The following is a 45193-nucleotide window of genomic DNA, read 5'->3' on the forward strand; positions in this document are numbered from 1 at the left end:
CATGGCGAGAGGGAAACGCCCGGTTACATTCCGAACCCGGAAGCTAAGCCTTTCAGCGCCGATGGTACTGCATGGGGGACCGTGTGGGAGAGTAGGACGCCGCCGAACAATGTGTGTGGAGAGGGCCTCGCCGGCATGCCGGCGGGGCCCTCTCTTTTTTGGTGTGTTCGGGGTGGTGTGGTGTCCGGGGATTGGGTTCCGGGGGCCGCGCCACCCCTCTTCTTTTTTCGCGTCCGGCGGGCAGCCCTCCGGCGGGGACCCCTTTCCTCCACCGTTCCACCCGGCGGGTAAGGTCAGGGGGCATCGTTGGCACGGACTCACGGGAGGTCCCGGGTGGAGGCCCAGGAGACACGCGTCCAGACGGACCGTGTCCTCACCATCCCCAACATCCTCAGCATGGCGCGGCTCGTCGGGGTGCCGGTCTTCCTGTGGCTGATCCTCTGGCCGGAGTTCGGAGGGCCCAACGCCGACGGATGGGCGCTGCTCGTGCTCGCGCTCAGCGGCATCAGCGACTACCTGGACGGCAAGCTCGCCCGGCGCTGGAACCAGGTCAGCAGCCTCGGTCGTATCCTCGACCCGGCCGCGGACAGGTTGTACATCCTCTCCACGCTGGTCGGACTGACGTGGCGCGGGATCCTTCCGCTCTGGCTCACCGGGCTGCTCCTGGCGCGAGAGCTCATGCTGCTGGTCGCCGTCTGGGTCCTCGATCGCCACGGATATGCACCACCGCAGGTCAACTTCCTGGGGAAAGCCGCCACCTTCAACCTGATGTACGCCTTCCCGCTGCTGCTGCTCAGTGACGGAACCGGATGGCTCTCGTCACTGGCTGCTATTTTCGGATGGGCGTTCGCAGGCTGGGGTACAACCCTGTACTGGTGGGCAGGAATCCTCTACGTGGTTCAAGTCCGCCGACTTGTCAAGGCGGACGCCGCAGCCGACTAGGCCCCGTCTCTCGTCGGGGGCTGCGAGACCCGAGTGGCCCTTCAGCAGATTCGCGGGTCTCCTCGGCGGGGCACAGTCGGCATGTATGTCGTCTCTTCAAGGAGGACGCTTCCGACATGAAGGCCGTCGTAATGGCCGGCGGCGAAGGCACCCGTCTTCGCCCGATGACCGCGAGCATGCCCAAGCCACTGCTGCCGGTGGCGAACAGACCCATCATGGAGCATGTGCTGAGGCTGCTCAAGCGGCACGGTCTCACCGAGACCGTGGTGACCGTACAGTTCCTGGCCTCCCTGGTCAAGAACTATTTCGGTGACGGCGAGGAGCTCGGAATGGAGCTCACCTACGCCAACGAGGAAAAGCCTCTCGGCACCGCAGGTAGCGTCAAGAACGCAGAGGAAGCCCTCAAGGACGACTCTTTTCTCGTCATTTCCGGTGACGCCCTCACCGACTTCGACCTGACCGAGCTCATCAATTTCCACCGCGAGCGCGGCGCGATGGTGACGGTGTGCCTCACGCGGGTGCCCAACCCGCTGGAGTTCGGCATCACCATCGTCGACGAGGACGGGAAGGTCGAGCGGTTCCTGGAGAAGCCCACCTGGGGCCAGGTCTTCTCCGACACCGTCAACACCGGTATCTACGTCATGGAGCCGGAGGTCTTCGACTACGTCGACCCCGACGTCCCCGTGGACTGGTCGGGCGACGTCTTCCCGCAGCTCATGAAGGAGGGCAAGCCGGTCTACGGCTATGTCGCCGAGGGCTACTGGGAGGACGTCGGCACCCACGAGAGCTACGTGAAGGCCCAGGCCGACGTTCTCGAGGGAAAGGTCGACGTCGAGATCGACGGCTTCGAGATCTCCCCCGGCGTCTGGATCGCGGAGGGGGCCGAGGTCCACCCCGACGCGGTGCTGCGCGGGCCGCTGTACGTGGGCGACTACGCCAAGGTGGAGGCCGGCGCCGAACTCCGGGAGCACACGGTCATCGGCTCCAACGTGGTCGTCAAGAGCGGCGCCTTCCTGCACAAGGCCGTCATCCACGACAACGTCTACATCGGCCCCCAGTCCAATCTCCGCGGCTGCGTCATCGGCAAGAACACCGACGTGATGCGCGCCGCCCGGATCGAGGACGGCGCGGTCATCGGCGACGAGTGCCTGGTGGGCGAGGAGTCCATCGTCCAGGGCAACGTCCGCGTCTACCCCTTCAAGACCGTCGAGGCCGGCGCGTTCGTCAACACGTCCGTCATCTGGGAGTCGCGCGGCCAGGCCCATCTGTTCGGGGCCCGCGGCGTCTCCGGCATCCTCAACGTCGAGATCACGCCGGAGCTGGCCGTACGGCTGGCGGGGGCGTACGCCACGACGCTGAAGAAGGGGTCGACCGTCACCACGGCCCGCGACCACTCCCGGGGCGCGCGTGCCCTCAAGCGCGCGGTGATCTCGGCCCTCCAGGCGAGCGCCATCGACGTGCGCGACCTGGAGAACGTGCCGCTGCCCGTGGCACGGCAGCAGACCGCACGGGGCAGTGCCGGCGGCATCATGATCCGTACCACGCCGGGCATCCCCGACTCCGTCGACATCATGTTCTTCGACGAGCGGGGCGCCGACCTCTCCCAGGCGGGGCAGCGCAAGCTGGACCGCGTCTACGCCCGCCAGGAGTACCGCAGGGCGTTCCCGGGCGAGATCGGCGACCTGAGCTTCCCGGCGAGCGTGTTCGACTCCTACACGGGGACGCTGCTACGGGCGGTGGACACCACCGGCGTGGCCGAGTCCGGTCTCAAGGTCGTCGTGGACGCCTCCAACGGAAGCGCCGGACTCGTCCTGCCCAGCCTGCTCGGCCGGCTCGGCGTGGACTCGCTGACGATCAACCCCGGACTGGACGAGTCGCGGCCGACCGAGACCGCGGACACCCGCCGCTCCGGCCTGGTGCGGCTGGGGGAGATCGTGGCCTCGGCCCGGGCGGCCTTCGGAGTGCGGTTCGACCCCGTGGGCGAGCGGATCTCGCTGGTCGACGAGCGCGGCACGATCATCGAGGACCAGCGGGCGCTGCTGGTGATGCTCGACCTGATCGCCGCCGAGCGGCGCAGCGGCAAGGTCGCCCTGCCGGTGACCACGACCCGTATCGCCGAGCAGGTGGCCGCCTACCACGGCACCCAGGTGGAGTGGACCACGACCTCGCCGGACGACCTCACCAGGGTCGGGCGGGACGAGACCACCATCTTCGGCGGCGACGGCCGCGGCGGGTTCATCGTGCCGGAGTTCAGCAGCGTCTTCGACGGCACGGCGGCCTTCGTGCGCCTGCTCGGGCTCGTGGCCCGCACCCAGCTCACGCTGAGCCAGATCGACGCCCGCATCCCGCAGGCCCACGTGCTGCGCCGGGACCTGGCCACCCCCTGGGCGGTCAAGGGCCTGGTGATGCGCCGGGTCGTCGAGGCCGCGGGGGAACGTTTCGTCGACACGACCGACGGTGTGCGCGTGGTGGAGTCCGACGGGCGCTGGGTCATGGTCCTGCCGGACCCGGCCGAGGCGGTCACCCACCTGTGGGCCGAGGGCCCCGACGACGCCTCCGCGCAGGCGCTGCTCGACGAGTGGTCGGCGGTGGTCGACAGCGCCGGACGCTGACCGGCCTCCGGGGCGTGCCGGCCCCGGAGCCGCCGCGTCACCGTGCCGCCGAACGGCCGCGCTCCGGTGCTCCGGAGGCCCCGTTCGGCGGCACGGGCCTCGACGTGCGACGATGTGCGGCATGTCGCAGCAGCACCCCGTACGGAGCACCCCCACACGGCCTGCGCGACCCGACGCCTCCATGTCGCTGCTGACCAATGTGATGGAGCACAGCCTCGACGACGGCTACGCGGAGGCGGCGGCCCGCCGGGGCGTCGAGGGCCGGTCCGGACTGCCCCGCACGCTGCGGGGGAAGCTCGTCCTGGCCGCCGGCCTCGTCCTGGCCGCGCTGGTGGTCACGCTGGGGGCCGCCCAGGCGCGCTTCGAGGCGCCCACGGAGGCCCGGGAGCGGCAGGAGCTGATCAACCGGATCGAGGACGGCGGCCGGGACGCCGACGGCCTCCAGGAGAGCGTGGACGGCCTCCGCGAGGAGGTCGCGGCGATGCAGCGCGAGGCGCTCCAGGACCACGGCGGCGACCGCAGCGAACTGGTCGCCCTGCTGGCCGGGGCGGTGCCGGTCCAGGGACCGGGGATCAGGCTCGTCGTCGACGACGCCGAGGACTCCGGACCGGGCGAGGGCGGCGGGCCGCGTCAGAGCACCAGCTTCGCCGACACCGGGCGGGTGCGGGACAGGGACCTGCAGCGGGTCGTCAACGGGCTCTGGGAGTCGGGGGCCGAGGCGATCTCGGTCAACGGGCAGCGCCTGACGGCCCTGTCCGCCATCCGCGCCGCCGGTGACGCCATACTCGTCGACAACAAGCCGCTGGTGCCGCCGTACACCCTGCTCGCGGTGGGGAACGGAAAGGACCTGAGCGCCGCCTTCCAGGACAGCAGCGACGGCCGGTACCTCGACGTGCTCCAGGACAACTACGGCATCCGCACCGGCATCTCCGTGCAGGAAGAGGTGCGGCTGCCCGCCGCGCCCAGCCTCACCGTTCGTACGGCAGAGCCCGTGAAGACAGGAAAGGGCAGCACATCGTGATCGCCGTTTTGGGCCTCATCGTGGGAGTCGTGGCCGGACTCGTGGTCCGTCCCGTGGTGCCGACGGTCGTCGAGCCCTACCTGCCGATCGCCGTCGTGGCGGCGCTGGACGCGGTCTTCGGCGGACTGCGCGCGATGCTGGACGGCATCTTCGACGACAAGGTCTTCGTGGTGTCGTTCCTGTCGAACGTGGTGGTGGCCGCCCTGATCGTCTTCCTCGGCGACAAGCTGGGCGTCGGCGCGCAGCTGTCCACGGGCGTCGTGGTGGTGCTGGGCATCCGTATCTTCTCCAATGCCGCCGCCATCCGGCGGCACGTCTTCCGGGCGTGATCGAGCGATGAGCGACGACAGGATGACACCGGGCGGCGGCCCGGACGACGGGCGGCGGGCTCCGGCCGGGCGCGAGCGGCTGATCCGCGGGCTGTGGCCGCCGCGGGTGAACCGCAACCAACTCACCGTGGCGCTGCTGCTGTTCGTCCTCGGACTGGGGCTCGCCATCCAGGTCCGCTCCACCAGCGAGAACAGCCCGCTGCGCGGCGCGCGGCAGGAGGACCTCGTACGGATCCTCGACGAGCTCGACAGCCGCACCCAGCGGCTGGAGGAGGAGAAGCGGAAGCTGGAGAACCAGAAGTCCGAGCTGGAGAACAGCTCGGACCAGGCGGAGGAGGCCCGCCGGCAGACCCAGGAGCGGGCACGGCAGTTGGGCGTGCTGGCCGGCACGGTCGCGGCCGAGGGGCCCGGCATCCGCATGACGGTGAGGGACGACACGGACACGGTGGAGGCGCACATGCTGCTGGACACGATCCAGGAGCTGCGGGCCGCGGGCGCCGAGGCGATCGAGATCAACGACGTGAGGGTGGTGACGAGCACCCATTTCACCGACAGCGACGGCGACATCAGGATCGACGGCCGCAAGGTGGTCTCGCCGTACCGGTTCGAGGTCATCGGCAAGCCCCAGGACCTCGAACCGGCGCTCAACATCCCGGGTGGCGTCGTCCAGACCCTGGAGAAGGAGCAGGCCACTGTGTCCATAACCCGTTCAGAGAAGATCGTCGTGGATGCCTTGCGATCGGCGAAGCGGCCTGACTACGCTCAGTCGTCATCACAGTGAGCCGACGCGTGAAGAAACCGGGGGTCGGCGCGCTTGCCGGCCTGCGGGTAAGGGAAACTGTCCGAAGGCCGGGGACGTTGTGAGGGCGTCCGGTTCGGCCACCGTGAGCATCGAGGGTCTGTCCTGCCCCACGGGCGGGTCTGTTTCGTGCGAGGGGAATCGCCCGTGAGTTTTCTTGGGAAGTTGTTCGGCAAGCGCCAGGACGCCGGTGAAGGCGCCCGGCACCGTGCGCCGCGCGGTGGCGAGTCCGCCGCCGAGGGAGCGGAGCGTCCGCTCTTCCGTGACGAGGTCGCCCCCGGCGGCGACAATTCGAGTGGTCACGGCCCTGTCTCTGTTGACCGGGGAGTGCCCGGCCGCATAGGTTCCGAGGCACCATCAACCTCAAGTACGGGTGGAGGGTCCGACTTGCCGGTCTGTGCGAGGTGCGGGAACCGGGCCGCCGAGGCGAGCCGGTTCTGCTCCAACTGCGGTGCGCCGCTGCGGGGCGGCGCCGCGCCCGAGCGCTCCTCGGAGACGACCTCCACCATCTCGATCTCGGGCATCGAGGCCTACGAGGCGGAGATGACGGGGCAGACGGCCCTGCCGTCGCTGTCTCCCGAGGCCCAGGCGGCCGTGGACGCGCTGCCGATGGGATCGGCGCTGCTGGTGGTGCGCCGGGGGCCGAACTCCGGCAGCCGCTTCCTGCTGGACAGCGAGCTGACGACGGCGGGGCGCCACCCCCAGAGCGACATCTTCCTCGACGACGTGACCGTCTCCCGCCGCCACGTGGAGTTCCGGCGCGGGCCGGACGGCCGGTTCACCGTCGCCGACGTCGGCAGCCTCAACGGCACGTACGTCAACCGCGAGCGGATCGACTCGGCCGTGCTCAACAACGGTGACGAGGTCCAGATCGGCAAGTACCGGCTGGTCTTCTTCGCGAGCCAGCGCACCGTCTGACCCACCGCCCCGGGGGCGTCCATGCTGCCATCACGGTCCGGCGGTGCCCGCAAGGGCGCCGCCGCCGCGAAATCCGGTCCGATGAGCATCGGCGCCGTACTCCATCTGCTGCGGGACGAGTTCCCCGAGGTGACCGTCTCCAAGATCCGCTTCCTGGAGTCCGAGGGCCTGGTGGAGCCGCAGCGGACCCCGTCGGGGTACCGCAAGTTCAGCGCGGCGGACGTGGAGCGGCTGAGCCGGGTGCTGCGCCTGCAGCGCGACCACTACCTGCCGCTGCGGGTCATCAAGGAGCAGCTCGACGCCCTCGACCGCGGCGAGGAGGTCAGCCTGCCCGGCCCGGCGCGGCCGTCCGACGTCATCGACCCGTTCGGCCCGCCGGAGGGGGTCCCGGCCCCGGCCGCCGGTCCGGACGACGGCGGCCCGCAGGGCTCCGCCGGCGCGGCCAGCAGCTCCGCCCGCCCCCGTACGGCGCGGCTGGGGCGGGCGGAGCTGCTGGCCGCGGCGGAGGTGGAGGAGGGGCAACTGGCGGAGTGGGAGTCGTACGGCCTGATCGGACCCGGCCGGGACGGCGGGTACGACGCCGAGGCCGTCACCGTCGCCCGGATCGTCGCGGACCTGGGCCGGTACGGCCTGGAGCCGCGCCACCTGCGGGTGGTGAAGGCGTCCGCCGAGCGGGAGGCCGGGCTGGTCGAGCAGGTCGTCGCGCCCCTGCGGCGGCACCGCAACCCCCAGACCAGGGAGCACGCCGAGACGACGGCGAGGGAGCTGGCGACGCTGGCCGTGCGGCTGCACGCGGCCCTGGTGCAGTCGGCGCTGAAGGCCCGACCGCGTTGATACGCACTGATACGCGCCGATACCCGCCGGGTCCGGGGTGCCCGACTACCCAAAGGGGGCGCACAGGTCCTAGGGTTGCTGTGTGAACGAGCTCGACGTTGTGGGTGTCCGGGTCGAAATGCCCTCCAACCAGCCGATCGTTCTCCTGCGAGAGGTGGGAGGCGACCGGTACCTTCCCATCTGGATCGGTCCGGGCGAGGCGACCGCGATCGCCTTCGCCCAGCAGGGCATGACGCCCGCCCGCCCCCTGACCCATGACCTGTTCAAGGACGTCCTGGAGGCGGTCGGCCAAGAGCTCACCGCCGTGCGGATCACCGACCTCAGAGAGGGCGTCTTCTACGCCGAGCTGGTCTTCGCCAGCGGCGTGGAGGTGAGCGCCCGCCCGTCCGACGCCATAGCGCTGGCCCTGCGCACCGGGACGCCGATCTACGGCAGCGACGGGGTGCTGGACGACGCCGGGATCGCGATCCCGGACGAGCAGGAGGACGAGGTGGAGAAGTTCCGCGAGTTCCTCGACCAGATCTCCCCGGAGGACTTCGGCACCAGCAACCAGTGAGCGCATTCGGCGCCAGACCATTCGGGCACCTATTCCCGCGACGGGGGCACGCGAAACCACTCCTTGGGTGATTATCACTCGGCGTGCCGAGTGTGGCGATCGTTGACGCACCCCGGGTGACTGCCTACCGTCGATTGGGCAGGTCCCGGGCGTATCCGCGGGACGTGAAGGACGGAGGGTCGGCGTGAGAAGCACCGGCGACAGCAGGGCGGCGGGCGATCCGTATCCGTTGCGCGGATCCTCCATACGGCCTCCCGCCCAGTCCGCTTCCCCGGCGCGGGACGCCGCACCCGAGCACATCGGCTACCGCGGCCCGACGGCGTGCGCGGCGGCGGGCATCACCTACCGGCAACTGGACTACTGGGCCCGCACCGGCCTGGTCGAGCCCGGTGTCCGCCCGGCGTACGGATCCGGCACACAGCGGCTCTACAGCTTCCGCGACGTGGTCGTCCTGAAGATCGTCAAGCGGCTCCTGGACGCCGGGGTGTCCCTGCAGAACATCCGCACCGCCGTGAGGCACCTGCGCTCGCGCGGGCTGGAGGACCTGGAGCGGATGACGCTCATGAGCGACGGCGCGACGGTCTACGAGTGCTCCTCGCCCGACGAGGTCGTCGCCCTCCTCCAGGGCGGCCAGGGCGTCTTCGGGATCGCGGTCGGGGTGGTGTGGCGGGACGTCGAGGCGGCCCTCTCCCAGCTGCACGCCGAGCGGGTCGACACCGGGGAGACGATCGTCGGGAGCAACCCGGCCGACGAACTGGCACGGCGCCGCAACCGGGCGGGCTGAACCGGATGGGGTCCGGCCGCCACCGCCGCGGGGCGGGCCGACACGGCGGGCCCGAGGGGCACGGCCGTCGCCCCCTGTCAGTGGCGTAGGGCAGCATCGCAGGTGTGAGAGGGGCACCGACGGTCCTGCACCTGGACATGGACGCGTTCTACGCCGCCGTGGAGCAGGCGACCAAGCCGAGCCTGCGCGGGAAGCCCGTGATCGTCGGCGGCCTCGGCCCGCGCGGGGTGGTCGCCACCGCCTCCTACGAGGCACGGGCCTACGGGCCGCACTCGGCGATGCCGATGGCCCAGGCCCGCCGGCTGTGCCCGAACGCCGCCTACCTCACGCCGCGCTTCGGGCTCTACCGCCGGGTGAGCGAGGTGGTGATGGGCCTGCTGCGCGAGCTGTCGCCATTGGTGGAGCCGCTGAGCCTGGACGAGGCGTTCGTGGACCTCCAGGCCGGGGAGGCGAGCGGTGCGGCGGGGGAGTGGACGGCCGACACCGCCCGCGCCGTCGGGGAGCGGCTGCGGCGGGACATCCGCGCCGCCACCGGGCTCAGCGGCTCGGTCGGGCTGGCCGGGTCCAAGATGCTCGCCAAGATCGCGTCCGAGCAGGCCAAGCCCGACGGGCTGGTGGTGATCCCGCCCGGCACCGAGCGGGCGCTGCTGGCGCCGATGCCGGCGCGTACGCTGCCCGGTGTCGGGCCCGCCACCGCCCAGACGCTGCGCCGGGCGGGGATAGCCACCGTCGGCGAGATCGCCGAGGCGGGGGAGGCGGAGCTGGTGCGGCTGCTGGGCCGGGCGCACGGCGGGGCGCTGTACGTGATGGCGCAGGGGATCGACGAGCGGCCGGTGGTCGCCGAGCGGGACGCCAAGTCGGTCTCGGTCGAGGACACCTTCGACACCGACCTCACCGACCGCGCGCGGATCCACGCGGAGGTCGCGCGGCTGGCCGACCGCTGCGTCGAGCGGCTGCGCGCGGCGGGACGCTCCGGGCGCACGGTGGTGGTCAAGGTCCGCAGCTACGACTTCTCCACGCTCACCCGTTCCGAGACGCTGCGCGGCCCGACCGACGATCCGGCGGTCGTGAGGGAGGCCGCCGCCCGGCTCGTCGAGAGCGTGGACACCACCGCCGGAGTGCGGCTGCTGGGGGTGGGGGTGAGCGGGCTGGCCGCCTTCACCCAGGAGGACCTGTTCGCACAGGCCGGCGCCCGGGCCGCCGAGCCCCCTGGCGTCCGGCCGCCGGAGCCCGCTCCGCCCGTGGCGGCGGGCCCGGCGGCCGGGGAGGACCACGGGGCCGTACGGCGCTGGCTGCCCGGTCTGGACGTACGGCACGCGCGGTACGGGCCGGGCTGGGTGCAGGGCAGTGGTCTGGGACGGGTCACGGTGCGGTTCGAGTCGCCCGGCTCACCGCCGGGCCGGGTGCGCACCTTCGCGGTGGACGATCCGGAGCTGGAGCCGTCCGAGCCGCTCCCGCCGTGGGGCGGTCAGCCCTCGGAGCCCGCGATCCGCCCGAACGTCATGTCCTCGTCGGAGGCGGGCGAGCCGACGCCGGGCACGTCCAGCCCGTAGTGGTGGTAGAGCTGCAGTTCCTGCTCGGGGGAGAGGTGGCGGCCCACGCCGAAGTCCGGAGCCTCCTTGACCAGGGAGCGCTCGAAGGGCACCCGCAGCACTCCGTCCACCACCTCGCTGGCCTCCAGCGGGACGAAGGCGTCGCGGCTGAAGAGCCCGGTGCGCACCGCCGCCCATTCGGGGACTCCGGTGGCGTCGTCGAGGTACACCTCGTCCACGGTGCCTATCTTCTGTCCGGTGAGGTCGAGCGCCTTGAGGCCTATCAGATTCCGCGGATTGATGTCGATCTGCACGGCGGTCCCTCCAACTCCTCGCACGAAGAAGCGCCTGCTCGCAAACAGTCGCCACAAACAACCAAAGGGCACATTCGGCGCGTCGGCCACTCGGGCGGGGAGGCGGGGCCGCCACCGGACTGACGGCACCGGGCGCTGGTAGGCTCTGAAGTGGCTGTTGACCCCGAGCGGGAGAGTCCTCCGGTGACAGTGCCGGGGGCGCCGAAGGAGCAAATCCTCCCCGGAATCTCTCAGGCTCACGTACCGCGCGGGTGAGGTCACTCTGGAAAGCAGGGCGGGCCACGACGCACGACGCCGCAGCCCCTCCTCACCGACGGTGAAAGCCGGGCCGCGGACACGGGCCGGTGAAGCTCTCAGGTCGTGATGACAGAGGGGGAGGCCGTTCGGGCACCCGTGCCGCGGTGCCCCCCGCAGGTCGCGAGACCAGGAGGCCTCCAGATGACAGCAGACCGCACTCCTCCCACCTCCTTCGCCGAGCTGGAGCGGGGCAGGCCCTTCGAGGAGCGCCACATCGGGCCGGACGCCGGCGAGCGGGCCAAGATGCTCGCCCAGGTCGGCTACGGATCGCTGGACGAGCTGACCGCCGCCGCCGTACCCGAGGTGATCAAGAGCACCGAGGAGCTGGACCTGCCCGCGGCCCGCAGCGAGGCGGAGGTCCTGGCCGAGCTGCGCTCCCTCGCGAAGCGCAACCAGGTGCTGGACTCCATGATCGGCCTGGGCTACTACGGCACCTTCACCCCGCCGGTCATCCTGCGCAACGTCATGGAGAACCCCGCCTGGTACACGGCCTACACCCCGTACCAGCCGGAGATCTCCCAGGGGCGCCTGGAGGCGCTGCTGAACTTCCAGACCGTGGTCGCCGACCTGACCGGCCTGCCCACCGCCGGCGCCTCGCTGCTGGACGAGGGCACCGCCGCGGCCGAGGCCATGGCGCTGTCGCGGCGCGTCGGCAAGGTCAGGGACGGCGTCTTCCTGGTCGACGCCGACTGCCTGCCGCAGACCATCGCCGTGATCGAGACCCGCGCCGAGCCCACCGGGGTCGAGGTCGTCGTCGCCGACCTGTCGGACGGCATCCCCGCCGACGTCGCCGAGCGCGGCGTCTTCGGCGTCCTGCTGCAGTACCCGGGCGCCTCGGGCGCGGTGCGCGACCTGCGCCCGGTGATCGAGCGGGCGCACGAGCTGGGCGCGGTCGTCACCGTCTCCGCGGACCTGCTCGCCCTCACCCTGCTGACCTCGCCCGGGGAGCTGGGCGCCGACATCGCGGTCGGCTCCAGCCAGCGCTTCGGCGTGCCGATGGGCTTCGGCGGGCCGCACGCCGGGTTCATGGCGGTGCGGGAGAAGTTCGCGCGCAGCCTGCCCGGCCGCCTGGTCGGGGTCTCGGTGGACGCCGACGGCACCAGGGCGTACCGCCTGGCCCTGCAGACGCGCGAGCAGCACATCCGCCGCGAGAAGGCCACCAGCAACATCTGCACCGCCCAGGTGCTGCTCGCCGTGATGGCCGGGATGTACGCCGTCTACCACGGCCCCGACGGGCTGGCCGCCATCGCCCGCCGCACCCACCGCCACGCCGCCGTCCTCGCCGAGGGGCTGCGCCGGGGCGGGGTCGAGGTCGTCCACGACGCGTTCTTCGACACCGTCACCGCGCGGGTGCCCGGCCGGGCCGCCGAGGTCGTCGCCGCCGCCCGCGAGGCCGGGGTCAACCTGCGGCCGACCGACGCCGACCACGTCGGCATCGCCTGCGACGAGACCACCGGGCGCGCGCAGCTCGCCGCCGTGTGGGGCGCCTTCGGCGTGGAGGCCGGGGCCGGGGACGTCGAGGCGCTGGACGAGGCCGCCGGCGAGGTGCTGCCCGGCGAACTGCTGCGCGGCGACGACTACCTGACCCACCCGGTCTTCCACCAGCACCGCTCCGAGACCGCGATGCTGCGCTACCTGCGCCGCCTCGCCGACCGGGACTACGCGCTGGACCGCGGCATGATCCCGCTGGGCTCGTGCACCATGAAGCTCAACGCCACCACCGAGATGGAGCCGGTCACCTGGCCGGAGTTCGGCGGACTGCACCCCTTCGCGCCCGCCGAGCAGGCCGAGGGCTACCTGACGCTGATCCGCGAGCTGGAGGAGCGGCTGGCGGAGGTCACCGGCTACGACAGGGTCTCCCTCCAGCCCAACGCCGGCTCCCAGGGCGAGCTCGCGGGCCTGCTGGCGGTACGGGCGTACCACCGCGCGAACGGCGACACGGACCGCACCGTCTGCCTGATCCCCTCCTCCGCGCACGGCACCAACGCCGCCAGCGCCGTGATGGCCGGGATGAGGGTCGTCGTGGTGAAGACCGGCGAGAACGGCGACGTGGACGTCGAGGACCTGCGGGCCAAGATCGACAAGCACCGCGGGGAACTCGCGGTGCTGATGGTCACCTACCCCTCCACCCACGGCGTGTTCGAGGAGCACATCACCGACATCTGCGCGGCCGTGCACGAGGCGGGCGGCCAGGTCTACGTGGACGGGGCCAACCTCAACGCGCTGGTCGGCCTGGCCAAGCCGGGCAAGTTCGGCGCGGACGTCTCCCACCTGAACCTGCACAAGACCTTCTGCATCCCGCACGGCGGCGGCGGCCCGGGCGTCGGACCGGTCGCGGTCCGCTCCCACCTCGCGCCGTACCTGCCCAACCACCCGCTCCAGCCCGAGGCCGGCCCGGCCACGGGCGTGGGGCCGATCTCGGCGGCGCCGTGGGGTTCGGCGGGCATCCTGCCGATCTCGTGGGCGTACGTGCGGCTGATGGGCGCCGAGGGGCTGCGCCGCGCCACCCAGGTGGCGGTGCTCGGCGCCAACTACGTCGCCAAGCGGCTGGAACCGCACTACCCGGTGCTCTACACCGGTCCGGGCGGCCTGGTGGCGCACGAGTGCATCATCGACGTCCGCCCGCTGACCAAGGCCACCGGCGTCAGCATCGACGACGTGGCCAAGCGGCTGATCGACTACGGCTTCCACGCCCCGACGATGTCCTTCCCCGTGGCCGGGACGCTGATGATCGAGCCCACCGAGAGCGAGGACCTGGCGGAGCTGGACCGCTTCTGCGACGCGATGATCGCGATCCGGGCGGAGATCGAGAAGGTCGCCTCGGGGGAGTGGAACGCGGAGGACAACCCGCTGCGCAACGCCCCGCACACCGCCGCGCAGCTCGCCGGTGAGTGGAAGCACCCGTACGAGCGCGGGGAGGCGGTGTTCCCGGCCGGCGTCGTGGCCGCCGACAAGTACTGGCCGCCGGTGCGGCGCATCGACGGCGCCTACGGCGACCGCAACCTGGTCTGCTCGTGCCCGCCGATGGACGAGTACGACGGCTGAGCGCGGCCGGAGGGTCCCGCCGTGCGGGCGGGACCCGGCGCGTTCGCCGGTGGCGTGCCGCCCGGGTGCCGTTCCCGGACGGCGCGCCGCGGCGTCCGCCGTCAGGCGGCGGCCGTGACGTGCCCGGCGTCCAGTGGCCGGTGCGGTGCGATGACCTGCCCGTCGGGCAACAGCTCACCGGTGTCCTCGAAGAGCAGGACGCCGTTGCACAGCAGGCTCCAGCCCTGCTCCGGGTGGTGCGCCACGAGATGGGCGGCCTCCCGGTCGGCGGAGTCGGCTGACGGGCAGGGCGGTTGGTGCTGACACATGGTGGAGTTCTTTCGCTGCGATGTCGTGGTACTGCGGTTCGATGCGTGATCCATGACCGCCCCCGTGTCTCTCGGTCGATTCCCCCCAGTGTTGTCCCGCGGCCGGAATTCCGCAGGGATTTCGCCGCGGCTCCCCTCACGTTTTGATGACGCTTGCTTCCCGGACGCGGTTGCGCGGCCCGGAACCATCCGTTCGGGTGATATCGGCGCCGTGAATGACTAGTTATCCGGGAGGGCGGAACAGCGCGGCGATCCCGGGCGGGGCCGGAGCCAGCGGCACCAGCAGGTCGTCCGGGGCGGGCGAGCCGTCGGTGGCGTCGGCCTCCGTGTCGCCGTGCAGCCACAGCGTCAGCATGTACAGCTCCGGCACCGACAGCAGCCGCGGCTGGTACGTCACCGGCAGCGTCTCGGCACGGCGCAGCGCGGTCTCGGTCGAGGCGACGAAGGGCCCCTCGCAGAAGTGGGAGAACGTCCAGCCGTCCGCCGTGAGCATCGCCTCGGCGGCGCCCACCACGCCGTGCGCGTCCCGCAGCAGGAAGCGCCAGCCGGCCAGCCTGGTGCGGGGCGGCCCGGCCGAGGCGGTGATGCCGTCCAGCACGTGGAGGGGGAGGGAGAGGTCCGGGTGCACCGAGCCCGTCCGGGCCCGGGGGCCGGGGGGAGTGAGGTCACCGCGGAGGCCGGTGGGAGAACCGAGGGCCGCGTGCACGCTGCGCAGAGCGGGTGCCGGGGCCGGTTGGACACGCAGGGGCATGGTGGGTCGCCTCTCGCTCGGAGACACGGTGGTGCTCGGCTGGCGCAGACGGCGCTGTCGGCGTACGGAGGGCCGGAAAGACCGTGAGGAAGGCCGGGAAGGAGGGTGGCGGCGGATGCGCGCCCGTCGAGGGTCGCGTCTCAGCCGCTTTTGTGGAGTTTATACGACGGTTGTTCAGCCGGTGTTTCGGCTACCTGTCTCGCATGTTACCGGCAAGAGGGCATCCGGACATTTCTCGGCGGTGTTTCATCTGCGAGTCCTCGAGCGGTCCGCCGCTGACCTGGCAGGTGACTGGTCATGCGGTCGTCCGTATCTTTTCGGTATTCCTCGCGAGTGAGGACCGCTAAGCCGACGGTAACGACGTATGCCTTGGGAATGTGCCCGGTGAAAGCCTGCGTCCAGCATACCGAAACCTCACTGTCGCATGGGGCGTTATCTCTCGCATCCGCGGGGCATCATCCGGTCACGGTTCACTCGAGGAGGGACGCATCGATGGGCGAGAAGGTCGAGGCCAGCGGGTTCGCCCTGTCCGACCGCCAGCGATACCGGGACAAGCTCCAGCGGTGTCTCCAGGGGCTGCGGCGGCTGCTGGACGAGCAGCGCTTCGACCGCCCCCGCGACCTCATGGGGCTGGAGATCGAGCTGAACCTCGCGGACGCCGAGGGGATGCCCCGAATGATGAACACGGAGGTGCTGGAACGCATTGCGAGCCGGGATTTCCAGACGGAGCTGGGGCAGTTCAATCTCGAAGTGAATATCCTTCCGCACCGGCTGTCGGGCCGGGTGCTGGACCAGCTCGCCGAGGAGTTGCGCACCGGGCTGGCCTATGCCGACCGCAAAGCCGCGGAGGTCGACGCGCGCATCGTGATGATCGGCATTCTGCCGACGCTCACCGGGGACGACCTGGTCTCCGCGAACCTCACCGCCGCCGACCGCTACACCCTGCTGAACGACCAGATCATGACCGCCCGCGGTGAGGAGGTGGTCCTGGACATCGAGGGCGTGGAGCATCTGAGGTACGCCTCGTCCTCCATAGCCCCGGAGGCGGCCTGCACCTCCGTGCAGCTCCATCTGCAGGTGACGCCGGGCCGCTTCGCCGACGTGTGGAACGCCGCCCAGGCCGTCTCGGCCGTCCAGGTCGCCGTGGGCGCCAACTCGCCCTTCCTGTTCGGGCGCGAGCTGTGGCGCGAGTCCCGTCCCCCGCTCTTCCTCCAGGCCACCGACACCAGGCAGCCCGAGCTGGTCGCCCAGGGGGTGCGGCCGCGCACCTGGTTCGGCGAGCGGTGGATCTCCTCGGCGTACGAGCTGTTCGAGGAGAACAGCCGCTACTTCCCGCCGCTGCTGCCCGTCGTCGACGACGAGGACCCGCTGGAGGTCCTGGACGCCGGCGGTGTCCCCTCGCTGGCCGAGATGACCCTGCTCAACGGCACGATCTACCGCTGGAACCGGCCCGTGTACGGCGTCGCCGACGGGGTGCCGCACCTGCGCGTGGAGAACCGGGTGCTGCCCGCCGGCCCCACCGTCACCGACGTCCTGGCCAACACCGCCCTGTACTACGGCCTGGTGCGCGCGCTGGCGGACGACCCGCGCCCGGTGTGGAGCAGGATGCCGTTCCCCGCCGCCGCCGAGAACTTCGACGCCGCCTGCCGCCACGGCATGGACGCCCGGCTGTGGTGGCCCCGCCCCGGCCGCGGCGGCGAGCTGACGGCCGTGCCCGTGGACCGGCTGGTGCTGGAGGAACTGCTGCCGCTGGCCGCCCGGGGCCTGGACACCTGGGGCATCGAGCCCGGCGACCGGGACCGCTGCCTGTCGGTCATCGAGGAGCGCTGCCGCCGCCGGGTCAACGGCGCCTCCTGGCAGGCCGACACCTACCACCGGGCCCTGGAGGGCGGGCTGGACCGGGAGAAGGCGCTGGCGGCGACGGTGCGGCGCTACTGCGAGCTGGTGCGCACCGGGGAGCCGGTGCACGGCTGGCCGATCGGCCCGTAGCGCCCGCGGCCCCGCTCCGGCCCCGCCGCGCCCGTACGGGGGCCCGCCGCGGGAGGGCGGGAGCGGTGGGGCAAGCTGGGTCGTTCCACGCCCGTGGACGGTCCGAGGCCGTCCGGAGGACCGGGCGGGACGGACGGCCGAGCGGGAGGCGGAGTGCGAGCAGGCGTGCGTGACGAGGAACGCGAACCCGGGCGCGGGCGGGCGGGTGCCCCGGGGGCGGGAGGCGCGGGGGCGGAAGACGCGGCGACGCGGCGGCTCCTGGGCCGCGAGACCCTGCTCGTCCTGGCGCTGTCGCTGGGCGCCAGCGGCCTGTCGGCGCTCATCAGCTTCGTCGGATCGCTGACCAGACCCGGCGGGCTCAAGGACCAGGCGGCCCGGCTCAACGGCTCGTACGCCCCGGACCGCCCCTGGCTGGACCTGGCCTGGCAGGTGTTCGGGATCGCCACCGCCCTGGTGCCGGTCCTGCTCGTCGCCCACCTCCTGACGCGCGAGGGTCCCGGCCCGGGGCGCGGACCGGGCCTGGGCGGGATCGGCTTCGACCTGCGCCGCCCCTGGTCCGACCTGGGCCGGGGCACGGTGGTCGCGGCGGGCATCGGGGGCAGCGGGCTGCTGCTCTACCTGGGCGCGCGGGCGAGCGGGTTCAACCTCACGGTGGTGCCCGAGTCGCTGCCCGACGTGTGGTGGAAGATCCCGGTGCTCATCGCCTCGGCGGTCCAGAACTCCGTGCTGGAGGAGGTCATCGTCGTCGGCTACCTGCTGCGCCGGCTGGACCGGCTCGGCTGGAGCCCGGGGGCGTCGATGGCCGCCAGTTCGCTGCTGCGCGGGTCGTACCACCTCTACCAGGGGATCGGCGGATTCGTCGGCAACGTGGTGATGGGCGTGATCTTCGTGTGGCTGTACCGGCGGTGGGGGCGGGTCGGGCCGCTGGTCGCCGCGCACGCCCTGATCGACATCGTGGCGTTCGTCGGGTACGCGCTGCTGGCGGGCCGGGTGGGCTGGCTGCCCACGGGCTGACGGCCCGCCCCCGCCGGGCGGTGCGGTGGTGCGGGAGCGGGCTCACGGCCCGGTGAGCAGCTCCCCGTCGATGACGGTGACGGCGTTGCCGGTCAGCAGCGTGCGGCCGCCGCGCAGGGTGGTGCGCACCAGGCCGGAGCGGGCCGACGCCTGGAGGCCGGTGAGGGCGTCCCGGCCCAGGCGCCCCGACCACAGGGGCGCGAGCGCGGTGTGGGCGCTGCCGGTGACCGGGTCCTCGTCGATGCCGACGGCCGGGCCGAAGAAGCGCGACACGTAGTCGTAGGCCCCTCCCTCGTCCGCGGCCCGCGCGGTGACGATGACGCCCCGGTGGTCCAGCCGCGCCACGGCGGCCAGGTCGGGGGTCAGGGTGCGCACGGTCTTCTCGTCGGCCAGCTCGACCAGCAGGTCGCCGATGTTCGGGCCGGTGTCGTGGGCGGAGAGCACGTCGGCGCCCAGGGCCGCCCGGACGTCGTCGGTCCGGGGGACCTCGGTGAGCGGGGCGGTGGGGAAGTCCAGGGTGATCGAGCCGTCGGCGGCCGTCTCGGCGGTGAGGATGCCGCTGCGGGTGGCGAACCGGATGGTGCCGGTGGCCGCGCCGGTGGAGTGCAGGACGTGGGCGGTGGCGAGCGTGGCGTGGCCGCAGAGGTTGACCTCGGTGGCGGGCGTGAACCAGCGCAGCGCCCAGTCGGCCTCGGAGTCCTCGGGCAGCGGGCGGGCGTAGGCGGTCTCGGAGAGGTTGACCTCGGCGGCGAGTCTCTGGAGGCGGTCGTCACCGGGGAACGGTCCGGAGTCCAGGAGCACGACGGCGGCGGGGTTGCCCGCGAAGGGCCGGTCGGTGAAGGCGTCGACGATTCGAATCCTCATGATCGACAGCGTAGAAGGCCCGGACGGCACCGGCCACGGCCAATGGCGGTCGGGTGGCCCGGAAAGAACCTTGCCGACGACATGTTTCCGATATATCGTCGAAGCATCACGATGAATCGAAGAAGGGTCGACGTACGAGGACCCTCCACCGAACCCGGGAGAGAGGACGCCGACGATGCGTTCACACGGACACGGACACGAGTACGACCGCTCGGGCGGCCGGGGGCCGGGGCGCCGCGGCCCCGGTGAGGGAGTGCGCGCCGCCTTCGGTCCCTTCGGACCCCCCTTCGGCGCGGACGGCCCGTTCTTCGGCGGACGGGGACGGGGGCGCGGCGGGCCGCACGGCCGGGCCCGGCGCGGCGACGTGCGCGCCTCGATCCTCGCCCTGCTCACCGACCGGCCCATGCACGGCTACGAGATGATCCAGGAGATCGCCGAACGCAGCGGCGGGGCCTGGAAGCCCAGCCCCGGCTCCGTCTACCCGACCCTCCAGCTGCTGGAGGACGAGGGGCGGATCATCAGCGCCAGCGAGGGCGGCAAGAAGCTCTTCTCCCTCACCGAGGCCGGTCGCGCCGAGGCCGCCGAGGGGCCGCGGGCCCCCTGGGAGCAGTCCGGGCGTGGCATCGACTGGGAGGCGATGAACGAGGTGCGCAAGGCGGGCGCCGGGCTGATCGAGGCGTTCCGCCAGGTGTGGGCCACCGGCACGCCCGAGCAGCGCGAGAAGGCGCTCTCGGTCGTCAACGACGCGCGCAAGCGGCTCTACCTCATCCTCGCCGACGAGGACTGACGGCGGGGCCGGCCGCGAGCAGCGGTCGTGGGGAACGGCCGGACACGGCGTGCGGCGGGACGCGGCGCGCGGCGGTGCGGCGCCGCCGGCGCCGGGCCGCGCGCGCCTATCCTGGCCGACGCCCCGCGGCACGCCGGATCCGCCGTCACCGTACGGCGCGGCGGCGGACGGCCGGGGCCGTGCCCGTACCGCGTCCCCCAGGAGGCCACCGGATGGACCGAGACACCGCGGCGGTGAAGACGGCCAAGACGGCGACGGCGGCGGCGCCTCCGGTGGAGGAGGCCGCGGAGGCCGCGGGGGCCGGGCAGACCCCCGGGGCCGACGCGCGGCGCCGGCTCGCCCGTACGGACGTGGTGCTCGCCGACCCCCGGCTGGCCGGGGCCGCGCGGCGCCTGGGCCGAGCCCTGGTGAAGTCCGTGGTCGCCCGGACCCAGGAGCGCGCCCGGGCCGGCGAGATCCCGCCGGAGTCCGTCGCCGACGCGGCGGCCGAGGCGCTGCCGGAGACGGCCGGAGGGCTGCGGCCGGTGGTCAACGCCACCGGCGTACTGCTCCACACCAACCTCGGCCGGGCCCCGCTGTCGGCGGCGGCCGGGGAGGCGATGGCCGCCGCCTGCGGCCCCACCGACGTGGAACTCGACCTGGCCACCGGCGCCCGGTCCCGGCGCGGCGCCTCCGCCGTGGCCGCCCTGTGCGAGGCGGTGCCGCCCGCCGGAGCCGCCCACGTGGTCAACAACGGCGCCGCCGCCCTCGTCCTGGCCGCGACCGCGCTCGCCGCGGGGAAGGAGATCGTCGTCAGCCGGGGCGAGATGGTGGAGATCGGCGACGGCTTCCGCCTGCCCGACCTGCTGGTGTCCACCGGCGCCCGGCTGCGCGAGGTCGGCACCACCAACCGCACCCGCGCCGAGGACTACGCGGCGGCGATCGGCCCCGACACCGGCTTCGTGCTGAAGGTGCACCCGTCCAACTTCCGCATCACCGGCTTCACCCGCTCCGCCTCCGTCGCCGAACTGGCCCGGGTCTGCGGCCCCGGCGTCCCCGTCGTCGCCGACATCGGTTCCGGGCTGCTGCGCCCCGAGCCGGCACTGCCGGACGAACCGGACGCCGCCGGCTGGCTGCGCGCGGGCGCCTCCCTGGTCACGGCCAGCGGCGACAAACTCCTCGGCGGCCCGCAGTGCGGCCTGCTCCTGGGGCGGGCCGATCTCGTGCGGCGGCTCGCCCGCCATCCCCTGGCCCGCGCCCTGCGCGTGGACAAGCTGACGCTGGCCGCGCTGGAGGCCACGGTGCGCGGCCCCGCCACCCCCGTCCACGCCATGCTCCACGCCGATCCGGGGAGCCTGCGCACCCGCGCCCAGCGCCTCGCCGCCGAACTGCGCGGCGCGGACGTCGACGCCCGTGCCGTGGACAGCGAGGCGGCCGTCGGCGGGGGAGGGGCGCCCGGCGTCACCCTGCCCAGCGCGGCCGTGGCGCTGCCGGAGGAGTACGCCGCGCCCCTGCGGCTCGGCACGCCCGCCGTCCTGGGACGGGTGGAGGGCGGGCGGTGCCTGCTCGACCTGCGCACCGTCCCGCCGGAGCGGGACGAGGCCGTGGCCGAGGCCGTACGGCGGGCGGGCAGGGCCGCTGCGGACGGCAGGGACGACCGGGACGGCCGGGGTGGCAGGGACGACCGGGGAGAGGGGTGAGGGGGACGTGCACGTCATCGCCACCGCCGGCCACGTCGACCACGGCAAGTCCACCCTCGTCCGCGCCCTCACCGGCATGGAGCCCGACCGGTGGGAGGAGGAGCGCCGCCGCGGCCTCACCCTCGACCTGGGCTTCGCGTGGACGTCCCTGCCCGGCGCCGGGCGGGTCGCCTTCGTCGACGTCCCCGGCCACGAGAGGCTGGTCGGCAACATGCTGGCCGGAGTCGGCCCCGTGCCCGCCGTCCTGTTCGCCGTCGCCGCCGACCAGGGCTGGCAGCCGCAGTCCGAGGAGCACCTGGCCGTCCTGGACGCCCTGCGCGTGAGGCACGGCGTGCTCGCCGTCACCCGCGCCGACCTCGCCGACCCTGGCCCGGTGGGCGAGGACGCCCTCGCCAGGATCGCCGGGACCTCGCTGGGGAAGGTCGAGGCCGTGCCCGTCAGCGCCGTCGGCGGGGACGGGCTGGACGCGCTGCGCGCCGCCCTGGCCCGGCTGACCGACGCGCTGCCCGAGCCCGACCGGGACGCCGACGTACGGCTGTGGGTGGACCGCTCCTTCACCGTGCGCGGCCGCGGCACCGTGGTGACCGGCACGCTCGCGGCGGGCACGCTCCGCACCGGTGACCGGCTGGTGGCGGCCTCCGGCGGCCGGGCGGTCCGCGTACGCGGACTGCAGTCCCTCAAGGAGGACCGCGAGGAGGTGGGCGCGGTCGCCCGCGTCGCGGTCAACGTGCACGGCGCCGCGGCCGCCGGCCTGCGGCGCGGCGACGCCCTGCTCGCGCCGGACCGCTGGCTCACCACCGGTCTGCTGGACGTACGGCTGCACGGCGACGCGGCGGCGGACCTGCCCCGGCACCTGGTGCTGCACGCCGGCTCCGCCGCCGTCCCCGCCGCCGTACGGCCGCTGGGCGCGGACACCGCCCGCCTGACCCTGGAGCGCCCGCTGCCGCTGCGGGTGGGTGACGTGGCGCTGCTGCGCGACCCCGGGCGGCACCGGATCCCCGCCGGGATCACGGTGCTCGACGTCCGACCGCCCCGGCTGGAGCGGCGCGGTGCGGGGCGGGCCAGGGCCCGCGAGCTGGAGGAGGCGACCGGCACCGCGGACGGCGCGGCGGAGGTGCGCCGCCGCGGACTGGTGCGGCGCGCCGAGCTGCTGGCCATGGGCGTGCGGCCCCCGGCCGAGCCCGTCGCCGGGGACTGGCTCGCCGATCCCGGCCACTGGGCCGGGCTGCGGAGCGGGCTCGTCCGGGCCGTGGAGGAGCACGCGGCCCGGCACCCGATGGACCCCGGACTGCCCGCCGAGGCCGCCCGCCGCGCCCTCGGCCTGCCCGAGCTCGCCCTCGTCCGGGCCCTGGTGGACGCCGCCCCCCGGCCGCCCCTGGAACACCGCGACGGCCGGATCTACGGCAGCAGCACCCGCCCCGAACTGCCGCCCCGGGTGCGGAAGGCCGTCGAGGCGGTACGCGCCGAGCTGGGCACCGCGCCCTTCCGCGCCCCGGAGGCCCACCGGCTGGCCGAGCTCGGTCTCACCCCGAACGTGGTCGCCGCCGCCGTCGCCGCGGGCGCGCTGCTCAGGGTCGGCGACGGGATCGTGCTGCTGCCCGGCGCGGACACCAGGGCCGCCGGGCTGCTGGCCCGGCTGGAGCAGCCGTTCACCACCAGTGAGGCCCGCCGCGCCCTGGACACCACCCGCCGGGTCGTCATCCCCCTGCTCGAGCACCTGGACGCGCGCGGTCTGACGGTCCGTCTGGACAGCACCCGGCGGCGCTGCGAGCGCCCGGCCGGCTGACGGTGCGGCGGAACGGCGGCGGAACGCGCCGTACCGTCCCGCCGCACGCCCCGGACCACTACGCTCGCTGCGCGAGGAGTCAGTGCGGAGGAGCGCGGAGGAGCGCGGGGGAGTGCGGAGGAGGGGCCTTGCCGATGTCCGACCACCGGTCCGGCGACGGGACCAGCAGGAGGACGGGCCTGCGGGCACGGGGACTCATCAACGACGCGGACCCGCGCATCGAGGCGGTCGAGCGGCAACTGGGCCCGGAGCTGGTCGAGCCGGTCCCGCCGGAGCGGCTGCGCTACCTCGCGGCCCTGGCCGTTGCCGTGTGCGACGAGCACGGCGAGGGTGCCCGGCCCGGACGGCCCGGGCGGCCCGGACGGCCCGGGCGGCCGGGAGAGCGCGCGGAGCCCGCCCCCCGCCCGGAGAGGAGCCGCGCGTACCGCGCGGTCGTCGGCGCCCTCGCGGGGGTGGTCCTGGTGCTCCTGCTCCTCCTGTTCGCCTCGGTGGTCGCCGCGGTGGCCGCCGGGGCGCTCGCACTGTGGCGCGCCGTGCTCTGAGACCGGGGCCGTGCCGCGGTTGCCCCGAACGGATCAGGGAAGTGGCGGACCCGCCGGGCAGTGGCGAGGCTGGGGAGGGCCACCGCACCCCGGAGAGGTGATCCCCATGCCCCTGGCCCCGATCGACCGCCGCGACCTGGGACTGCTCGTCCTCAGGGCGGGCGCGGGCGGCGTCCTGTTCGCGCACGGCGCCCAGAAGCTCTTCGGCTGGTTCGGCGGGCACGGTCTGGAGGGCACCCGGGAGGCGATGGAGTACATGGGCTTCACGCCCGGCAGGGCGAGCGCGCTGGCCTCGGGGCTCGCCGAGGCGGGCGGCGGAGCGCTGCTGGCCCTGGGCCTGGCCACGCCGGCCGCGGGAGCCGCGGTCGCGGGCACCATGACCGGCGCGGTGTCGGTCCACGCCCCGGCCGGCTTCTTCGTCACCGAGGGCGGTTACGAGTACCCGGCCTTCCTCGGGTTCGTCGCCACCTGCATCAGCGTCGCCGGCCCGGGGCGCTACTCCCTGGACCACGCGCTGGGCCACCGCCTCAACCGCCCCTGGGCGATGGCCGCCGCCTTCGCGGCGAGCACCGCGGCCGCCGCCGTCGTCCTGCGCCGCCGGGCGGGCGCGCTCGGCAGCGGACCGGAACAGGCGACGCCCCCCGGCGCGGGCCCCGTTCCCGACTGACGGCGCCGGCCCCGCCGTACGGATCGTTCCCGGCGCGGCGGCGTACCGGCGCCCTTCCCGGGGGCCGGCCGACCGCTCGGTGGCGGGCGCCCGGTGACCAGCTCGCACGGGTCGTCGGACCCGGCCGGCGATGTCGCCGGCGGCGGGGAGGACGGTGCCGTCCATGCGGGTGTGCCGCGCCGGGGACGGGCGCCGGCCGGCGTGGCGGTGGCACCGCTCCGGCCGGGGTACGTCGCCGGGGCCGGTGCGCCCGCCGTGCGCCCGGAGTCCTTCCGGGGCGCGCCTCTCGTGGGCCGGACGGCGGGACGGACGGCGGGTCGAGTGGCGGAGGCGGATGGGAATCGAACCCACCTGCCCGAGATCCTCGGGCACCTCGGTTTTGAAGACCGGGAGGGCCACCAGGCACCCTTACGCCTCCACGCCGCCGGGACGCGTGCGTCCGGACGTGGATCATCCAAACCCGGCGGCTCGCCGGGAGTCAATCTCCTGCCCCGGTGTTTCGGCCGGTGATCATGGGGCAGCCGGTGCCGCGACGCCCGGCGCGGGCCGGTGAGAGGGGAACGCGATGCACACCCGGAGCGAGACGGGCGGCCGGCAGGGCGCCCCGGGCGCGGCGCCCGTACGGCTGACCCGGTACGCGCACGGTGGCGGCTGTGCCTGCAAGATCCCGCCCGGCGAGCTGGAGGAGGCCGTGGCCGGGCTGACGGGGGCCGTGCCCACGGCCGAGCCCGCGGGCGAGCTGCTGGTCGGGCTGGACACCGGCGACGACGCCGCCGCCGTGCGCCTGCCCGGACCGGGCGGCGGTCCCGCCGTGATCGCCACCGCCGACTTCTTCACGCCCGTGGTGGACGATCCCTACCACTGGGGGCGCATCGCCGCCGCCAACGCGCTGTCGGACGTGTACGCCATGGGCGGCCGGCCCCTGGTGGCCGTGAACCTGCTGGGCTGGCCGCGCGGGAAGCTGCCGTTCGAGCTGGCCCGGGAGGTGCTGCGCGGCGGGCTGGAGGTCGCCGGGCAGGCGGGCTGCCACGTCGGCGGCGGTCACAGCGTCGACGACGTGGAGCCCAAGTACGGCATGGCCGTCACCGGGGTCGCCGACCCGGACAGGCTGCTGCGCAACGACGCCGGACGGCCGGGGGTGCCGCTGTCGCTCACCAAGCCGCTGGGCCTGGGCGTGCTCAACAACCGGCACAAGGCCACGGGCGAGTTCTTCGAGCAGGCGGTGGAGACCATGGCGGCCCTCAACCGGGACGCCTCCGAGGCGGCCCTGGCGGCGGGCGCGCGCTGTGCCACGGACGTCACCGGCTTCGGGCTGCTGGGCCACCTGTACAAGATGGCGCGTGCGTCGGGGGTGACCGCCGTGGTGGACTCGGCCGCCGTGCCCTACCTGGAGGGCGCCCGGGAGGCGGTCCGCGACGGCTATGTCAGCGGCGGCACCCGCCGCAACCTCGACTGGGTCGCCCCGCACACCGACTTCGGGAGCGCGGACGAGCACACCCGGCTGCTGCTGGCCGACGCCCAGACCTCCGGCGGCCTGCTGGTGGCCGGGGAGGTCCCCGGCGCGCCCGTGGTCGGCGAACTGGTCGAGGCGGGGGAGCACGCCCTGGTGGTCCGCTGACGGACGCCGCGGCCCATCCGGCCGGCGCCGCGGCCGGGGCGGGGGCGCCGTCGCGCCCGCCGTCGCGCCCGCCGCCCCGAAGCCGCCGCGGGCGGCGATGAGCAGCCGGACGCCGGGAGGGGATCCCGGCGGCCCGCCCGGGAGGGCCGGAGGCGTCCGCCGGACCGGGGAGTGACGGCCCGTCACCCCGGTACGGGCGGGTCCGGGCGCGGGCGGCCCGGACGGCGCGGACGAGGCAGGCCGCCCGCGCCCCGTCACATCCCCGTGCCCGTGTCCCCGGTGATCCCCGCCCGCACCCGGTACTCGCGCACCAGCGCCAGGAGCTCCGGTCCGCGCGGCCGGCGTCCCGGCCGGATGTCGCACGCCAGGGCCTTGGTCTCCTGGATGTGCACGTTGGGGTCCAGGGAGAGGTGGAGCAGTTCGTTCGCGGAGTCCCCGCGCGAGTAGCCGTTGGAGCCCCAGTGGTAGGGGAGCCCGATCTGGTGCAGGCTCCGGCCCTGCACCGTGATCGGCGACATCCGGTCGGTCACCATCACCCGGGCCTCGATCGCGGCACGGGCGCTGACCACCGTGGCCCAGCCCATGTGCTCCAGCCCCCGCTCCGCGGCCAGCTCCGGCGACACCTCGCAGAAGAACTCCGGCTGGAGCTCGGACAGGTACGGCTGCCACCGGGACATGCCGCCCGCGGTGTGGTGCTCGGTGAGCCGGTAGGTGGTCGCCACGTACGGGAAGACCTCCGACCCCGGCTCCGCGCCGCTGGGCTGGTACCGGTTGGCCGGATGCGGCCTCCCCAGGAACCGGACGGGGTTGCGCTGCCGGCGGTAGAGCGGGTTGGTGAACGGCGACTCCTGGGGCTCGTAGTGCGTCGGCAGCGGCCCGTCGAGCAGCCCGGTGGGCACGTACAGCCACGCCTTGCCGTCGGCCTGCATGACGAAGGCGTCGGTGCCCGACAGCGCCTCGGAGCCCGTGGCGCCCTCGTCCGGCACGTGGTCCGGGCGCCGCTCCTCGGGGAAGTCCGGGACGTCGTGGCCGGTCCACCGCCCCTGCTCCTCGTCCCACCACACCAGGGCCTTGCGCTCGCTCCACGGCCTGCCCCCGGGGTCCGCCGAGGCCCGGTTGTACAGGATCCGGCGGTTGGCGGGCCAGGCCCAGCCCCACTCGGGGGCGACCCAGTTCTGCTGCCTCCCCGGTTTGCGGCGCGCCGCCTGGTTGACGCCGTCGGCGTAGACGCCGCAGTAGATCCAGCAGCCGCACGCCGTCGAGCCGTCGTCCCTGAGCTGGGTGTAGGCGGACAGCGGCCGGCCCTCGGCGTCGAAGCCGTTGATCTCGGCGAGGACGGCCTCGGCCTCCGGCTCGGCGGTCTCGCCGTGGACCGGGTAGTCCCACGTCAGGTCGAGGACCGGGCGGTCCCGCTCGTCGGTGGAGCCGGCCAGCTTCTCCCGGACGATCCGCCCGAGGTGGTACATGAACCACAGGTCGCTGCGCGCGTCCCCGGGCGGCTCCACCGCCTTGTGGCGCCACTGGAGCATGCGCTGGGTGTTGGTGAAGCTGCCGTCCTTCTCGGTGTGCGAGGCCGCCGGCAGGAAGAACACCTCGGTGCCGATCTCCTCGGTGCGCAGCTCGCCCGTCTCGATCTCCGGGCCGTCCTTCCACCAGGTGGCGCTCTCGATCAGCGACAGGTCGCGGACCACCAGCCAGTCGAGGTTGGCCATGCCCAGACGCTGCATCCGGCCGTTGGCCGAGCCGACCGAGGGGTTCTCGCCCATCAGGAAGTAGCCCTTGCAGACGCCCTCCATCTGCTCCCGCACGGTCTCGTAGGTGCTGTGCGTGCCGGTCAGGCGCGGCAGGTAGTCGAAGCAGAAGTCGTTGTCCTCCGTCGCGGCCGGTCCCCAGTACGCCTTGAGCAGGCTCACCAGGTAGGCGCGCATGTGGCCCCAGTAGCCCCTCTTGCCGGACTCGGCGTCGACGAAGGTGTCGAGGTCCGAGCCGGTGTGGGCGTGCGGCATGGGGATGTAGCCGGGCAGCAGGTTGAACAGCGTCGGGATGTCGGTCGAGCCCTGGATCGAGGCGTGCCCGCGCAGGGCGAGGATGCCGCCGCCCGGGCGTCCCATGTTGCCCAGCAGGGTCTGCAGGATCGCCGCGGTCCGGATGTACTGCACGCCGACCGTGTGCTGGGTCCAGCCGACGGCGTAGGCGATCGCCGTGGTGCGGTCCCGGCCCGAGTTGTCGGTGATCAGCTCGCAGACCCGCTCGAACAGGTCGCGCGGCACCCCGCAGACCTCCTCCACCAGTTCGGGCGTGTACCGGGCGAAGTGCCGCTTGAGCACCTGGAAGACGCACCGCGGGTCGCCGAGCGTGTCGTCCCGCCGCGGACTGCCCTCGCCGATGCCGGCGCCGCCGGATCCGTGGGACTCGCCGCGGGCCTCCCGGAAGATCTCGCCGGACTCCTCCTCCGACCCCCCGCCGCGCGGCCCCTCCCCGCCCCGGGGGTAGCTCTGCTCCCGGTGCCCCGAGGCCGCCTGGGCCTGCGTCCCCTCGTACTGCCAGCTGCTCGCGTCGTACGTGCGCCGCTCCTCGTCCAGTCCGGAGAAGACGCCGTCGAGGTCCTCGGTGTCGCGGAAGTCCTCACGCAGGATCACCGGCGCGTTGGTGTACGCCACCAGGTAGTCGCGGAAGTACTTCTCCTCGCTCAGGACGTGGTTGACGATCGCGCCGAGGAACGCGATGTCACTGCCCGCGCGCAGCGGCACGTGGACGTCGGCCAGTGCGCTGGTGCGGGTGAACCGCGGGTCGACGTGGATCACCTTCGCGCCCCGCGCCTTGGCCTCCATCACCCACTGGAACCCGACCGGATGGCACTCGGCCATGTTCGATCCCTGGATGACGATGCAGTCCGAGTTCTGCAGGTCCTGCTGGAAGGTGGTCGCGCCGCCGCGGCCGAAGGAGGTCCCCAGACTGGGGACCGTGGAGGAGTGTCAAATACGGGCCTGGTTCTCGATCTGCACGGCGCCCAGCGCCGTGAACAGCTTCTTGATCAGGTAGTTCTCCTCGTTGTCGAGCGTGGCGCCGCCCAGGCTCGCGAAGCCCATGGTGCGCCGCACCCGCCTCCCGCCGTACTCCTCCTGCCATCCGGACCGGCGCGCCGCGATCACCCGGTCGGCGATCATGTCCATCGCCGTGTCCAGGTCCAGCCGCTCCCAGTCGGTGGCGTACGGCCGCCGGTGGAGCACGTGGCGGGCGCGGGCCGAGCCGGTGGTCAGCTGGAGGCTGGCCGCCCCCTTGGGGCACAGCCGCCCGCGGGAGACCGGGGAGTCGGGGTCGCCCTCGATCTGGGTGACCCTCCCGTCCTCGACGTAGACGTTCTGGCCGCAGCCGACCGCGCAGTACGGGCAGACCGACCTCACCACCTTCTCGGCGGTGCGCACCCGCGGCGTCAGCCGCGCGGTGTGCCCGCTCTCGGCGGCGGCGCCGCGGCCCAACGGGTCGTCACCGGTGAGCTGCCGGTAGACCGGCCAGGATTCGATCCAGGTTCGGATGCCCACGTTCGCCGTCCCTCGCTGTTCCTCGGCTCGTCCTGCGCTGTCCCGCACGGGCCCGCGCAGTCCCGCGCCGTCCCGTCCCGTTCTTTCCTACGCCTCGTCCCGCGCCGCCGCGCCGCGCCGGGCGGCCCGGCGCATCTGCTCGTCCGACAGGGCCCGCCGCCGCAGCCAGCGGTGGACCGACTCCCGGGCGCCGGGATCGGCGGACCCGGCGTGCGCCAGCTCCTGCACACCGCCGCTCCGCGGCACTCCGGGGCGACGCGTCTGCTCCGCGGTCACCGGGTCGCCGCCGTCGGCGGGCAGACCGGTCGCGATCATGTAGGCCTGCCCCGGGGAGACGCCCAGCCGCTCGCCCGCGGCGCCGTAGTCCAGGCCGGACTCCAGCAGCCGCAGCACCTGCTCGCGCGTGGGCACCGCACCGACCTCCCTCCTCACCGGTCCCGTCATCGGTCCCGTCATCGGTCCCGTCATCGGTCCCGTCATCGGTCCCGTCACCGGCTCCCCGGGGTACCCCGGTCCTCCCCGGCCAAACGACCGGCCTCCCCGTGTCCCCCGTGCGGCGGCTCCTGACCGCGCCGTGCCCGGGCCCTCGCCCGCAACCGGTCGCGCTGCGGCACGACCGTGTACTTCGGGTCCTCCGCGGAGGCCACGCCCGCCCGGAAGACGCCGAACCGCAGGGCCGCCGAACCGGCCAGCAGGGCCGCCCCCGACAGCGCCGCGGCCGTCCGGCTGCGGTGCGCGGCCAGCAGGCCCGCGGCGGCGCCGGCCGTGGTGAGGACCTTGGAGGCGCGCATCAGGGCACCGGCCCCGCCCCGCTCCAGCGGCTCGGCGGCCAGACCCATGCGGCGGGTCATCACCGCGGTGGCGCCCAGTTCGAGCGCGGCCCCGAGGACGGCGGCGCGCCGCGCCGGACCGGCCTGCTCCACGGGAGTGGCGAGCATGCCCAGCCCGGCGGCCGCGGCGGTCCCCGAACCGGTGAAGACGAACGGCAGTTCGCGGTAGCCCTCGTGCCAGGACGGCACGGCCGTGTCGGCGATCAGCACGGCCGTGTAGGAGGCGACGGCCGGACCGAGCAGCGCCGCGCCGGCCGTGGCCGCCGCGCCGGTGCGCCGGAACCACCCGGTCACCTCGGTCGCGGCGGCCACGCCGGCCAGCGGGCCGTAGCCGGCCAGGATCCAGGAGCCCACGCTCATGGGCGAGGTGGGCTTGGCGACCCGCAGCATGTTGTAGAAGCGCTCCGGACGGCCCAGGTCGTGGATGAGCGCCACCGTGGACGCGGAGATGGCCCCCAGCGCCCCGATCTTCGCCGATCGCGCCAGGGAGCGGCGCCCGGTGGCGTGCGCCCCGGCGGCCAGCAGCGAGGAGCCGCCGGCCAGACCGCCCAGGAAGAGGTAGCCCGCGATGTCGAGGGCCTTCCAGGTGGGCCGGTTGAGGATCGGCATGCCGTAGTACGAGGTGAACTCGGCCTCGGGCACCACCGGTCGCTCCCCGCGCCGGCGCCTGCGGCGGTGCCGGCCGCCGCCCTGGCCGGTCGCGGCCGTCCTGCCGGGGCGCCCGCCGTCGGGCCCCGCGCCGCCGGACCCGTCCGGCCCGGCCGGCCCGTCCGGTCCCGGCCCGGTCGGCTCGTCGGCGCTCACCGGCGCCTCCCGGCGAAGCAGGCGGCCACGCCGGCGGCCATCGCCGCCGCCGCCACCGCCGCGTGCCGCCACATCGACGGCAGGTCACGGGTGGTCACCACCGGGTCGGGCGGCAGGCCGTAGGTCTCCGGCTCGTCGAGCAGCAGGAAGAAGGCGCCGTCGCCGCCGACGCCGTCGGCGGGGTCCTCGCCGTACAGCCGGGCGTCGGGCACGCCGGCGGCGTGCAGTTGGGCCACCCGGGCGGCGGCCCGCTCCCGCAGTTCGTCCAGCGGCCCGAACTGGATGGAGTCGGTGGGGCACGCCTTGGCGCAGGCCGGTTCCATGCCCTCGCCCAGCCGGTCGTAGCACAGGGTGCACTTCCAGGCGCGGCCGTCCTCCTTGCGCTGGTCGATCACGCCGTAGGGGCAGGCGGGCACGCAGTAGCCGCAGCCGTTGCAGACGTCCTCCTGGACGACGACGGTGCCGAACTCGGTGCGGAACAGCGAGCCGGTGGGGCACACGTCCAGGCAGGCCGCGTGGGTGCAGTGCTTGCACACGTCCGAGGCCATCAGCCAGCGCAGTTCGGTGCGTCCGTCCGGGGCGAGGGGGGAGATCTCCCCGGCGGGGGCGCCCGTTCCGGCCCCTCCCGGGGCGTCCGGCGCGGGGGCGGTGGCGCCCAGCCGCCCGGCGGCGGCGAAGGCGTCGAAGGCTCCCATGTCGCCCGCGTCGCCGGTGTCGCCCGCGGAGCCGTGGGCCACGCCCGGCTCCTGGCTCCCCAGGGGCTTGCGCTGCTCGATGAAGGCGACGTGCCGCCAGGTGGAGGCGCTCAGCCCCTGGGAGTTGTCGTAGGACATGCCCGTCAGCTCCAGGCCGTCCTCCGGCACGGCGTTCCACTCCTTGCACGCCACCTCGCACGCCTTGCAGCCGATGCAGACCGAGGTGTCGGTGAAGAAGCCCATGCGGGGCGGGTGGTCGCGGTGCCCGGCGGCGCCGGCCACGTCGGGCTGCACGCCGTGGAGCAGGCCTCCCGCGGTGGACGGCCCGGTGTCCCCGCTCTGTGCGGCGGTGTCGGTCATGGAGCCCGTTCTCCCTTCCGGTGCACCCGTCGGCGGATGTGCTGTCCACGGGTCCCCGGTACGCCGCCGGGCGAAACGGGGCCGTTCGTTCCTCCGCCTGAGGAAGGAGGCGACGCGCCGCGCCCCCCGACCTCGGGGGGATGCGCGAATGGGCCCCGGCGCGGATGCCCGGGAACCGGCGGGGTGATGGGGTGGGGAACGTGCGCAACCGTACGTCTTGCCCCGAACGGACCGGCCGGCGACCGGAGGTCTGCGACGCGTTCGGCCCGGAGCTGGCCGCGGCGCTGTCGAGCGCGCGCCGCCGCGCCGGGCGGGACGGCGACCGGCACGTCGACACCGCCCACCTGCTGCACGGCCTGGTCGAGTCCGATCCGGCCGTGCGCGCCGCCCTCGGCGGCACGGCACGCCTGACGCGGATCCTCGGCTACCTCGCGCAGCGCAGCATCGGATACGGGCTGCGCTGGCAGCGGGCCGTGGAGGGCGCCGCCGGAGAGGCGGCGGCCCCGGCCGCCGTCCGAGGCGGTACGTCCGGCTGGTCCCCGGCCGCGGTGGCGGCCCTGGAGGGCGCGCTGCGGCGGGCGCGGGCACGGGGCGGCGCACGGGCGGAGGGCACGGACCTGCTGGACGCGCTGCTCGCCGACCCGCGCTGCCGGGCCGTGGAGGTGCTGCGCCGCGCGGGAGCGATCCCCCGGGAGCCGGCCGCCCGGGCCGCCGAGGACGCCTCCCGGCGGGCCTGTCAGGGACGCAGCCGCTGACACTCCTGTCGGGTGCTGCCATGATGGGCCGGTGCATGCCCCGACATCTCCGTCCGCCCCTTCCGCCCCCTCGGGTTCCGCTTCCTCGAGGACGAGCGCCGGACTCACCCTCGCCCTCGTCTCCGCCGTCGCCTTCGGCGGCTCCGGGCCCGCGGCGAAGCCACTGATCAACGCCGGGCTCGACCCGCTGCACGTCACCTGGCTCAGGGTCGCGGGCGCCGCCGTCGTCCTGCTGCCGCTGGCCTGGCGCCACCGCGGTCTGCTGCGCCGGCACCCGGCGCTGCTGGCCGGGTTCGGGCTGCTGGCCGTCGCGGGTGTCCAGGCGTGCTACTTCGCGGCGATCTCCCGCATTCCGGTCGGGGTCGCGCTGCTGGTGGAGTACCTCGCGCCCGCGCTGGTGCTGGGCTGGGTGCGCTTCGTCCAGCGGCGGCCGGTGAGCCGGGCGGCGGGCGTGGGGGTGGTGCTGGCCGTCGGCGGACTGGCGTGCGTGGTGGAGATCTGGGCCGGGCTCGGCTTCGACGCCTGGGGGCTGCTGCTGGCGCTGGGCGCCGCCTGCTGCCAGGTCGGCTACTTCGTCCTCTCCGACCACGGGACCGGCGACGCCGAGGGGGCGCGGGCGCCCGATCCGCTGGGCGTCATCGCCTACGGACTGCTGATCGGCGCGCTGGTGCTCACCGCCGTCGCCCGCCCGTGGGAGATGGAGTGGTCGGTGCTGGGCGGGCGGGCCGAGCTGGCCGGTGCCGGCGGCGCCCAGGTGCCCGCGGCCGTACTGCTGGGCTGGATCGTGCTGGTGGCGACCGTGGCCGCCTATCTGACCGGGGTGATAGCGGTGCGCAGGCTCTCGCCGCAGGTGGCGGGGGTGGTGGCCTGTCTGGAGGCGGTGGTGGCCACCGTGCTGGCCTGGGTGCTGCTGGACGAGCGGCTGTCGGCGGTCCAGGTGTTCGGCGGCGCCGTGGTGCTGGCGGGCGCGTTCATCGCGCAGCGCGCCGCTCCCGCGGCCCCGCCCGCCGGGCCGGTGGCCGGCGGCGGCACGGGCGGGACCGTGCGTGCCGCCGGCGAGACCGCGGACGGAGAGGGACGCGGAGGGGGGCGGTTGTCCGCGGACGCGCCCGCCTCGTAGGGTACGAGCATGCATTCGACCGTGCTGCCCCCGCCCGCCGCGTAGGGCGGGCCGCCGAGGAGGACCGCGCCGGGGCGTCATCGCCGCCGCGCAGGCCAACGCTGCCCGCGTACGGGACCACACGACCACTTCCCGACGTACGCGGAGAACTCACACGTGTCGAAATCCACTTCCACCCTGTCCACCGCCGCGACCACTGGCGGAATCGATGATTCCGCGGGTGGCGCCGCACCCGCCGACGGACTGTCCGTCGGACGCGGGCTGCTCTATCTGATCGTCGCCGGGGTCGCCTGGGGCACCGCCGGAGCCGCGGCCGCCCTGCTGTACCGCGCCAGCGACCTGGGGCCGATCGCCCTGTCCTTCTGGCGCTACGTCGGCGGGATCGCCCTGCTGCTGGCGTTCCTCCCGCTGCGCCGTACCGCCGGTGCGGGCCGTGCCGCCGCCTCCGCCGCGCCCGAGCCGAGGCGCCGCCGGGTGGGGCGGATCGTCGCCACCGGGCTGGGCCTGACGCTCTTCCAGACCGCCTACTTCGCGGCGGTCCAGGCCACCGGGCTCGCCGTCGGCACGGTCGTCACCCTCGGCGCCGGACCCGTGCTGATCGCGCTCGGGGCCCGGCTGACGATGGGCGAGCGGCTGGGCCGCGGCGGCCTGGCGGCCGTGATCGGCGCGCTGGCCGGCCTGACGGTGCTGTGCCTGGGCGGCGACGGGACGACGGTGCGGCCGCTGGGCGTCGGCCTGGCGCTGCTGTCCGCCTCCGGCTACGCCGCCATCACCCTGCTGACCCGGTGGATGGGCCGCGACGGCGGAGGCGGCGACCCGTACTCCACCACCACCTGGGCGTTCGGCATCGGCGCGGTGTGCCTGCTGCCGCTGGGGCTCGCCGAGGGGCTGCTGCCGCACACCACCGAGGACCCGCTGAGGGTGCTGGTCCTGCTGGCGTACACGGCCGCGGTGCCGACGGCGCTGGCGTACGCGCTGTACTTCGCGGGGGCGGCGGTCGTGCGGTCGGCCACCGCCTCGGTGATCATGCTCATCGAGCCGGTGAGCGCGGCCGTGATCGCCGTCGTCCTGCTGGGCGAGCGGCTCACCGCGGCGACCGTCGTGGGCACCGCGCACTCGGCGCGTGCCGCCCGTCAGAGCGCGGCGAGCGCGGTGAGGTAGCCGGGCACGGCGGCGCCCGGAGCCAGGTCCTCGGCCGGCACGGGAGCGCCGTAGACCCGCCGCACCGGCACCACGCCGCTCCAGTGGGGCAGGGAGAGGTCCTCCGGCTCGTCGTTCGGGCCGCCGGTGCGGACCTTCGCCGAGACCTCCTCCAGGTCCAGGGCGACGACGGCGGTGGCGGCCAGCTCCCGTTCGTCGGCCGGACGCGAGTCGGCCGAGCGCCCGGGGACCGCCTGGTCGACGATGGCGTCGAGCGCGGCGGCCCGCTCGGCCGGGTCGGTCACCCGGTGCGCGGTGCCGTGCACCACCACCGAGCGGTAGTTGACCGAGTGGTGGAAGGCGGAGCGGGCCAGCACCAGGCCGTCCAGGTGCGTCACCGTCAGGCAGACGGGCAGCCCCGGGTCGGAGGCGCCCGCCGCCCGGAGCGGCCGGGAGCCGGTGGAGCCGTGGACGTACAGCCGCTCGCCGACCCGGGCGTAGAGCGTCGGCAGGACGACCGGCGCGCCGTCGCGGACGAAGCCGAGGTGGCACAGGTACCCGTCGTCGAGGATCGCGTGCACCAGTTCGCGGTCGTACGCCGCGCGCTTGCGGCCCCGGGTCGGAACGGTGCGCTCGGTGGGGGTGTACGCGCTCCCGGGGGCGGTGGCGGACATGGCGGTCAACTCCCTCTCGTCTGCGGCGGGACGGCTCCGCCGACTTGCTCCCTGTATTGCACTAGTTCATAATGCTTTTTGTGCTAGGAGAGTATCGGATCGAGGGGCGGCGCGCAGCCGAGATCGCCGCCAGCGTGGAACGAGGGGTCGGCTCGGGGGAGTTGGAGCCGGGCCGGCTCCTGCCGCCCCTGCGGGAGCTGGCGGCCGAACTGGGGGTGAACCCCAACACGGTCGCCGCCGCCTACCGCACCCTGCGCGAGCGCGGCGTGATCGAGACGGCCGGACGGCGCGGCAGCCGGGTGCGCCCGCGCCCGGCGACCACCGCCCGCGAGGCGATCCGCGTGGAGGCGCCCGAGGGCGTGCGCGACATCTCCGAGGGCAACCCGGACCCGGCGCTGCTGCCCTCGCTGAGCGCCGCGCTCACCGCCGCCGCGCGGCGGCACGAGCGGCGCCCGACGCTCTACGGCGCCCCCGAACTCACCGGCGACCTGGTCCGGCTGGCGCGGGCGGCGTTCGACGCCGACGGCGTGCCGCCCGGCCCCGTCGCCGCCGCCTCCGGCTCGCTGGACGCCATCGAACGGGTGCTGGCGGCCCACCTCAGGCCCGGCGACGCGGTCGCCGTGGAGGACCCGGGCTGGGGAAGCCTGCTGGACCTCGTCCCGGCGCTGGGCCTGAGGACGCTGCCGTTCGCCCTCGACGACGAGGGCCCGCTGCCGGAGGCGGTCGAACGGGCGCTGGGGCAGGGCGCGCGGGCCCTGGTCGTCACCGACCGGGCGCAGAACCCGACCGGCGCCGCCGTCTCCGCGCCGCGCGCCCGCGAACTGCGCCGCGTGCTGGCCGGGCACCCGCACGTCCTGCTGCTCGAGGACGACCACGGGCACGGCATCGTCGACCTGCCCCTGCACCCGCTGGTGGCCGAGGGCGGCCCCACGGAGCACTGGGCGCTGGTGCGCTCCACCGCCAAGGCGTACGGCCCCGACCTGCGGCTGGCCGTGCTGACCGGCGACCCCGTCACCGTCGACCGGGTGCGCGGGCGGCAGCGGCTCGGGCCCGGCTGGGTGAGCCACCTGCTCCAGCACACCGTCACCGCCCTGTGGGAGAGCCGGGCGGTCGATCCCGCCGAGGTGGCCGGCTCCTACGACCGGCGCCGCACCGCGCTGCTCGAGGCGCTCGCCGTGCGCGGGGTGGAGGCGCACGGGCGCAGCGGGCTGAACGTCTGGGTGCCGGTGCCCGACGAGACCGGTGCGATCGCCCGGCTGCTGCGGGCCGGCTGGGCCGCCGCCCCCGGCGCCCGCTTCCGGATCGCCTCGCCGCCCGGCGTCCGCCTGACCGTCTCCGCCCTGTCCGAGGACGACGCCGGGCCGGTCGCCGACGCGGTGGCGGCGGCGATCCGGCCCGGCGAGGCGCGGCGGTACGGCTGAACCGTACCGCCTGTCACGTCCGCGCGCGCCGCGGCCCGCTCCGGGTGAGCGCGGCGCCGGCGAGCACGATCAGCGCGCCGACGGGGGTGTTCCAGGTCAGGTGCTCGTCCAGCAGCGCCACCCCGGCCGCGGTGGCGATCACGGGGATGAAGTACGTGACGAGGGTGGCCGTGGTCGGTCCCACCTCGGCCACCAGTCCGTACTGCAGCAGGAAGGCGACCCCGGTGCCCAGCGCGCCCAGCGCCGCGACCGCCAGCAGCGGCCCGACGGGGAAGGAGGCCGGGAAGGAGGTGAACAGCGGGGTGACCAGGGCCAGATGGAGGGTGCCGAGCAGGAGCTGGGAGCCGGCCATCGCCACGTTCGAGCCGCCGGCGCCCGACAGCGTGCGGCGCACGTACACCCAGCCGACCGCGTAGCTGAGCGAGGCGACCAGCGCCATGGCCGTGCCCGTGGGGTCCTGGCCGCTGAAGCCCTGCCAGGCGCCGAGCACGATCAGGACCCCGGCGAAGCCGATGCCGAGCCCGGCGACCCGGCGCCTGGTCGGCCGGTCGTCGGAGAGGGCGACCAGGGAGAGCAGCATGCCCCACAGCGGGGTGGTGGCGTTGCAGATGCCCGCCAGGGTGGAGGAGATGGTCAGCTCGGCGTAGGAGAAGAGCGTGAAGGGCAGCGCGTTCAGCAGGAACGCCGCGACCGCCAGGTGCCCCCAGGTGCGCGGCCCCCGCGGCAGCCGCTCGCGCCGCACCAGCAGCACCGCGCCCAGGACGGCCGTGCCGAACACCAGGCGGCCGAGGGTGACCTGGAGCGGGGCGAAGCCGTGGGTGCCGACCTTGATCAGCAGGAAGCTGAAGCCCCAGATCAGGCAGAGGACGGCGAAGCGGACGCGCCAGTCGACGGCGGGCAGGCGGCGGGCGGCCGCGGGTGCCGGGGCGCCGGGGGCGACCGGGCCGGCGGGGCCGTCGGAGCGGGCGGGGACCGGCGCGGTGCCGGCGGGAGCGGAAGCGGAAGCGGACATGCGTCAACGATCGCGCTGAGGATGATTAAGGACAAGCGAGAATTGATGGAGTGGATCACGTAGCATCGCTTACATGTTGAATCTGGACCGGCTCCGCATCCTCCACGCCGTCGCCCGCCACGGCTCGGTGAGCGGCGCGGCCGAGGGGCTGCACGTCACCACCTCGGCCGTCTCCCAGCAGATGGCCAAGCTGGAGCGCGAGACCGGCCAGCAGCTGCTCGCCAAGAACGGCCGCGGCGTCCGGCTCACCGACGCCGGGCGCCTGCTCGCCGGGCACGCCCAGCGCATCCTCTCCCAGCTCGAACTCGCCGAGGCCGACCTGGAGGCCCACCGCGGCCAGGCCGTCGGCGAACTGCTGCTGAGCGCCTTCCCCACCGCCGCCCGCGGGCTGTTCCCCGCCGTCCTGGCCGCGCTGCGCGCCGACCACCCCCAACTGCGCGTCCGGATGCGGGAGCTGGAGCCCGAGGACTCGGTGCGGATGCTGGTGCGCGGGGACATCGACCTCGCGGTCGTCCTGGACTGGCACAACCGTCCCCTCTCCCTGCCCGGCGGGCTGGCCAAGGAGTCCCTCCTGGACGACCCGGCCGACGTGGCGATGCCCGCCGCCCACCCCCGCGCCGGGGCGGAGTGGGTGGAGCTGGCGGACTTCGCGGACGACGAGTGGATCTCCTGGCCCGGGGGCGAGTTCTGCCACGACTGGCTGCTGTTCACCCTGCGCGGCCAGGGCATCGAGCCCAAGCTGTGCCACACCGCCGGGGAGCACCACACCCAGCTCGCCCTGGTCGGCGCCGGGCTCGGGGTCGCCGTCGCGCCCCGCCTCGGCCGCGGGCCGCTGCCGGAGGGGGTGGTGGTCGCTCCCGTGCGGCACACGATGAAGCGGCACATCTACGCGGTGTGGCGCGAGGACGCCGACCGCAGGCCGTCCATCCGGGCGGCGGTGGAGGCGCTGCGCGCGGCCGCGGACGGCGTGGGCGGCTGACGGCCGCCGCCCGCCGGGGGAGCGGGCGGGCGGCGAGGGGCGAGGGGAGCGGAGGCGGCGGGCGTCCGGGGCGGCGGGATCAGGCCGGCCGTACGGAACCGCCCTCGACCGTGATGTCCGTCGGGGCCGGCGGCCGGGTGGCGGGGCCGCCCTTCACCGAGCCGTCCGCCATGTCGAACCGGCCGTCGTGGCAGCCGCAGACGACGGCGCCGTCGGCCACCGAGGTCACCGGGCGCCCCCGGTGCGTGCAGACCGCCGGGAACGCCTCGTACCGGCCCGCGCCCGGCTGGGTGACCACCACCTTCCGGCCCGTGAACACCACCCCGCCGCCCTCGGGGATCCGGGGGGCCGGGGCCGGCTCCGGCCGTCCGCGCCGCCTCCGGTCCCGGCGGGCCCCTCCGGCGCGGGCTGCCCGGACGCCGGCAGGCCGGGCCGCCGGAGCCGCCGCCGGAGTCCCCGCAGGCGGCGAGTGGGACGGCGAGCGGGACGGCCCCCGCCGCCGCGAGGACGGAGCGCCGGGGGCGGGGGAGCGGGTGCGTCGGTCATGGGGCACCGCCCGTCGTCTCGGGGGCGGTTCCACCGGGCCGTACGCGGCCGGGGGCCGCCGCGCTCAACGCCGCGCCCGATTCCCGCCCGGGCCCCGCGCCGCCCTCCGCCCCGGCCCCGTCACGCGATCCCGAGCGCGTCGCGCAGGAAGCGGAGTTCGAAGCCGAGCAGCCGCTCGGCGGTCGTCCCGTCGCCTCCCGTGTGCCCCGCGCCGGACAGCGGCAGCACCGCGTGCTCGCGCCCGGCGGCCAGCAGCGCCGCCGACAGCCGCAGCGTGTGGGCGAAGGCCACGTTGTCGTCGGCGGTGCCGTGGACCAGCAGCAGCGGACGGCACAGCCGGTGGGCGTCGCGCAGCAGCGAGGAGCGCTCGTAGTTCTCCGGCTCCTCCTCCGGGTGGCCCAGGTAGCGCTCCTTCCAGTGCGTGTCGTACAGCCGCTGGTCGGTGGGGGCCGCTCCGGCGACGGCGGCGTGGAAGACCTCCGGGTGGCGCAGCACGGCCGCGGCGGCGAGGGTGCCGCCGAAGGACCAGCCGCGGATCGCCACCCTCTCCGGGTCCAGGTACGGCCGCTCCGACACCGTCGCGCGCAGGGCGTCGATCTGGTCCTCCAGCACGGGCGTGAGCTGGTCGCCGCGGATCTCCTTCTCCCACTCCGGCCCCCGTCCCGGGGTGCCGCGTCCGTCGGTGACCAGCACGGCGAAGCCCTGCTCGGCGAACCACTGGGCCACGCACGCCCACCACGTCCTGGCCCGCACCACCAGCCGCGTCCCCGGCCCGGAGTAGGGGCTGAGCAGAACGGGCAGGGGGCGGGCGCCCGGCGCGCGGTGGTCGTACCCCGAGGGCAGGAACAGCGCGCTGCGCAGCCGCCGCCTCCCCTGTGCGAGGAAGACGGGCCGGGGCGTGACGACGGGCTCCTCGGCGAGGGAGGCGATCCGCCCCGCCACCGCCCCACCGCGCCGGACGGTGACCTCGTGGCCGTCCGGGGTCAGGCCGTCGAGGACCACGGTGCCGCCGGCCGCGGCGGCCGAGTGCACCCCGGGTCCCCCGCTGACGCGGCGGCAGCCCGACCCCGGCCCCATGGTCCACACGTGCTCCTCGAGCGGGTCCTCGCACCCGGTGAACAGGACCTCCTCGCCGTCCGTGCCCAGCACCCCGGTGACCTGGAGGCCCGCCGGGGTGAGGGCGTCGCCGACGCGCAGCCGCCGGGTGCCGGCCGACTCCTCCGCCCGCACCAGCAGCCCCGAGGCGGTGCGGCACGGTGCGCCCGGCAGCAGCTCCACCCAGTGCGGGTCGCGCTGCTCGTGCAGGACGCGGGTGGCGCCCGTGGCGGGGTCGGCCGCCATGACCCGCAGGACGCGCTGGTCGCGGCTCTGCACGGTGACCAGCGGGCCGTGGGCGTCCCAGTCGGCCGCCACGACGTACTCGAAGGCGGCGCGGTCCCAGACCACCTCGGTGCGCCCGCCGTCCAGGGAGAGCAGGTGCAGGGTGACCTCGGCGTTGGGCGTGCCGGCCGCCGGATAGGCCATGGAGCGCGGCGGGCGCTCGGGGTGCGCCGGGTCGGAGATCCACCGGCGCCGCACCGCCGAGGTGTCCACCCGGGCCGCCAGCAGGGCCCGCCCGTCCGGGGCCCACCAGTGGCCGCGCAGCCGCCCCATCGACTCGGCCGACACGTGGTCGGTCAGCCCGTACGCCACCCGCGGCCCCTCGGGGGCGGCCAGGCACCGGTCGCCGCGGCCGTCGAAGCCGACGACGTGCAGCGCGCCGCCGGTGACGTACGCGATCAGCGCCCCGTCCGGCGACGGCCGCGGATCCACCACGGGACCGGCCGCCGACACCGGGAACGGCGTGCCGCCGCCGGTCTCCACCGCCCACAGCGCGCCGCCGAGCGCGTACACCGCCCGCCGCAGCTCCCGGTCGGCCGCGTACGCCACCACGCCCGTGGACCGTTCGCGCGCCCGCTCGCGCCGCGCCCGCTCCTCGGGCGGTACCGGGCGCGCGCCGTCCTCGGCGCCGTGCGGCGCGGCCAGCAGCCGCTCCCTCCCGTCCTCCCACAGCCACAGCCGCCCGACGGGATCGGCGCCGCCGCCGGTGCGGACGAACAGCACGCGCGCGCCGTCCGGCGACACCGCCGGGTGGCGGGGGACACCGAGCGAGAAGCGGCGGGTACGGGCGAACTGCCGCGGGAAGAGGGACGGTCCGGCGGGCGGTCCGGGCGGGGGCGTGCCGCCGGGGGACGTCTGGGTGGAAGCCATGGGGGTAGGCATAGCAGACCCTTCGCCGCCCCGGTCCGGCCGGAGCCCGAAACCGTTCGCGGCCCCCCGCGCGCGCCGTCTAACCTGGCGGGATGCTCCCCGAAGTCACCGCCACGCGCTATGTGACGCCCCTGCGCGAGGGCGGATCGCTGCCCGGCATCGTCGAGGCCGACGACCTGGGCACCTACGTCGTGAAGTTCACCGGAGCCGGGCAGGGGCGCAAGACCCTGGTGGCCGAGGTGCTGTGCGGACGGCTCGCCCAGCGGCTCGGTCTGCGCGTGCCCGACCTGGTCCGCGTCCGGCTCGACCCGGTGATCGGCCTGGGCGAGCCCGACCAGGAGGTGCAGGAGCTGCTCAAGGCCAGCGGCGGGCTGAACCTGGGGATGGACTTCCTGCCCGGCTCGATAGGCTTCGACCCGCTCGCCTACCGGGTGGGCGAGAAGGAGGCCGGGCGCGTGGTGTGGTTCGACGCCCTGGTGGGCAACGTCGACCGCTCCTGGCGCAACCCCAACATGCTCGTCTGGCACGGCGACCTGTGGCTCATCGACCACGGCGCCACCCTGATCTGGCACCACAACTGGCCCACCGCGGCCAGGGCGGCCGACAAGCCGTACGACGCCTCCGACCACGCCCTGGCCCCCGTGGGCCCCGACATCGCCTCGGCCGCCGCCGAACTGGCGCCGCGCGTGACGGAGGACCTGCTGGCCCGGTGCGCCGCCGAGATCCCCGACGAGTGGCTGGAGGGCGAGCCGGGCTTCGACACACCGGACGCGCTGCGCCGCGCCTACGTCGAGGTGCTGGCCGCCCGGGCCGGTACGGTCCACGAGCGGATCACCGTCGGGGCGCCGAGCCGGGAGGGGCCGTCCAGGGCGCCGGGCTGGCTGAAGGACTGGGCGGACGCCGTCAGCGGACTGAGGAAGGGCGAAGGAGCGCGGTGAGCGGGCAGTACAGCGGGCGCGACGTCTTCGAGTACGCCGTGCTGCGCGTGGTCCCCCGGGTGGAGCGCGGCGAGCTGATCAACGCCGGGGTCGTCGTCTACTGCCGCGCCCGGTCCTTCGTCGCGGCCCGGACGCACCTGGACACCGGGCGGCTGCGGGCGCTCGACCCGGACGCCGACGTCGAGGGGGTGCGGGCCGCCCTGCACGCCGTGGAGTGCGTGTGCCGCGGGGGAGCGGAGGCCGGGCAGGCCGCCGCCGACGACGCGGGACGGCGCTTCCGCTGGCTGGTCGCGCCCCGCTCCACCGTCGTCCAGCCGGGGCCGGTGCACACCGGGCTGACCGCCGACCCCGAGGCGGAGACCGAGCGGCTGCTGGAGCTGCTGGTGCGCTGAGGGGCGCACCGGACCGCACGCGGGGAGGGCGGGCGGCCGCGGGGCCCGGACGTGGGCTGGGCCTCACCCGCGCCGCCGCCCGTTGACACAGCGTGTCCGTGCTTCTAGCGTCACGTCTGCCGAAGGTACTAAGCGGTTGCTCACCCATTCGAGTGCGAGGAGACCAGCATGTCCACCACCGAGCAGCGTGTCGCGATCGTCACGGGCGGAGCCCGGGGGATCGGCGCCGCCACCGCCGTCCGGCTGGCCGCCGAGGGCCGGGCCGTCGCCGTGCTCGACCTGGACGAGTCGGCCTGCGCGGACGTCGTGGAGAAGATCACCGCGGCGGGCGGCAAGGCGCTGGCGGTCGGCTGCGACGTGTCGGACACCGAGCAGGTGGAGGCCGCCGTCGCGCGGGTCGCCGAGGAGCTGGGCGCGCCGACCGTGCTGGTCAACAACGCCGGTGTGCTCCGCGACAACCTGCTGTTCAAGATGAGCGACTCCGACTGGGACACCGTGATGAACGTGCACCTGCGCGGTGCCTTCCTGATGTCCCGGGCCTGCCAGAAGCACATGGTCGACGCCGGCTTCGGCCGGATCGTCAACCTCTCCTCCAGCTCGGCCCTCGGCAACCGCGGCCAGGCCAACTACGCCGCCGCCAAGGCCGGCCTGCAGGGCTTCACCAAGACCCTCGCCAAGGAGCTGGGCAAGTTCGGCATCACCGCCAACGCGGTGGCCCCCGGCTTCATCGTCACCGACATGACCGCCGCCACCGCCGCCCGCGTCGGCATGGGCTTCGAGGACTTCCAGAAGGCCGCCGCCTCCCAGATCCCCGTCCAGCGCGTGGGCAGGCCGGAGGACATCGCCAACGCCATCGCGTTCTTCACCGGCGAGGAGGCCGGCTTCGTCTCCGGCCAGGTGCTGTACGTGGCCGGCGGACCGCTCAACTGACGGCCCCGACGGCCGCGCCAGACACGACGGAACGGAAAAGCTCATGGCAGTGCAGGACAGCGGCAGGGTCGCCCTGATCACCGGGGCGAGCCGCGGCATCGGCTACGGCATCGCCGAGGCGCTCGTCGCCCGCGGCGACCGGGTGTGCATCACCGGCCGCAACGCGGACGCCCTCGAGGAGGCCGTCGCGCGGCTCGGTGCGGACCGGGCCATCGGCGTCGCGGGGAAGGCCCACGACGAGGCCCACCAGGCGGAGGCCGTCGAACGCACCGTGGAGGCGTTCGGCCGCGTCGACCACCTGGTCAACAACGCCGGCACCAACCCGGTCTTCGGCCCCATCGCGGAGCTGGACCTGAACGTCGCCCGCAAGGTCTTCGAGACCAACGTCCTCTCGGCGCTCGGCTTCGCCCAGCGCACCTGGGCGGCCTGGCAGAAGGAGCACGGCGGCACCATCGTCAACATCGCCTCCCTCGCGGGGCTGTCCGCCTCGCCCTTCATCGGCGCCTACGGCATCAGCAAGGCCGCGATGGTCAACCTCACCCTCCAGCTCGCCCACGAGATGTCGCCGGGCGTGCGGGTCAACGCCATCGCCCCGGCCGTGGTGAAGACCAAGTTCGCCGCCGCGCTCTACGAGGGGCGCGAGGAGGAGGTGGTCAGGCGCTACCCGATGGGGCGGCTCGGCACGCCCGAGGACATCGGGGGAGCGGCGGCCTTCCTCACCTCCGACGACTCCGGCTGGATCACCGGCCAGACCCTCGTGGTCGACGGCGGGATCTTCCTCAACGCCGGGGTGGAGTGACCCCGCGGTCCGCCGTGA

The 45193-nt window shown here is 74.6% G+C and carries 40 protein-coding genes, 1 tRNA gene, 1 rRNA gene and 1 riboswitch; of the genes, 29 read left to right on the plus strand and 13 right to left on the minus strand.

Going from position 1 to position 45193, the window contains the following annotated elements; translation table 11 throughout:
* The 11 genes from rrf to QC029_RS23865 all read left to right on the plus strand — a co-directional run.
* A 5S ribosomal RNA gene (rrf, locus tag QC029_RS23815) occupies nucleotides 1-108 on the plus strand; the annotation flags it as partial.
* Between the two features lie 225 nt (nucleotides 109-333).
* Nucleotides 334-942 (plus strand): CDP-alcohol phosphatidyltransferase family protein, encoded by a 609-nt coding sequence (locus QC029_RS23820; protein WP_279557820.1) that lies wholly within the window; start codon nucleotides 334-336, stop codon nucleotides 940-942.
* A gap of 116 nt (nucleotides 943-1058) precedes the next feature.
* Entirely contained in the window at nucleotides 1059-3554 is a 2496-nt protein-coding gene (locus tag QC029_RS23825) for a mannose-1-phosphate guanyltransferase (protein ID WP_279557821.1), read from the plus strand.
* Between the two features lie 121 nt (nucleotides 3555-3675).
* The gene (locus QC029_RS23830; protein WP_279557822.1) at nucleotides 3676-4575 is read left to right on the plus strand and encodes a DUF881 domain-containing protein; all 900 of its coding nucleotides are present in this window, start codon (nucleotides 3676-3678) and stop codon (nucleotides 4573-4575) included.
* Nucleotides 4572-4904, plus strand: a complete 333-nt coding sequence (locus QC029_RS23835; RefSeq protein ID WP_027750352.1) for a small basic family protein — start codon at nucleotides 4572-4574, stop codon at nucleotides 4902-4904. The genes QC029_RS23830 and QC029_RS23835 overlap by 4 nt, the downstream gene beginning before the upstream one ends.
* 7 nt (nucleotides 4905-4911) lie before the next feature.
* Nucleotides 4912-5685, plus strand: a complete 774-nt coding sequence (locus QC029_RS23840) for a DUF881 domain-containing protein (RefSeq protein ID WP_279557823.1) — start codon at nucleotides 4912-4914, stop codon at nucleotides 5683-5685.
* Between the two features lie 123 nt (nucleotides 5686-5808).
* Nucleotides 5809-6621 carry an FHA domain-containing protein gene (locus tag QC029_RS23845; RefSeq protein WP_279557853.1) on the plus strand — a complete coding sequence of 271 codons (813 nt, stop codon included), beginning with the start codon at nucleotides 5809-5811 and terminating at the stop codon, nucleotides 6619-6621.
* 21 nt (nucleotides 6622-6642) lie between these two features.
* Nucleotides 6643-7455, plus strand: coding sequence for a MerR family transcriptional regulator (locus QC029_RS23850; protein WP_279557824.1), 813 nt, complete (start codon nucleotides 6643-6645; stop codon nucleotides 7453-7455).
* A gap of 82 nt (nucleotides 7456-7537) precedes the next feature.
* Nucleotides 7538-8011 (plus strand): bifunctional nuclease family protein, encoded by a 474-nt coding sequence (locus tag QC029_RS23855; protein WP_093658537.1) that lies wholly within the window; start codon nucleotides 7538-7540, stop codon nucleotides 8009-8011.
* 184 nt (nucleotides 8012-8195) lie between these two features.
* Nucleotides 8196-8795: a MerR family transcriptional regulator gene (locus QC029_RS23860; protein WP_279557825.1), complete on the plus strand. Its 600-nt coding sequence runs from the start codon at nucleotides 8196-8198 to the stop codon at nucleotides 8793-8795.
* A 104-nt stretch (nucleotides 8796-8899) separates the two neighbouring features.
* Entirely contained in the window at nucleotides 8900-10348 is a 1449-nt protein-coding gene (locus QC029_RS23865) for a DNA polymerase IV (RefSeq protein ID WP_279557826.1), read from the plus strand.
* Here QC029_RS23865 and QC029_RS23870 read toward each other — a convergent pair.
* Entirely contained in the window at nucleotides 10264-10641 is a 378-nt protein-coding gene (locus tag QC029_RS23870; RefSeq protein ID WP_279557827.1) for a PRC-barrel domain-containing protein, read from the minus strand. The genes QC029_RS23865 and QC029_RS23870 overlap by 85 nt on opposite strands.
* A gap of 158 nt (nucleotides 10642-10799) precedes the next feature.
* A riboswitch (glycine riboswitch) is annotated at nucleotides 10800-10897 on the plus strand.
* A 182-nt stretch (nucleotides 10898-11079) separates the two neighbouring features.
* Here QC029_RS23870 and gcvP point away from each other — a divergent pair.
* Nucleotides 11080-13983, plus strand: a complete 2904-nt coding sequence (gene gcvP, locus QC029_RS23875) for an aminomethyl-transferring glycine dehydrogenase (protein ID WP_279557828.1) — start codon at nucleotides 11080-11082, stop codon at nucleotides 13981-13983.
* A gap of 101 nt (nucleotides 13984-14084) precedes the next feature.
* Here gcvP and QC029_RS23880 read toward each other — a convergent pair whose 3' ends face one another.
* Both QC029_RS23880 and QC029_RS23885 read right to left on the minus strand, forming a co-directional pair.
* Nucleotides 14085-14291, minus strand: a complete 207-nt coding sequence (locus tag QC029_RS23880) for a DUF5999 family protein (protein ID WP_279557829.1) — start codon at nucleotides 14289-14291, stop codon at nucleotides 14085-14087.
* Between the two features lie 223 nt (nucleotides 14292-14514).
* Nucleotides 14515-15042: a hypothetical protein gene (locus tag QC029_RS23885; protein WP_279557830.1), complete on the minus strand. Its 528-nt coding sequence runs from the start codon at nucleotides 15040-15042 to the stop codon at nucleotides 14515-14517.
* Nucleotides 15043-15534: 492 nt separating this feature from the next.
* Between QC029_RS23885 and QC029_RS23890 the strand changes: the two genes are divergently transcribed.
* Complete coding sequence (locus QC029_RS23890; protein WP_279557831.1) at nucleotides 15535-17031, plus strand: glutamate--cysteine ligase; 1497 nt, start codon at nucleotides 15535-15537, stop codon at nucleotides 17029-17031.
* A 258-nt stretch (nucleotides 17032-17289) separates the two neighbouring features.
* A complete protein-coding gene (locus QC029_RS23895) occupies nucleotides 17290-18045 on the plus strand; it encodes a CPBP family intramembrane glutamic endopeptidase (protein WP_279557854.1) in 756 nt (251 codons plus the stop codon).
* A 42-nt stretch (nucleotides 18046-18087) separates the two neighbouring features.
* Here QC029_RS23895 and QC029_RS23900 read toward each other — a convergent pair whose 3' ends face one another.
* Nucleotides 18088-18909 carry a PhzF family phenazine biosynthesis protein gene (locus QC029_RS23900; protein WP_279557832.1) on the minus strand — a complete coding sequence of 274 codons (822 nt, stop codon included), beginning with the start codon at nucleotides 18907-18909 and terminating at the stop codon, nucleotides 18088-18090.
* Nucleotides 18910-19084: 175 nt separating this feature from the next.
* Here QC029_RS23900 and QC029_RS23905 point away from each other — a divergent pair, with 175 nt between their 5' ends.
* From QC029_RS23905 to QC029_RS23925, 5 genes are all read left to right on the plus strand, one after another.
* Nucleotides 19085-19696: a PadR family transcriptional regulator gene (locus tag QC029_RS23905; RefSeq protein ID WP_279557833.1), complete on the plus strand. Its 612-nt coding sequence runs from the start codon at nucleotides 19085-19087 to the stop codon at nucleotides 19694-19696.
* A 212-nt stretch (nucleotides 19697-19908) separates the two neighbouring features.
* A complete protein-coding gene (gene selA, locus QC029_RS23910) occupies nucleotides 19909-21375 on the plus strand; it encodes an L-seryl-tRNA(Sec) selenium transferase (RefSeq protein ID WP_279557834.1) in 1467 nt (488 codons plus the stop codon).
* Nucleotides 21376-21382: 7 nt separating this feature from the next.
* On the plus strand, nucleotides 21383-23161 hold the full coding sequence (locus QC029_RS23915; RefSeq protein WP_279557855.1) for a SelB C-terminal domain-containing protein: 1779 nt from the start codon (nucleotides 21383-21385) through the stop codon (nucleotides 23159-23161).
* Between the two features lie 134 nt (nucleotides 23162-23295).
* Nucleotides 23296-23703, plus strand: a complete 408-nt coding sequence (locus QC029_RS23920; RefSeq protein WP_279557835.1) for a hypothetical protein — start codon at nucleotides 23296-23298, stop codon at nucleotides 23701-23703.
* 112 nt (nucleotides 23704-23815) lie between these two features.
* A complete protein-coding gene (locus QC029_RS23925) occupies nucleotides 23816-24370 on the plus strand; it encodes a DoxX family protein (RefSeq protein ID WP_279557856.1) in 555 nt (184 codons plus the stop codon).
* A gap of 322 nt (nucleotides 24371-24692) precedes the next feature.
* Here the strand turns inward: QC029_RS23925 and QC029_RS23930 are convergent.
* Nucleotides 24693-24788: transfer RNA gene (locus tag QC029_RS23930), tRNA-Sec, on the minus strand.
* Nucleotides 24789-24935: 147 nt separating this feature from the next.
* Here QC029_RS23930 and selD point away from each other — a divergent pair.
* Nucleotides 24936-25988, plus strand: coding sequence for a selenide, water dikinase SelD (gene selD, locus QC029_RS23935; protein WP_279557836.1), 1053 nt, complete (start codon nucleotides 24936-24938; stop codon nucleotides 25986-25988).
* 254 nt (nucleotides 25989-26242) lie between these two features.
* On the opposite strand, the gene fdh is transcribed toward selD, so the two are convergent.
* The 4 genes from fdh to QC029_RS23955 form a co-directional block, all read right to left on the minus strand.
* Nucleotides 26243-29530 (minus strand): formate dehydrogenase, encoded by a 3288-nt coding sequence (gene fdh, locus QC029_RS23940; RefSeq protein WP_279557837.1) that lies wholly within the window; start codon nucleotides 29528-29530, stop codon nucleotides 26243-26245.
* A gap of 87 nt (nucleotides 29531-29617) precedes the next feature.
* The gene (locus tag QC029_RS23945) at nucleotides 29618-29941 is read right to left on the minus strand and encodes a hypothetical protein (protein WP_279557838.1); all 324 of its coding nucleotides are present in this window, start codon (nucleotides 29939-29941) and stop codon (nucleotides 29618-29620) included.
* 77 nt (nucleotides 29942-30018) lie between these two features.
* On the minus strand, nucleotides 30019-31164 hold the full coding sequence (gene nrfD, locus QC029_RS23950; protein ID WP_279557839.1) for an NrfD/PsrC family molybdoenzyme membrane anchor subunit: 1146 nt from the start codon (nucleotides 31162-31164) through the stop codon (nucleotides 30019-30021).
* Nucleotides 31161-32219: a 4Fe-4S dicluster domain-containing protein gene (locus QC029_RS23955; RefSeq protein WP_279557840.1), complete on the minus strand. Its 1059-nt coding sequence runs from the start codon at nucleotides 32217-32219 to the stop codon at nucleotides 31161-31163. Before QC029_RS23955 ends, nrfD begins: the two co-directional genes overlap by 4 nt.
* 200 nt (nucleotides 32220-32419) lie before the next feature.
* Between QC029_RS23955 and QC029_RS23960 the strand changes: the two genes are divergently transcribed.
* The 3 genes from QC029_RS23960 (at nucleotide 32420) to QC029_RS23970 (ending at nucleotide 35255) form a co-directional block, all read left to right on the plus strand.
* Entirely contained in the window at nucleotides 32420-32974 is a 555-nt protein-coding gene (locus QC029_RS23960) for a Clp protease N-terminal domain-containing protein (RefSeq protein WP_279557841.1), read from the plus strand.
* A 31-nt stretch (nucleotides 32975-33005) separates the two neighbouring features.
* Complete coding sequence (locus tag QC029_RS23965; RefSeq protein ID WP_279557842.1) at nucleotides 33006-34094, plus strand: EamA family transporter; 1089 nt, start codon at nucleotides 33006-33008, stop codon at nucleotides 34092-34094.
* A gap of 204 nt (nucleotides 34095-34298) precedes the next feature.
* Nucleotides 34299-35255, plus strand: coding sequence for an EamA family transporter (locus tag QC029_RS23970; protein WP_279557857.1), 957 nt, complete (start codon nucleotides 34299-34301; stop codon nucleotides 35253-35255).
* Here the strand turns inward: QC029_RS23970 and QC029_RS23975 are convergent.
* A complete protein-coding gene (locus QC029_RS23975; RefSeq protein WP_279557843.1) occupies nucleotides 35228-35908 on the minus strand; it encodes a pyridoxamine 5'-phosphate oxidase family protein in 681 nt (226 codons plus the stop codon). The genes QC029_RS23970 and QC029_RS23975 overlap by 28 nt on opposite strands.
* Nucleotides 35909-35988: 80 nt before the next feature.
* Here QC029_RS23975 and QC029_RS23980 point away from each other — a divergent pair, with 80 nt between their 5' ends.
* Nucleotides 35989-37329 carry an aminotransferase class I/II-fold pyridoxal phosphate-dependent enzyme gene (locus QC029_RS23980; protein ID WP_279557844.1) on the plus strand — a complete coding sequence of 447 codons (1341 nt, stop codon included), beginning with the start codon at nucleotides 35989-35991 and terminating at the stop codon, nucleotides 37327-37329.
* Nucleotides 37330-37342: 13 nt separating this feature from the next.
* On the opposite strand, the gene QC029_RS23985 is transcribed toward QC029_RS23980, so the two are convergent.
* Entirely contained in the window at nucleotides 37343-38341 is a 999-nt protein-coding gene (locus QC029_RS23985; protein WP_279557845.1) for a DMT family transporter, read from the minus strand.
* 73 nt (nucleotides 38342-38414) lie between these two features.
* On the opposite strand from QC029_RS23985, the gene QC029_RS23990 reads away from it, so the two are divergent.
* Entirely contained in the window at nucleotides 38415-39320 is a 906-nt protein-coding gene (locus tag QC029_RS23990; protein ID WP_279557846.1) for a LysR family transcriptional regulator, read from the plus strand.
* A gap of 79 nt (nucleotides 39321-39399) precedes the next feature.
* Here the strand turns inward: QC029_RS23990 and QC029_RS23995 are convergent, their stop codons facing one another.
* Together QC029_RS23995 and QC029_RS24000 are read right to left on the minus strand one after the other, a co-directional pair.
* Entirely contained in the window at nucleotides 39400-39642 is a 243-nt protein-coding gene (locus QC029_RS23995) for a Rieske (2Fe-2S) protein (protein WP_279557847.1), read from the minus strand.
* 344 nt (nucleotides 39643-39986) lie between these two features.
* Entirely contained in the window at nucleotides 39987-42116 is a 2130-nt protein-coding gene (locus tag QC029_RS24000) for a prolyl oligopeptidase family serine peptidase (protein WP_279557848.1), read from the minus strand.
* A 92-nt stretch (nucleotides 42117-42208) separates the two neighbouring features.
* On the opposite strand from QC029_RS24000, the gene QC029_RS24005 reads away from it, so the two are divergent.
* The 4 genes from QC029_RS24005 (at nucleotide 42209) to QC029_RS24020 (ending at nucleotide 45175) form a co-directional block, all read left to right on the plus strand.
* The gene (locus tag QC029_RS24005) at nucleotides 42209-43054 is read left to right on the plus strand and encodes a HipA family kinase (RefSeq protein WP_279557849.1); all 846 of its coding nucleotides are present in this window, start codon (nucleotides 42209-42211) and stop codon (nucleotides 43052-43054) included.
* Nucleotides 43051-43446, plus strand: a complete 396-nt coding sequence (locus tag QC029_RS24010; RefSeq protein ID WP_279557850.1) for a DUF3037 domain-containing protein — start codon at nucleotides 43051-43053, stop codon at nucleotides 43444-43446. Before QC029_RS24005 ends, QC029_RS24010 begins: the two co-directional genes overlap by 4 nt.
* 168 nt (nucleotides 43447-43614) lie before the next feature.
* Nucleotides 43615-44376, plus strand: a complete 762-nt coding sequence (gene fabG / locus QC029_RS24015) for a 3-oxoacyl-ACP reductase FabG (protein ID WP_279557851.1) — start codon at nucleotides 43615-43617, stop codon at nucleotides 44374-44376.
* Between the two features lie 43 nt (nucleotides 44377-44419).
* On the plus strand, nucleotides 44420-45175 hold the full coding sequence (locus QC029_RS24020; protein ID WP_279557852.1) for an SDR family oxidoreductase: 756 nt from the start codon (nucleotides 44420-44422) through the stop codon (nucleotides 45173-45175).
* Nucleotides 45176-45193: the final 18 nt, after the last annotated feature.

Source organism: Streptomyces sp. DH37 (assembly GCF_029813835.1).
Taxonomy (GTDB): domain Bacteria; phylum Actinomycetota; class Actinomycetes; order Streptomycetales; family Streptomycetaceae; genus Streptomyces.

Coding starts and splice junctions, on each gene's coding strand:
- QC029_RS24020 (WP_279557852.1), top strand. CDS start 44,420: ATGGCAGTGCAGGACAGCGGCAGGGTCGCCCTGATCACCGGGGCGAGC.
- QC029_RS23830 (WP_279557822.1), top strand. CDS start 3,676: ATGTCGCAGCAGCACCCCGTACGGAGCACCCCCACACGGCCTGCGCGA.
- QC029_RS23840 (WP_279557823.1), top strand. CDS start 4,912: ATGAGCGACGACAGGATGACACCGGGCGGCGGCCCGGACGACGGGCGG.
- gcvP (WP_279557828.1), top strand. CDS start 11,080: ATGACAGCAGACCGCACTCCTCCCACCTCCTTCGCCGAGCTGGAGCGG.
- QC029_RS23990 (WP_279557846.1), top strand. CDS start 38,415: ATGTTGAATCTGGACCGGCTCCGCATCCTCCACGCCGTCGCCCGCCAC.
- selA (WP_279557834.1), top strand. CDS start 19,909: ATGGACCGAGACACCGCGGCGGTGAAGACGGCCAAGACGGCGACGGCG.
- QC029_RS23850 (WP_279557824.1), top strand. CDS start 6,643: ATGCTGCCATCACGGTCCGGCGGTGCCCGCAAGGGCGCCGCCGCCGCG.
- QC029_RS23900 (WP_279557832.1), bottom strand. CDS start 18,909: ATGAGGATTCGAATCGTCGACGCCTTCACCGACCGGCCCTTCGCGGGC.
- QC029_RS23920 (WP_279557835.1), top strand. CDS start 23,296: ATGTCCGACCACCGGTCCGGCGACGGGACCAGCAGGAGGACGGGCCTG.
- QC029_RS23975 (WP_279557843.1), bottom strand. CDS start 35,908: ATGTCCGCCACCGCCCCCGGGAGCGCGTACACCCCCACCGAGCGCACC.
- QC029_RS23985 (WP_279557845.1), bottom strand. CDS start 38,341: ATGTCCGCTTCCGCTTCCGCTCCCGCCGGCACCGCGCCGGTCCCCGCC.
- QC029_RS23905 (WP_279557833.1), top strand. CDS start 19,085: ATGCGTTCACACGGACACGGACACGAGTACGACCGCTCGGGCGGCCGG.
- fabG (WP_279557851.1), top strand. CDS start 43,615: ATGTCCACCACCGAGCAGCGTGTCGCGATCGTCACGGGCGGAGCCCGG.
- QC029_RS23825 (WP_279557821.1), top strand. CDS start 1,059: ATGAAGGCCGTCGTAATGGCCGGCGGCGAAGGCACCCGTCTTCGCCCG.
- QC029_RS23955 (WP_279557840.1), bottom strand. CDS start 32,219: ATGACCGACACCGCCGCACAGAGCGGGGACACCGGGCCGTCCACCGCG.
- QC029_RS23890 (WP_279557831.1), top strand. CDS start 15,535: ATGGGCGAGAAGGTCGAGGCCAGCGGGTTCGCCCTGTCCGACCGCCAG.
- selD (WP_279557836.1), top strand. CDS start 24,936: ATGCACACCCGGAGCGAGACGGGCGGCCGGCAGGGCGCCCCGGGCGCG.
- QC029_RS23885 (WP_279557830.1), bottom strand. CDS start 15,042: ATGCCCCTGCGTGTCCAACCGGCCCCGGCACCCGCTCTGCGCAGCGTG.
- QC029_RS23880 (WP_279557829.1), bottom strand. CDS start 14,291: ATGTGTCAGCACCAACCGCCCTGCCCGTCAGCCGACTCCGCCGACCGG.
- QC029_RS24000 (WP_279557848.1), bottom strand. CDS start 42,116: ATGGCTTCCACCCAGACGTCCCCCGGCGGCACGCCCCCGCCCGGACCG.
- QC029_RS24005 (WP_279557849.1), top strand. CDS start 42,209: ATGCTCCCCGAAGTCACCGCCACGCGCTATGTGACGCCCCTGCGCGAG.